Raw genomic sequence first — 56,053 nt, 5'->3', positions numbered from 1 at the left:
AAAAAATACTCGACCGGATTAATTTGCCAGCAAAATTCCTGTTACTGGGAGCCTTTGCACTGGTGTTATTTATTTTACCTACCTTTCTGTTTATTCAGACAGGCAACCAGCTTATTGATACCAAAAAAGTCGAACTCACCGGTATTCCGGTTGAGAAAAAAGTCCTGCAGTTGCTGAACCTGCTGCAGCGCCATCGGGCGGAAAGCGCTATAGCGATTGGCCAGAACAAAATGGATAATCCGCCGCGCCTGTCCCTGGTCTCACAGATCAATAGCTTATCTGACAGCATTGCTGCCGATTTGCGTCAGAGCGATGAGCAGGCTCAGCCATTAAAGCGCCTTGAGCAGGTTAATCAGGAGTGGCGTCAACTGCAGGAAGATCTCAATGGCGGCCGGCTGACCCTGGCGAGCAGCCTGACGCGGCATACTCATCTGATCCAGGTGCTCCTGGACACCAGTCAGGATGTACTGGATTTTTATCAGCTCTCGCTGGATGCGATTTAAACACCTATCAGGTTGATCGTCAGTATTTACAGCCGTCTGCCGCTGCTCACTGAAACCCTGGGTCAGATTCGCGGCAATGGTGCTTCGCTAATTGCCAGCGGTAAAGCATCGGATGCCGATCGCAGTCGTCTGGCATTTCAGATAGATAATGGCAAAACGGCCTTATCACAGTTCAGCGGCAATATGGATAAGGTGTTCATGATTGAACCCGATCTTAAGACGACCTTGGTGACCTGGCGGAGAATGCGAAACAGCAGGCCCTGAGTGCATTACAGCTGGCTGAGGGGTGCCATTGTAACCGGACAGGTCAGCATTACCCCGGTTGAATATGTACGGGTCTTAACTGAGGCGATCAACCGCTACGGCATGCTGAGTACCCAGAGCAGCGCCCGTTTGCAGGCGTTACTGCAATCGCAGATTGATACGCGTCGTCAGGCACAGTATCTGCTGCTGGCGGGTTTGCTGGCGATTGCCGTGCTGTCCATCCTGCTGGCAGCTATGATCACCCGCTCTGTGACCCGCCCGGTCAAAGAAGCGGTCGAAGTGGCCAGTCGCGTCGCGGCGGGCGATCTGACAGCACAGCTGACGATTTCCGGCAGTAATGAAATGGCTGAACTGCTGAATGCGCTGATGCGGATGCAGCAGCGTCTTGCCCAGCTGGTTTCGGATATCAAAGGTAACGCCGCCACCATTGCCAACTCTTCAGAAGAGATTGCCCGAGGCAATGGTGATCTTTCGTCGCGCACCGAACAGCAGGCGGCTTCACTGGCTGAAACAGCGGCCAGTATGGAACAGCTGGCATCAATTATTCAGCAGAATGCGGATAACACCCGCTTTGCTTCTGATCGCGCAGAATCAGCGACGCAGGCGGCACTGTTAAGCGGCGCGGCGATGGATTCCGTGATGCAGACCATGCACAAAATCCGCGGCAGTTCGGGTCAGATTGAAGAGATCACCTCCGTGATCGACAGCATCGCTTTCCAGACCAATATTCTGGCACTAAACGCAGCGGTTGAAGCGGCGCGCGCCGGTGAGCAGGGCAAAGGTTTTGCGGTTGTCGCATCCGAAGTGCGGGCGCTGGCCCAGCGTTCAGCCAGTGCAGCAAAAGAGATCAAGAGCCTGATTGAGCAGTCGGTCTGTCACGCGCAGGAAGGGATTGCGATGGCGCAGAACGCAGGCGACAAAGTGAAGCAGAGCGTCAGTGCCATTGAACAGACCTCTCAGCTGATGCGTGATATCTCTTCTTCATCTGAGGAGCAGAGCAGTGGCATTTCGCAGGTCAATATTGCGGTGAACCAGATGGATCAGGTGACGCAGCAGAACGCCGTGCTGGTGGAAGAGTCGGCCTCCTCTGCTGATGAGCTTGCCGCACGCGCAGGGCAGTTACGTACCATGGTTGCGGTGTTCCAGACAGCATAATAGTGTTAAAACAGCCGCCACCTGTGGGCGGCTGTTATTCTCTCAACGCCTGCTACGCCTGATGATCCTGCAGACAGGCCAGATAGGTTTCTCCCGACCGCATCACTTTCTCTTTCGCCTGCTCACGAATTTCCTGACCTTCAAACGCGCCATAAAGCTGACTGAATGTTACGTCATCAAGCCGATGCAGGATGTCGCCTACTGTGGCGGCTGACAGTGGCAGCATATTTGGGTAGCTCCACATAAACGACACGCCATGCGCACCCGGCGTGACCTGAATGATATCACCCGCCAGCATCACCCCTTCGCCCTCGTCCCAGTGCAGCACGCTGCCACCTGGAAAGTGGCCGCCCAGCCGTAACAACGTTACACCCGGCATCAGCGCCAGTGAATCCCCTCCCAGAACCGGATATACGGGCTTTCCCGGACAATCCATTGCCGATCTCGGGCATGCAGATGCAGGGGCGCATTAAACGCCTCTGCCCACTCCTGCATGGTGGTGTAGTAGTGCGGATGAGAAATTGCGATAGCATCAATGCCGCCCAGCGCCGCGATTAGCGTGTACGTGGCGTCATCAAGGTTAGCGATGCAATCCCAGAGCACGTTGCCGTGCGGCGTACGCAGCAAAAAGGCACGCTGATTAATGGCAAATTCAGGCACCGTTTTAAGACTTAACAACGCATCGCTGTGGGCCGTCCACTTATTCGCGTGGCTGGTGCGCAGCGCGTCAAACGCGATCCAGCCCTGACCCGCAGCCGGAACGTACTGACGTTCATCCTCACAGATTTTACAGTGCTGATTCGGGGCATCAGAGGGATAAGCCGTCCCGCAGGCGGTACATAACATCGTCATGGTGATCTCCTTTGTCTCACTCAAGCTTATGCACACCTGCGAAAACCGCACTTTCCTGACGTAATTTCGTCACGCGATTACCGCTGGCGGCGCAGCGTAATCCGCGTCAGTTCGGAGGGCGGCCCAGCCTGACCGCCATGCCCGGCCAGAGTGCCGTGCCGTTATTCACATAGAGCTGCATTCCGCCAACCTGATAAAGCCCGGACACAAACCCGGCGTTGGGTTTAGCAAACAGCCGGTCCAGTCCGATAATCAGCCCGCCATGCGTATGCCCTGAAAGCTGCACATCCACGCCCTGCGCCGCGTTCTGACGGGCATTGCGCGGCTGATGATCCAGCAGGATAACCGGTGCGTTTTCAGGTGCCTGCGCCAGCGCGCGGGCCAGGTCGGGGCCGGTTGCATTTCTGCCGGGTGCGGAGGCATCTGGCAGACCGGCAATCACCAGCTTTTCCGCACCGCGCTGGATGACGGTATGGCTGTTGAGCAGCGGCTGCAGCCCCAGTGACGCCAGGTGGGCCGTCCAGACTGTCTGATGGAAGAAATATTCGTGGTTACCGGTAATCGCCCATACGCCATCACGGGCTGCCAGCCCACGCAGCGGCGCGACGTCATGCCGCCTGTGTTCCAGGCTGCCATCGATCACATCGCCCGTTACCACAATCAGATCGGCGTTGAGAGACATCGCGCGCTCAACCATCGCGGCGGTCCAGGCCGCATTAAACAACCGGGTGATATGCAGGTCAGTCAGCTGCAACAACTGATAGCCCTCGAACTCAGCGGGCAGGTTGGGCAGGACCAGTGTTACCTCTTTGACTGGCGGCACGCGTATCGCCTGCTGTACCCCAACGGCAGCCAGCACCATCGCCAGCACCACAGCCAGATAGCGAACACCGGGCACCAGCTCCAGCGGATGCCGCAACAGCAGCGCGATCAGCATGACCGCATCCATCAGCATCTGGAGCAGCGCCAGCAGCAGCACGGTGCTGTACGCCCAGTTAAACAGGATGATAATAATGCGGGGCATTTCGGCGGAGAAAATACCGCCCGACGTAAAGCGGCTTACCAGCAGATATTGTGAGGCCAGTAAAACCAGTGCGGAGAGCAGGATCTTGATGGCCAGTGGCAGGGATAAGGGAATGATGACGCGCGCAATAACATACCAGCTGGGTAAGCTGAAAATCAGGTGAAACATGGCAGTCTTCCGGTAGGGCGCTGAACGTCAGCGCAGGCAAAAAAGAGACGATCGTTTATAGAGCTGTTTTCAGCACATCAGTGTATACGATGCTGCCGTTCGGGTTACTTCGCGCGGGGTGCTTTACGGGTGATAAAACAGCTGGAGGGCCGAAAAAAGGGTGCCGGCAGGCCGACAAGCAAAAACAGCGTGACCGGAACACCGGCCACGCTGGCAATATTAACTCTCTTGCAAGTCAGACTAGCGAAGAATACCTGAGGTGGTGTGCGTCTCGTCGGTTACGCGCGTCATAGCAATCGGAATACTTTTATAGGCGGGAATGCCGCTTTTGGTATCGTGGCTATCGAGCGGAACCATCACATTGGCCTCCGGGTAGTAAGCGCCGACTGAACCAGGTGCCATATCAATAATCACGATGGTCAGGTTTTTCATCTGACGCGAGGTGGGATTACCCTCCGGATCCAGCGCCATGAGATCGACACGGTCACCCACCCGCAGCTCTCTTTTCTCCGCCTCTTCCGCATTGATAAACAGCACATCGCGGCGGCCCGTCACGCCACGATAGCGGTCATTCAGTCCGTACAGCGTGGTGTTGTACTGATCGTGACTGCGCAGGGTGGTGAGCACCAGATCATGGCACTTCAGCGAGCGGGGATCTTCGTTGATGCCCTGCATTACTTTAAATTGCGCACGACCGGAAGGCGTGAGCCAGACGCGTTCTGATGCGGCGTTATGGAGCCGGAAACCACCCGGATGCTTAATCCGCTCGTTGAAGTTTTCGAAAGCCGGGAACACGGCTTCAATGGCATCACGGATACGGCTGTAATCGGCGACCATGGCTGACCAGTCAACCACGCTGTCTGGCAGGGTTGCCTTAGCGAGTGAGGCGACCAGCGCCGGTTCAGATTTCAGATGGGGTGAAGCCGGGTTCAGCGAACCGCGCGAGGCGTGTACCATCGACATGGAATCTTCAACGGTCACACTTTGCGCGCCGGTCGCCTGAACATCGGTCTCAGTCCGGCCCAGCACCGGCAGCAGATAGTTATGTTTTCCGAGTAACAGGTGTGAGCGATTCAGCTTGGTGGCCATATGCACTACCAGATCTAAATTACGCATGGCCGGGAATGTCACCTGTGGATCGGAGATTGCCTCTGCCAGGTTACCGCCCAGACAGAGCAGCGCTTTGGCTTTACCATCGCGCATCGCCTTGATCGCCTCGACAGCGCCGTGACCATGTTCCTGTGGCGGACGGAAACCAAAGACCTTTTCAATGCTATCCAGCAGCGACTGCGGCGGGATCTCAGTGATGCCCACTGTGCGGTCACCCTGAACATTGGAGTGACCGCGTAACGGACAGATCCCCGCACCCGGCTTACCGATGTTGCCGCGCATCAGCAGCAGGTTCGCGATTTGCTGGACGTTCTGCGTGCCGTACTGATGCTGGGTAATTCCCATGCCATAACAGATGATGGTCCGTTCAGCGCTGGCGTAGAGTCGGGCGATATGCTGGATCTCCTCACGCGCCATGCCGGAGACTTTGAGGATGTGCGCCCAGTCGGTGCTTTCCAGGTCAGCTTTCAGGGCATCAAAGCCTTCGGTGTGCTCGTTAATAAACGCTTCATCGATGACGCCGGGTTTGCCATGGCTCAATGCCTCCTCGTGCAGGGTGAGCAGGATCTTCATCACGCCTTTGAGCATCGCCGCGTCGCCGCCCACCCGCACTTTGTAATAGGTCGAAGCCAGCTCAGTAGAGCTCATTGAGAGCATCTCAATCGGACTCTGCGGCGAGGTAAAGCGTTCCAGCCCGCGCTCACGCAGCGGGTTGATCGCCACAATGGTGGCACCGCGCTTAGAGACTTCCCGCAGCGTGCCGAGCATGCGTGGATGGTTGGTGCCAGGGTTATGGCCGATGCAGAGCACCAGATCGCAGTGGTCAAAATCCTCCAGCTCTACCGTACCTTTGCCGACGCCAATCGACTCCGGCAGTCCGACGCTGGTCGGTTCATGACACATGTTTGAGCAGTCGGGGAAATTGTTGGTGCCATATTCGCGGGCGAAGAGCTGCCACAGAAACGCCGCTTCATTTGAGGCGCGGCCCGACGTATAAAACTCCACGCTATCGGGATCCTCATAGCTACGCAGATGCTCACCAATCTCCTGGAACGCCGTCTCCCACTCGATGGGCTGATAGGTGTCGGTAGTGGGATCGTACTTCATGGGATGGGTCAGCCGTCCCTCGCCCTCCAGATGCAGTGCGCTGCGCTCCCACAGTTCGGTCACGGTATGAGCAGCAAAAAATTCCGGAGTGGTGCGCTTGCTGGTGGCTTCCCACGAGACGGCTTTTGCGCCGTTTTCGCAGAACTCAAAGGATGAGGCATGCTGCGGGTCGGGCCAGGCACAGCCCGGACAGTCAAAGCCCTGCGGCTGATTAACTTTAAACAGGGCAATCACATCCTGCTTTACTGACATCTGGCCACGGATCGCATCGGCAACCGCCTTTAGTGCGCCCCAGCCACCGGCGGCACCACCATAAGGGGCGATGCCATTTGTGCGATTTTGCTCTTTCATAATGCTCCACATTGTCTCTATTGTTATTGGCTAAGCCTGGTACATAAAAAGGAACAGCAACGTGGATTCTGGCTATTATTCAGCGAAATTTTTTCTCAAAATGTTTCGGTGTGGCCGTGCGCTCTGTTTTTCTGGTATGAAATAAGCGTGAGGGTCACGCAATAATAAACGGGACGGCCGTGTGCGATCCCTTGGGAAATTTATCAGGAACAGCAAAGCTGTTATGACTGGCAATAAATGGATTTTAAGTAACGTATTGTTATAAAAGAATAATAATGCGGTGGTAATTCTGTGGTATCTAAATAATTTGATTTCTTGCAGGTAAAGTCATTACGGTTAATATTTCCATCTGTACGCTAAAAAAAAGAATATTCACAACGGTATTATTAGCGTAGCGGGAGTCGGGTAAATATAACGGGTCGTTATTACCGCACAAATTAATAAGCCGTTCTGGTATTTAAACTATCGTTCAGCCGGTATCTGTACACATCATGAGACAGCGCCATTGCCCGGCGCTGCTGGCCGATCAGGAGAGGTCAGTACGATCGCCTCGTGTTGTCGGATGAGAAATTACAATAAATTCTACTGGCGCATCGCTGTTATTTCTGGCCTGGTGTTTAGCGTGTGGCGGAATTTCGATTCCCTGTTGCGCACTGATATCATGCACTTCGCCCTCCAGTTCCATCGACAGCACGCCCTGAAGAACAAAGAAAAACTGCCGGGATGAAGCATGATAGTGTCTTTTTTCACGGGTGCCGGGCGGCATTTTTTCATGAATGACTAACATATCTTTGCGGTTCATCAGATACCAGCCATCACACCCGTCCCCCCAGCTATAGTGTTCTGCATTCTCTTTTGAAATCATCATTCTGCGCTCTGGTTATTATTGAAAAGTCTGAAGCCCTGACTAACTATACAAGGCCAGGTTCCTGGCCCTCAATTTTTAGTGTCGGTAATAACTTCAATGTACTTTAACTCTGCTGATAACTTAACTGGGGATGACCCGCCAATGGCGTGTCGTGGATTGAGCGGCGCACACCTGACAGGCTGTAACGGAGGATGAGATATGCAATGGTGGGATCAGGAGAGATTTAACGTTCGTCTTGAGTGGGGCGATGCTGCTGTCCGCTACGCGGCAAAAGACGTGGAGTGCATCATTATCGTCGATGTGATGTCCTTCTCTACCTGTGTCAGCCTGGCGGTCGATAACGGAGCACAGGTTTATCCTTATCCATGGAAAGATGCATCTGCCATCGGTTTTGCAAACAACATCGGCGCACGACTCGCCAGCTACGACAGACTGTCTGACGCAGGCGGTTTTAGTCTCTCTCCGGCCTCGATTCGGAAAATAGAACAGGGCGAGAAGCTGGTTCTGCCGTCTCCCAATGGATCAACGATTTCATTCCTGGCCCGTGATAGGGCTGCGGGCGTCACTGTATTCAGCGGCTGTTTCAGGAATCTCACGCAGACAGCAAAGGCCTGTCGCAACTTCGGGCGTATTCTGGTTATCCCCTGTGGAGAGCGCTGGCCCGATGGCACGCTTCGCCCGGCCATAGAGGACTATGCTGCAGCCGGTGGCATTATTGCAGCCATCGGGCATGACCGTTGCTCCCCTGAAGCAGCAGGCGCGGTTGCCGCCTGGCGGCAGCTGAATCTGTTATCTCTTCGCGAATGCGCTTCAGCCCTGGAACTTCAACAGCGCGGATTTCAGGAGGATGTCGATCTCTGTCTGGATCTGGATAGCGCAACGCGGGCCTGCCAGTTGCAGGGCGATTTTTATGCGGCAGGTGCGGAACGGGGCTGAGCCTGTCAGCTCGTTGTTGTCCTGACAGGCTCAACATTCAGCGGTTACTTCTTCTTATTCAGCATCGACTTCAGGTCAGCAAACGGATTGTAGGTCGCTTCACCCACATCTTTTTGTGCATCCTCGCCAGCCACCACGCGGGTGCCATACTGGTCAGCCTCAGTGTACTTTGAGTGCTCGTGATCGTGACAATAGAGACACAACAATTCCCAGTTGCTGCCATCTTCCGGATTATTAGTGTGGTCGTGATCGATATGGTGAACCGTCAGCTCGCGCAGATTTGAATAAACAAATTCTCGTGAGCAGCGCCCACACACCCACGGATAGATTTTAAGTGCTTTCTCACGGTAGCCGCTTTCCAGCCGCGAATAGTTTTTGGGGATCAGAGCCATTGCCGTTATTACCTGTTTTGCAGAGGTGTGTTCACGATAGTGCAGCCACTATATCCCACAACGGAACCCAAGGAGAAATACTCCTGTTACGTGGGAAGAAAGGCTGACAAGCTTAAAGCGATCACCGGCAACTACCCGCGACTGAAAACTTATCCTGTTGCCCGCGCCAGCCTTACCTATCAGCAGCATGGCGTAAGAAACATGATTATTTACCGCTTTGCTTTAAATTCCACGCTAAATGTAGTGCCGCACGCCATAAACCGCCCAGAAAATCGCGTTAGCTCCCAGATAAATCCATCATCCCCAGTAGGCAATAGGTTCACGGCGGGTGCGGAGTTTGGGCAGGAAGATCAGTAAATAGAGAGCAGAGGCGATAAGTGAAACGAAGTAGAAAAATTTCATTGTTCTCTCCTGGTTAATATCCTTTATTTCAGGATAGTCAGGGATGACCATTTTGCTCAGTGCATCATCAGATGCATTCCACACCGAGGTTTTTGGCAACCACGCCGGAAGTGACCCGTTCTGGCTGCTACAAAGCGAACTGGCGGCACAATGTCGCGATCGGCCCGGTTCAGGAAAAGATAACGTCAGGATGTTTAACCGGATGTAACAACCTATAATCAACGCAGTTTGTTGACCTGCAGGAATGCAGGTCTTGCACCCGCCCCAAAGGAAGAGATCCCGCTGATGTTTTCTCGCTTTTTTATTTATCGCCCCGTCTTCGCATGGGTTGTTGCCATTTTAATTATGTTGCTTGGCGCGCTCTCTATTACGCTGCTGCCGGTTGAACAATATCCCGATGTTGCACCGCCCTCGGTGAATATTAGTGCAACTTACACCGGTGCCTCTGCGGAGACGCTGGAGAACAGCGTCACTCAGGTGATTGAGCAGCAGCTGACCGGGCTGGATAATCTGCTCTATTTTACCTCCAGCAGCAGCTCGCAGGGGAATGTGTCGGTCACCGTCACCTTCAGTCAGGGCACCGATCCGGACACCGCGCAGGTGCAGGTGCAGAACAAGGTACAGCAGGCGCTCTCCCGTCTGCCCAGCGAGGTGCAGCAGCTTGGCGTCACCGTTACCAAATCGCAGTCGAACTTCCTGTTGGTGATGGGGCTGTATGACACGACAGGCAAAAGCAACAGCACCGATATCGGCGACTGGCTGGTCAGCAATATGCAGGAGCCGCTGGCCAGGACCGAAGGCGTCGGTGACATCCAGGTGTTCGGCGGCCAGTATGCGATGCGCATCTGGCTCGATCCCTTCAAACTTAACGCCTTTGCGTTGCAGCCCTCCGACGTGTCTGCGGCGATACGCTCGCAGAACATTCAGGTTTCAGCCGGTAAAATTGGTGGCCTGCCATCGCCCGACAATCAGCAACTTACCGCCACGGTCAGAGCGCAGTCGCGACTGCAGACACCTGAGCAATTCCGCAACATCATTGTTAAAAGTGATAAAAGCGGTGCCATCGTGCGGGTAGGGGATGTGGCGCGGGTGGAGCTGGGCGGCGAATCTTATGACATGACCACCCGACTCAACGGGCATCCTGCGGCGGGGGTCGGCGTAATGCTGGCTCCGGGTGCGAATGCGCTGGCCACGGCGACGCTGGTCAAAAACAAAGTTGAAGAATATCGCCATTCTATGCCGGAAGGTTACGAAGTGGCCTATGCCCTCGATAGCACCGATTTCATCAAAATCTCCGTTGAGGATGTGGTCATCACCCTGATCGAGGCGATCGCACTGGTGGTGGTGGTGATGTACTTGTTCCTGCAGAACATCCGCGCCACGCTGATACCGGCGCTGGCGGTGCCGGTCGTTCTGCTTGGCACCTTTGGCGTGCTGGCGCTGTGCGGCTATACCATCAATACTCTGACGCTGTTTGCGATGGTGCTGGCCATCGGCCTGCTGGTGGATGATGCGATCGTGGTGGTGGAAAACGTCGAGCGCATTATGCATGACGAAGGTCTGCCGGCGCGTGAGGCAACGGAAAAGTCGATGAAAGAGATCTCCGGTGCGCTGGTGGCTATTGCGCTGGTGCTTTCCGCTGTCTTTCTGCCTATGGCCTTTTTCGCAGGCTCAACTGGCGTGATCTACCGGCAGTTCTCCGTGACTATCATAGCCGCCATGACCTTCTCTGTGGTGGTGGCGCTGACCCTGACGCCTGCGCTATGTGGCATGCTGCTGCGGCCAACAGCACCCCATCGCAAAGGCTTCTTTGGCGGATTTAACCGCTTTTATGCTGCCACCGAGCGTCAGTATCGTCACAAAGTGGTGAGAACGTTGCGTCGTCCGCTCATCATGGTGTCACTCTACGCCGCAATGGGCGTGGTACTGTTTGTCATGTTCACCCGACTGCCGGGTAGTTTCCTGCCGACTGAAGATCAGGGCAGCATTATGCTTCAGGCGACGTTGCCGGCGGGCGCTACGGCCAGCCGCACCGAGGCCGTCAATAAGCAGATCGTTGACTGGTTTCTGATGGAGGAGAAACAGAACATTGATGTGGTCTTTACCATCAACGGCTTTAACTTCAGCGGCGCAGCGCAGAATGCCGGTATGGCGTTTATCAAGCTTAAAAACTGGGACCAGCGACCCGGCAGTGAGAACTCTGCTGAAGCGATTGCCGGACGCGCCACCTATGCGCTTGCATCGATTCGGGATGCACAGATCTTTGCGCTGACGCCGCCGTCGGTGCCGGGGCTGGGGCAGAATAATGGTTTCACCTATGAGCTGCTGGCCAGTGGTGGCACTACGCGTGAGCAGCTGGGCAGCCTGCGCGATCAGCTGTTACAGAGCGCCGCACAAGGCCCGGATCTGATCGGTGTGCGGGCGAATATCCTGCCACAGACACCGCAGCTGCAGATTGATATCGATACCAGCAAAGCGGTGGCGCTTGGACTTCAGCTGGATGATGTGACCGACACGCTGACCAGCGCCTGGGGCGGAGCCTACATTAATGACTTTATCGATCGTGGCCGGGTGAAACGCGTTTATCTGCAGGGCGATGGTCAGTATCGCTCTGCGCCATCGGATCTGGATAAGTGGTACATCCGTAACAGTGAGGGCACCATGACGCCGTTCTCCGCATTTGCTTCGACCCGCTGGACCATGGGGCCGGAAAGTCTTAACCGCTACAACGGTTCTGCCTCCTATGAAATCCAGGGACAAAACGCCGAAGGCTTCAGCTCTGGTGATGCCATGAACACCATTGAGCGGCTGGCGAATGAACTACCGGCAGGCACGACGGGTGCGTGGAGCGGACTTTCGCTGCAGGAGAAGCAGGCCGGCGGGCAGTCGACCACGCTTTATGCGATCTCGATTCTGGTGGTTTTCCTCTGTCTGGCGGCGCTGTATGAGAGCTGGACGGTGCCGTTCTCCGTGCTGTTAGCGGTGCCACTCGGTGTACTGGGTACGGTGCTGGCCGTGGCGCTGCGCGGATTAAGCAACGATATCTACTTCCAGGTGGCGTTACTGACCACGGTCGGGCTGACGTCCAAAAATGCGATACTGATTATCGAATTTGCCGAGGATGCGGTGCGTCGGGGCAGTTCGCTGAGTGCTGCGGCGTTGCTGGCGGCGCGAAACCGCCTGCGACCGATTATGATGACCTCACTGGCCTTTATCGCCGGGGTGATCCCGCTGGCGGTGGCGACCGGTGCCGGTGCCAACAGCCGCATCGCCATCGGTACCGGTATCATTGGCGGCACGCTGGCGGGTACCGTGCTGGCTCTGTTTTTCGTTCCGCTGTTCTTTGTGCTGGTGAAGCACTACCTGACCCGGCATCGTGACGCAAAATAACCTTCTCAGCTCGTCTGTCGGACAGGACCGGCGGGCTGAAATTACGGCTCCTGCGACTGAAAATAAAGCGTTCCGTCAGACCTGCTATTCGGGTCACGAATAACGGAGAGGTGAAATAGCGTAAAAGTATTTAATGGCAGAGAGAGATAAGGGATGAACATCGTCGTGAATTCATTCAGAAGAGATGCCACTCCATGGCGTAAAACGTCCTAAAGCGCTTTATTCAGAATTACTTAGAAGGACGGCGACTAATCTTGCCTCCTTTCCGACCGGCTTCCCTGGCTTTTTCATGATCGTTTTTGAAATTGCCCCCACTGACCTTGCCTCCTGCACTGCCAGCTTCACTCGCACGTTCTGGATCGTTGGCAAAATTACCGGCACCACCTCTGTATTTCTGTTGTGTCATAGGAAGACCTCATATCAATGTTCCATTAGATAAAAAGGACTAGCTAGTCACACCAGGAAGCTTAGTCGACCGCTTCGTTTATGCAAATGCACAGCGTTAATACCTTGATAAGTCAGAGATTAAACTTCGGCTGCCCGTTCGCCGCAGCAGGGCAAAGACCGATGAACTACGCTTAAAGGCCTGACGAAAAAGGAGAATGCTATGAGCGACGCGACATTAATCGACACGCTTGAGTTTGGTTCTGACGAGCAGAAGCAGAAATATGAAATCTACGGCGATGATGCACAGACGCCCACTTTTGCTGTGATCTCACGACAGCAGGGCGATGGCTGGCAGAAACTGGAGGAAAAAATCAGCTTCGCCGCGCAGGATGAACAGCAGGAAGCGACGGGATCAATGGGCTACGGTTCCGGCGATACACTGCCCGATTTACGCGATTTGCCTGCGGAAGCACGGGAGCGCTGCGAGCGGCACTGGCAGGAGCAGAGTGCATAATGAGTAGAGCGCTGCTCATTTTTTAGCGGTGAAGTGGCCTGATGAAGAGAGACGCGTGAAGGCGGCAGAATAACCTTCTGAGCGCTCTCTTTTTCCGACAGCCACAATAAAAGAGACCCAGGCCCTTAAAAACGGATGAGTCTGCATCGCAAAAAGTAATCATCAGTCACCAGCACAGCTTTACATCTGCCCGCCACAGTCCTGTCCCGGCTTATTTTATGCTACTAAAATGTAACAACTTCATTCATTAAACCAACTGCAGCAATCGCTAAAGGTTTTCCCGCTGGTGGCGATAACCCAATGGCGTTGAGCGCGCCACTCAATGATGAACCCGGCACTCAGCGACGAGTTCTGAACGCGAACGGACCTGCATTTAGCCCTCCTTCTACACACCAGAAAGCGCGAATTTAAGCGCAAGTTACTCATATAAAAGTGAAAATAATAATATGTCGATCATTAAGACGATCAAAAGACGCCTGCCTGTTGCCCGTCTTAGGCGTAGCAGCCAGCCAGCGAATGGCACCTGGGATTGTCGTGCATTGCCAGATTCACTCTCCTCCATTGGTTTAAGCTCGCGCGCGGGCGGCATTCTGATGACATTTGTTCCGCCTGAAGCCGATTTTCAGCGGGTCAGCCAGGCCTGGCAGCGCTTTAACACCCCCGATCTGACGGTACTGACGCTTTCCTCCAATGGTGCGCTGAGCAGCAGCCGATCGCAAAGCACCTACTGTGATGGCAATGGCCCGGAAGGAAGCTATCTCTGGCTGCCCGACACGTTGATCGCCAGCCATGAAACGCACATTGTCGATCTGCATGTTGCCGATACGCAGACCGCCAGTCAGCGTATCACCGCCATCCAGCAGGAGCTGATGCGGTTACAGGTGCGGATGCCGCTCTCGGCCGATCGGACTTTTGCGATGATTTACTGCGACGGCCTGTCGGCGTCAGAAGGCTTTCTGATGCAGGCCTGGTATAACAGCGGGCGCTTCCCGTGCCTGGCGATTGGCGGTTCAGCCGGTGGCAAAATTACCTTTGATGGCACCTGGATTGGTGCGGGTGGCAGGGTGCTGCAGGGCAAGGCCGTCATCGTGTTCTGCCAGATGGCAGCAGGAAAATCCTTTGCACCGTTTAAAAGCCAGAACTTCACGCCACGCGAACAGAGCTGGCTGATTGCTGAAGCCGATCCGATTGCGCGTACGGTCACTTCCGTGTTTAACCGCCAGGGGCAGCAGCAGCCGTTTGTGGCGTCGCTGTGTGAGCATCTTAACTGCACCGAGGCGCAGCTGACTGAACGCCTGAAGGGGCTGACCTTTGGTGTCAAAGTCGGCGGCGAATACTTTATTCGCTCAATCGCCAAAATTGAATCGGGTGGCGTGCAGTTTTTCTGTGACCTTGAGTTTGGCGATCGGCTGTTCCTGATGGAAGAAAAAGAGTTTAAACAGGCGACACAGCAGGAATGGCAGGCTTTTACCGCCCGGCACGGCAAACCCGCGGCGATTCTGATGAACGACTGTATCCTGCGTCGTGTCGGTAATGCCGATAAGCTGCACAATGCTCATTTCTTCAAAGGGATTGCCGCCGCCGGTTTTTCCAGCTTTGGTGAAATCCTGGGCGTGCCTATCAACCAGACGCTTTCTGCGCTGGTGTTTTTCAATCATGACGTCAAAGCGATGAGCCAGTTCCCGGTGGAGTATGCCGGCTATGCGGCCCATTACGCGCAGCGCGCGTTACGCCGCTGGGAAGCGCTGAACACCATTCAGACGCGGGTGCTGGATCGGGTTATCAACTATCAGCAGGCGCTGACGCCGCTGATGGAGGCGCTACCGGTACTCGAAACGGCGACGCACAGCCAGGGAGAAACGCTGAGCCTTGCAGAAAGCAGTATCCGTAACATCAGCAACATCGCCACTGAGAGTCAGCAGGCGCAGGGCCGGCTGGATGAAGGGCTGGACGATCTGGAAAAAATCTCGAATGGCATTAATGAGATTACACATGGCATCAGCAATATTGCTTTCCAGACCAACATCCTGGCGCTGAATGCCGCCGTCGAAGCAGCACGCGCAGGCGAGGCTGGCCGCGGCTTTGCGGTAGTCGCGGGTGAAGTTCGTCGTCTGGCACATTCGTCGAAAGAGCAGGCCGAAGCCACGGCGAGTAACATTGGCGAGGCGGTCACCACCATCTCACGTATCCGGCTGGTGGCGAGTGACTCGGCGCAGACGGCTGCACAGATGGCGGAGCGCAGTATCAGCGCGGCCGATACTCTGGCGGCCATGAATCAGCAGACCCGACATGAGCGCGCCGACATTGCGAAGCATCTCGGCAGCCTGCGTGAACTGACGCAGGGAATGGATGCGATGCAGGAAGCGGTCGCGCAGCTCAAAGTGTTACAAACGCTTTCCGGGGCGCAGGTTAAAGGCTGATTTATCAGCATAAAAGACAAAAAAGTGCGGTGTAAGCGTAACGGCCAGGCAAGGCAGGCTTTCAGTTGTTACACTTGTCGGTGATTAACCACGCAGAGGTACTAATGAAAATCAAAAGTTATGCAGCCATGCAGGCTGGCCAGGCCCTTGAACTCTATGAGTACGATGCCGCCGAACTGGCAGCCGAAGAAGTCGAAGTCCAGGTCGAATATTGTGGCGTCTGCCACTCAGATCTGTCGATGATCGATAACGAGTGGGGCATCTCTCAGTTCCCGGTGATTGCAGGACATGAAGTGATTGGCCGCGTCTCTGCCCTTGGCGAAGCGGCTAAAAGCAAAGGTCTCTCAATCGGCCAGCGTGTAGGAATCGGCTGGACAGCTAAAAGCTGTCAGCACTGCGATGCCTGTATCAACGGCGAGCAGGTTAACTGTCAGCAGGGCAGCATCCCGACCATCATGAATAAGGGTGGTTTTGCCGAGAAGTTGCGCGCCGACTGGCAATGGGTTATCCCGCTGCCGGAAAAACTGGATGCGGCCAGCGCCGGTCCGCTGCTGTGCGGCGGTATTACCGTATTCAAACCGCTGCTGATGAGCAACATCACTGCGACCAGCCGTGTTGGCGTGATTGGTATCGGCGGTCTGGGCCATATCGCGATCAAACTCCTGCACGCGATGGGTGCCGAAGTCGTGGCCTTCAGCTCAACGCCGGATAAGAAGCAGTCGATTCTGGATATGGGTGCGGATGAAGTGGTTAACAGCCGTGATCCTGAAGCCCTGAAGAAACAGGCGGGTCGTTATGATCTGATCCTGAGCACCGTGGCAGTCGACCTGGACTGGAAACCTTATTTCGCCGCGCTGGCGCCTCAGGGTAAATTCCACACCGTGGGTGCCGTGATGAAGCCAATTGAAGTCAGCGCGTTTGATCTGATCCTGGGCGACAAAGCGGTAACCGGTTCGTCAACCGGCTCACCAGGTCAGCTGCGCTCGCTGCTGCGACTCGCTTCGCGTGCAGATATTGCGCCACAGGTTGAGTTCTTCCCGATGTCAGACATCAATAAAGCGCTGGATCACGTCCGCGCCGGCAAAGCTAATTACCGTGTAGTTCTGAAAGCCGATTTCTGATGCGAACCTGAAATGAACATGCCGCAGCCTGCTGCGGCATTTTTTTGTCCTCATGTTGTCAGCCCTGATACTGAAAATTCGTTTCACACTCAGGTCATGCCCATTTTTCCATCACCCTCAGACTCCAGTCAGCGATACATTCAAAAGTGGCCCGAATCCATCGAACACTGTCCTGTGAGCCTGTCACGCGCAGGTCAGAAAGTGCCGTAAAGTGAATTTATCGCAGCCTGTAAGTCTGGCTGGTGTCAAAGAGACCCTTTGCGGAGCACAAAATGAAACTGACCCAGATTCGTAACGCCACACTGCTGCTGGAGTATGCGGGCAAAAAATTCCTGATCGATCCGATGCTGGCAGATAAAGACGCGTGGCCTGGCTTTGCCGGTAATGCCCGTCCCCATCTGCGCAATCCCATGGCTGAACTGCCTCTCCCGGTTGAGGCACTGCTGGCGGTAGACGCAGTGATTGTCACCCATACACATATGGACCACTGGGACGAGGCCGCGCAGCAGCTGATACCAAAGACGATGATGATCTATAGCCAGAATGAACGTGATGCAGCGCTTATTCGTTCGCAGAGTTTTGCACATGTTCGGGTGCTGCAGGATGAAAATCCGTTTGTTGACGGCCTGACGATCCACAAAACGGAGGGTCAGCATGGCAGCAATGCGTTGTATGCCGACAAAGTCATGGGCGATATTCTGGGCGATGCCTGCGGTCTGGTGTTTACCCATCCGTCCGAAAAAACGCTCTACATTGCCGGGGATACCGTCTGGGTTAAACCTTATGTCAGAACGCTGCAACGTTTTCAGCCGCAGGTCGTGGTAATCAATGCCGGCAATGCGACTAACGATCTCTATGGCCCCATTATTATGGGAAAGGAGGATACGCTGCGCACCCTCAATATTCTGCCTGAAACGACTCTGGTGACTTCGCACATGGAAGCGATTAACCATTGTCTGTTGACACGCGCTGAACTGCGCGCTTACACCCTGGAACAGGGTATTGCTGACCGGGTACTAATCCCGGAAGATGGTGAAGCAATGACATTCTGAGCATCGTCGTCCTGAACCGGCACAGCTACGCGGTAAGGGCTAAATCATGCGTTTCATAAAAAGGGGATAAGATGACTGCTCTGAACGTCGCGGTGCTGGCAACGGCCGGTTTTAGTCCGTTTCATTTTTCAGTTCCCTGCATTCTGTTCGGCTCTGCTCTCCCGCAGCAGGGTCTGTTTCAGATTGATATCTGCGCAGAAAAAAAAGGCCCGGTGATCTCAGATATGGGGCTGTCAATCATGGAGGCAAACGGGCTCGGCTTGCTCGATCGGGCCGATATCATTATTGTGCCATACTGGCATAATCCGGCTGAAAAACCGTCGCAGGCGCTGCTGGATAAGCTGGTAGCTGCCTGGCAGCGTGGCGCAGAGGTGGTCGGACTTTGTCTGGGGACTTACGTACTGGCTTATGCAGGCCTGCTTGATCAGCATCGTGCTGCTACTCACTGGGAATTTGAGCGCGATTTCAGCGAACGCTTTCCACAGGTTCACCTCGACAGCAATGCCCTTTATACCCGGGACGATCGTCTGATCACCTCTGCCGGCACCGCGGCGGGTATCGACTGCTGTCTGGACATCATTCGTCAGCACTATGGCAGCGCTGTAGCGAATCGGGTAGCCAGGCGTATGGTGGTGCCGCCTTACCGTGAAGGTGGGCAGGCGCAGTTTATTGAGCGGCCGGTTCCGGAAACGACCCGCGACGGCAGGATCAATGCGCTGCTGGCCTCCCTGCGAGAGACTATCCATCAGCCGCAGGATCTCGACACCCTGTCACAGTCGCTTGGTATGAGCCGGCGGACGCTGACGCGCCATTTTCACAAGGCGACGGGCATGTCACTGGGTGAGTGGCTGACGGCTGAGCGTCTGCAGCATAGTCAGCAGTTACTCGAAACCACCGGTATCAGTATTGAAAGCGTGGCAGCAAGGGCAGGTTTTGATTCGCCTGTTTCATTCCGGCAGCGTTTCAAATCCCGGTTTGGCGTCACTCCCAGTGAGTGGCGCCGGACGTTTCGCGGTCCACAGCCGGAGATGAACAACGCGAGAGTGGCGGAAGATAATGTGTGATCCGGCAGGAATTCTTGCGACTAAAGCAGGAAATCATCCAGCGACTGGCCATTTTCAATCGCCGCCTTAATGACGGAGGGAGTACGGCCCTGACCCGTCCATTCGCGTACCTGACCATTTTCATCGGTGTAACGATATTTCGCCGGACGTTTCGCGCGTTTCTTTTTCCCGGATACCGCAATAGCATCGCTATTCACCAGTTCCGCCGGATTGATCCCTTCCTCCATTAACAGTTCATGATAAAAAGCCAGTTTCTCCGCTTTTTCACGGGCTTCTGCCGCTCGTGCGTTTTCCTCATCACGACGCTCATTTACCACGGTCTCTAATTTCTGGCGCAACTCTTCGAGCATATCCAGAGCCATGTTGCGCGCCTCTGCACGAAGCGTGCGGATATTATTCAGGCTGCTCAGGTTCTTAGTCATAAAATTCCTCAAATACTCAAGTTAATCAATAAAGTGCAAATTATTCAGCCAGCAAGGGTAACATTTACCTGCCTGAGAATTGAAGCTTAAATGTGGGTTAATTCGCTATAAATCCTGCATTATGGATACTGGTTGAGCCATTTGAGGAGAAGATTTAAGCGAATTCTGCTGGTTTAATAGGGATTGTCATTATCGAAGTGGGATTGCGGGGATTTGCATTCGTGCTTTTGACTAACCGTGCTGAAATCAGTCAACAGGGTTTATTAAGGACAGGCATGAAGTTTCGCCGTAAAAATAATGGTTCTGCATCAGAAATTTCGCGGCTGCTGAGAAGCATTATGCTCTCAGGCGTATTGCTCACCGTGGCGGTAATTGGATTAAATGTGTTGACGCTGCGGGAAAACTGGAATGAAACCGTCCGTAAAGCTGAGGATACGGCCGTGAATCTCTCACTGTCGCAGGCACGGCAGGCTGACGATACGTTTCTGCAAACCGAACTTTCATTGCGCGAAGTGCAACGCGAGCTTGAAAAGCAGCTCGCCACCACATCGCAGCCGTTAATCGGCTCGCTATTCCGCATATGACTACTGAGCTGCCGCAAAAGCACGTCACCCTGAGTGCTGGCTGTGCCATGTATTTCGCTACTGATTTACAGCATGGGAAACAGGGGCTTATAAAGCGCGCGGATGAGGCTTTGTATCGTGCGAAACGGGCAGGGCGCAATCGGGTAATGTGTGAAGAACGTCCGGCTAAGCACGCATGATGAAATTCTGAACTGCCCTGTGGCACGATGATCGCTCAACTTCAACAGGGAGCGATCATGTCAGACGATACCGGTTCCACTCATCTTGCACTGGTACGCGATTCAGTAAAGAGCGTGGATTTTTATCGCCGTTATGCCGGATGCGGGTAATACATCGGCGAGAATCGGGCGTTGCGGACGCGCAGAAAATCGCATGGCTGTCAGAACTGACCGGACCTTTTGCTCTGGTGCTGGTGCAATCAGATAACAGTAACAGTACGCCGCTGGGGCCTTTTGGTCGTATTGGCTTAGCCTGCGGCCGTCGCGAAGAGATAGATGAACAGGTGGCAATTTCGCGTCGCGAAGGGGTATTACGCAGCAGTCTGAAATAACCGTTAGTTACCGGGCATTCTTTGGCGACCCTGATGGTAATACGCCCGAACTTTCATTTGGCCAGCAGAACGGGTTGGAAATCATCATCGCACGTGTTTCCCGGTCTGTTGTAAATTGATAAAACGGCTAAGGTAAGTGAATGAAACCTTTTATCTGCAACGAAATTGCGCAGAGCATTTCGGAAATTACATTCAGGTTAGTGTCTGTGCATGATTGTGTATAAAGATGGATAAGCATCGTATGTACAGGCAGGGGAAGTATGAAGTTAGTGTTTTTCGTCTGTTGCTGATAAAGAACCGCCTGAGCAACGTCAGGCGGTTCTCATCGAGACATCCTGAATTAGATCAGAAAATCGTCCAGCGATTTACCTGCATCGATGGCTGATTTAATCGCCGAAGGGGTACGGCCCTGACCTGTCCACTGCTTAACGTCACCATTCTCGTCGGTATACTGATATTTAGCCGGACGAGGCGCACGTTTTTTCTTCTCAGCGGGATTAGTCGGCATACCATTTAACAGTTCGTTAGGGTCGATACCTTCCTGCAACAGTAATTCACGGTATTTTGCCAGCTTCTCAGCTTTTTCACGATTAGCCGCTTCAGAAGCCTGAGCTTCTTCACGTCGCTCACTGACCACAACCGACAGTTTTTCCAGCATTTCTTCCAGGGCAGCAAGGTCAAGCTCGCGAGCATTTGCGCGGAGGGTACGGATATTATTCAAGCTGTTGAGAGTGTCACTCATCAAAGTCACCATAGTCATGTTCAGATAATAAAAATACAGAGCGGATTCACGCTGATGCTTTTCGTCGGACCTGCTTTTTTTAAAATGCTTGCCTTCGAAGAATCATAATACAGAACCAATAGTTCAACCTTAACATATTAATCTGTTTCTGAGAGAGTTGAAACTCTATTTAACGCATGCTGGTTAAACAAAAGTAAATTTACGCCATTTTTTTACTCACTTCACTCAAAATGGCTAAAACCCGTATTACCTGAGACGTGGGGGGTAATTTAGCAGGGTTATGGATTAATCGTGCTGGTTTTTGTGCAGTGGCAGCGGAGTCGCTTCGCTATTCGCATGCTTGTCCTGAGAAAGAGGATAACGTCAGCTGCAAAGCTCACACGCAGCTACTGCTCAGAGCAATGATGCTGTGCGTAATTTCGCTGTAAAAATCCTGCTATGAATTATTTCGCTAATTTATTGTCAAAAAAGCTGATTCAGCATCATAGTGGTAAGTTCATGATAATAGTTTAATTTATTTATACCTCCCTGTTTTTTTCAGGAACGTAACATAACGCATAGCAGTGCTGCGAAATTGTCTGCCGATTGGTTTAAATATGCGTGAAAAATGCCGTGCACTCACACAGATGGATACGGGTTAAGCAGAATCATCGCCTGCCTGCTGCCATTAAAATGATTATTTACGGTAATAATTACCCTTTGTTCATTCAGCGCCTGCAGCTAATAAGCCCACGACAGGCTGTGGATTCAAGCCTGAATGCCATTTTTCTCCAGGATTATTGATTAAGTCTCATTAAATCAAGCATTTATTTGCACAATCCCGGCCAGTTTGATAAGTGGTTTGACAACCTCTTCTTTTTTCAAGTCCACCACGTAACGTATAGATGAACAGAGTAATCAATAACCGGCCTGACCAGTGCGGGTATGAACTGCGCTGGACTGTTGCCTGGTGTAATTAACCCTGTAGATTTTCACTTATGCAGGGTTCATTCTGAGGTTGCAGAGCAACGCAAGTTTAAATAGTTGCTAATGATAAATTTGCACTGTAAATCCGTTCTGGGATTAGGCGGGTAAGGACAGGCATCCGCATTACCTGATCTGAACACCATGCACGTAGCTATCGCAGAGATGGGGAGGAATTACCGCAGGCTAAGCTACACTTGACAACTGATGCGTTAACGTCAGCGCGATGATTACTTCTGCAGAGGTCTGAAGTGTTTAAAGGTAATAAAAAGTCATTACCGGTTCGTTACTGTAAAACCTGTAACAAACCGATGTCATGGCGTAAAAAGTGGGAGAAGTGCTGGAATGAGGTTTTGTATTGCTCAGAGCGTTGCCGGCGTCAGCGTTCTGCGCAGCATAAAGATGATGCAGAAATAAACGTTGAGCGGAACAAGTAAAACTCACAGGAAAAGGCCAGGTTTTGACCTGACCTCACAGACCGCTATTGCTGAACCTCAATCTGTTGCCAGCCTTTTTTAAACATACAGTCTTTCACCAGTATCTCGCGCTGACTTTCATTGGCGTCACTGGTTGAGTAGTCGGTATCAGTCGTTTTATATTTACTGTCTTTCGAGGTGTATTTACCGCTGACGATATTATCAGGCGGTAAATCCCGCAGCGCCTGAGCCTGACAGGCTGTTTCCGCTATGGTTTCCTGCTGCTCAGATGCATCGGGCTTAACCCATTTGTATTGCACGCATCCGGTCAGACAAAGAGTGAACAACATCAGCATTAGAGGTTTCATCATCTGTTTCTCAGCAATACCCGCCAGCGTTCAGGCAAGTTGTTCAGTAAAGAGGCCAGTCTGATTATCTGAATAGGCTTCCTCACCAGCCAAAAAGAAATTTTTAGCTGACATTAAAATGTCAGACCGCCACCGATGTAGGGACCATCGATCAGCGTATGACCCGGACGTCCATCTTTACCGTCGACACCCGCGTAACGGTAGCCCACTTTTAAAACCAGCGGACCCAGAGGTGACCAGCTGACGCCGGCGTTTGCTTCCACAAAATTCTTAACGCTGTTGGTCAGCTGTTCCGGCGCGGAATACCCTTCACCATAAATCGCAAAATCGGCAGGCAGATTGAGTTTCACACTGCCGCCGACAGGAAATGCGACGCCGTTATCCCCTTTTTTGCCACCGATATAAGTCGCTTTCACGCCAGCGGTCAGCATCACAGGACCGATTTCCAGGTTATAACCGGTACCCGCCTGACCAATCTGCACACCATCTGCCGTATTTTTGATCCACTGGCTGTCCAGATAGAGTCCGCCGGATGAACGGCCAATTTCAGCATCCAGTGCAGAGGTGTTTTTACCTTGTTCAGCATTCAGGCCAATGGCCATTGCAGATGAAGAGATACACAGCAGTAAGCCAAGGCTAATTAAGGAAATTTTCATTGCTTATTTCTTCCACATCAGGAGATTTTCAGGAAATTAATCAGGATCGTTGCTTAAAAGGATTTACTTTTGCACCATTTCTTTAACATCGCGCTGCTGCAACTGATGTATGTTTCCGTCTGCATCTTTATAGGAGAGCATGCCGGTTTCTTTATCTCTGACGGGTTTACCCTGCGTCGTTATCATGTGGCCGTCATTGGTCGAGATGATATAATTGCCAGAGCAGGCGGAAATGGACATAACTGCAGCCATCATCACGAAAGCATTGGCGAATTTTCTGCCATGTTTGAAAGAGGTCATTTTACTTTCCAGTCGTTGTTCTTTAAGAAGATGCGGCATTATTAGCTGTGTTTGTTAAACGATATGATAACAATCAGGGAGTCCCGCGCCGAATGCGTAAAAAAATGATCTGGATCATTTTCACAGGATACTCAGGGGATTGTTAAAATTTTTCTCGTTATTTGAAAGGTTAAGGCATTAAAAAGCTGCGCTGCAATGCTGGATTTTTAATGATGCCATTTCCGCTGAAGTTATTGAGATTTAAACCGCAATTTAACAACGACTCCCTGATGACGTGATAATTTCATGTTTCAAATTATATGTTGTGGCTTTGGATCGCTTCGCTATAGTAAACCGGCAATATCACTCTGATTAGTCTGTTTTAACAAGGATTTAATATGGCTATGAAAAAAGCAGTTGTTGCTTTATTGTTTATCACGTCACCATTAACAGTATTTGCTGCAACTGATTCCTGCAAAGATCAGCTGGCAGATATTTCAGCAAAAATTGAGGTGGCCAAAAGCCAGGGGAATAGCGCTGAATCAGCACGACTCGATATTGTCCGCGACAAAATTGAGACCTATTGCACTGATGAACGTCAGGCAACGCGTGCCTCTCATGAGGTCAGTAAACGCGAGATGAAGGTCAAAAAGGCAGAACTTGAACTTCAGAAAGCTCAGCAGGAGCTGGCTGAAGCCGAAGCGGATGGCCGCAGCGATAAGATCAGGAAAAAAACTACAAGGGTAGACGAGAAGAAGCTGAAGCTTGAATCTGAAAAAATGGAGTTAAAAGAAGCTGAGGCTGATGCTCAGAGACTGAACTAAGATCCGTTAATTCTCAGGCTTACACTGTGAGCCTGAGAAAATTGCATTCATCGCTGCCTGTATCACTGGCAGGCGCTTACAACCACGTTGTTGATAAGCGTCGCAATGCGATACATGGCGATTAACTCTTTAATATTCTGCTTATGCAGGCAGGTCCTGACGCCATTCACGGCTTCTGTTACCTGTACCTTTGGGTGGAAAGGTTATGAAAAACTGATTAGGTGGTGTACTGCAGTTGCTTTACACCGCCGTCCATGAGGCATAAAAAAACCACTCAAAAGAGTGGTTATAAGTAGTACAAAATACTTCATGAGCAAAGCTGCGATACAGAATAAATTAATACTGGGACATATCTATGCCAGCAAAGGATAGCCGCTAATATGCAGGCGGGCTAAGTAATTTGTGCGGAAGGATGAATGGATTAATTATAGACATTGTCATATTGCATAAGGTGTTAATCACAGCGAGTTCGTTAAAATGTTTTTTGATGGCTATTTTTTGAAAGCAACATTAATTTAACTTTGGTTGCCACTTTGATAGTTTTATAGTGTGCTCACATTACTGGTGATATTTTCAAAACACGTGCAGACAATAAAGCTTCTTAAGATCCCGTTAAGATCTGCGATGTAAATTACCCTGGAAATTTAACGGAGATAAAAATATGAAAAAGATTATATTAGCGGTGTTATTAGCAGGTATGAGTCTGGGTGTTTCTGCGCAGGAAGGATTTATTAATCCGGCAGGGCAGGGTTCTTCACAGGGTGGTTTTAAAGGCCCGACACCGGGTGTTGTTTCAGTCGCCCAGGCTAAAACACTGCGGGATGATGCATGGGTTGTTCTGGAAGGCAATATCATCAGACAGGTTGGGCATGAGCTTTACGAATTTAAAGATAGTACCGGAACAATTTATGTCGATATCGACGATAAGCGCTGGATGGGACAATCATTGTCACCCGCTGACAAAGTGCGCATTGAAGGCGAAGTCGACAAAGACTGGAACAGCGTTGAAATTGATGTGAAAACTGTTCGTGTCATGAAGTAACCTGTATTTACCACTGATATGGCAGTGACCTGAAGCCGCGTCACTGTCTTTTCTATAATGCACATTCCCAGGCGGATATTCTAAGGTAAGCGATAAATATCTACGGAACCTGCCCGGCAAGATAGCGATGACAAAATCTTCAAGGCTTAACACCGGATTAGACAGTGGATTCACGGCTTAAGAAAGCTGGTGCAGAGTCAGTTCTGGAAAAATTATATATTAGTTACAACACACTTCTATGCTGTCAGCTGAATCGCCGGTTTTCCTGTGAAGTATGCGCGTTTTAGTCAAAACTAACCGAGCTGTTCTGAAAATCCGAGTGCTCATTGGCAAGCCGCCCCGCACGGCCCAAAGGGCCGTAATTGTTGTTTTAGCTTAATTGAATGATGTAACTAAAAAGCTATTCTGTTACGGGCTTTATAAACACTAAAACAGAATGACATCCCTTCTGCTGACCAGCTCGCTTTTCGTCTGAGCTCGTATCGAATGAACACACCGGCAGGCGAGGCGTCAGATGGTGAAAATATTGCTCTCACCCGGGTACAAGACAAAGACGGACTTCTGAACCCTCTCCGGTAATCCACGAGTTAACTGCCTGTTGAGCTGTTGTTGACAATAACAGCGGTTTTCACCTGCCTGTGCGATCCCAGATCAAAAACCGAAACGCTTATCATTTATAAAATGATAGCTTCTTTATCAGAGGCAGAGCGTCGTATGGCAATTAACATGGGTAGCACTTACCGGATTCTTGGTTATCAGCCATCGGTAAATTCCGCCTGGCGGCAGAAATTACTGACAATGGGCATGCTGCCTGGGGCAGTGGTGGAGGTTATTCGCGTGGCACCTATGGGCGATCCGGTTCAGATTCGTACCCGCCGTGTCAGCCTGGCGGTGCGACAGCGTGATCTGGCCGACATCATTCTGGAGGAGATCGTCTGATGAAAAAGATCACCATCGGGTTGATAGGCAATCCCAACACCGGCAAAACCACGCTGTTTAATCAGCTGACCGGTGCCCGCCAGCGGGTCGGTAACTGGGCTGGCGTCACGGTTGAACGTAAAGAGGGCCAGTTCTTCACTGCACAGTCTGACGTCCGGCTCATCGACCTGCCTGGCACTCGCTCTCTGACTACGCTATCCGCTGAAAGCTCGATTGATGAGAGCATCGCCTGTCAGTATCTCTATCAGGATCACGCCGATGTGGTGATTAACGTCGTCGATGCCTCCAGTCTGGAAAGTAATCTGTTCCTGACCTTTCAGCTGCTTGAGCTCGGCGTACCCTGTATTATCGCCCTGAACATGCAGGATATTGCCGCAAGCCAGAACATCACTATTGATGCCGCAGCGCTGTCAGCCCGCCTGGGATGTCCGGTGGTTTCACTGACCTCAACCAAAGGCGACGGTATCGCTCAGCTAAAAGCACTGATTGACCAACCGCATATTTATCGCGCTCCGGAAAGGGTGCAATATCCGGCCGCGATTGAAGCTGCGATTGAGCAGCTCAGCCTGCAGATGTCCGCGACGCTGGCTCCGCAGAAAAGATACTGGCTGGCATTGCAGTTGCTTGAAGGCGATATCAACTGTCAGAAACTTTGCCCGGAACTGCTTCCATACCTGCCTGAGATTATGCAGCGGGCGGGTGGCGACACGGGCGTACAGATTGCCGATTATCGCTATCGTGCCATTAACGCGGTCTGCGCAGCCGTCAGTAACATTCATCAGGCCATCCCGGCCAGTCTTACCCGCCAGATTGATAACATTGTGCTGGACCGCTGGCTGGGTATTCCGATATTTCTGGCAGTGATGTATGTAATGTTTGTGCTCTCAATTAACATCGGAGCCGCACTTCAGCCACTGTTCGACGGCAGTTCGGTGGCGATATTCATTCATGGCGCACAATGGCTGGGATATGTCTGTCACTTCCCAGCCTGGCTGACGGTGTTTCTGGCGCAGGGTCTCGGCGCCGGCATCAATACCGTGCTGCCAATCATTCCACAGATTGGCCTGATGTTCCTGTTCCTCTCTTTCCTTGAGGATTCAGGTTATATGGCGCGCGCCGCCTTTGTGATGGATCGGCTGATGCAGTCACTGGGCCTGCCGGGAAAATCTTTTGTGCCGCTGATTGTCGGCTTTGGCTGTAATGTGCCGGCGGTGATGGGTACAAGGACGCTGGACACGCCGCGTGAGCGTCTGCTTACAGTACTGATTGCGCCCTTTATGTCCTGCGGCGCGCGGCTGGCAATCTTCGCGGTGTTCGCTGCGGCATTCTTCGATGCTCACAGTTCCAGCCTGGTATTCTCCCTCTATCTGCTGGGCATTGTAGTGGCGATTGCGACCGGACTGGTGCTCAAACATACCCTGCTGGGTGGCGAAGCTTCGTCTTTTATCATGGAGTTGCCGGTCTATCACCGGCCTCATCTTAAAAGCCTGCTGCTGCAGACCTGGCAACGGCTGAAAATGTTTGTAGTGCGTGCCGGTCAGGTCATCATCCTGGTAAGTATGCTGATTGGTGTGCTGAGCAGCTTTGCATTCAATGGCCAGCTGGTTGATGACATAAACCACTCAGCGCTGGCGGCGACCAGTAAAGCCATCACGCCTGTGCTTCTGCCAATCGGAGTGACGCAGGATAACTGGCAGGCGACAGTGGGGCTGGTGAGCGGCATTATGGCAAAAGAGGTCGTGGTCGGTACGCTTAACAGCCTTTACACCACGGAGGCGATTCAGAGCAGCGTATTTGATCCGCAGGCTTTTAACCTGGCGGACGAATTGAAAGAGGCGCTGACAGAGACCTGGGCGGGCCTGACGGCTGCATTCAGAATTGATGCGCTGGCCCATCCCATCGATGCCAGTAAAGGCGATGGTGAGATGGCATCCGGTTCGATGGGCGTGATGTCAGCCAAGTTTGGCAGCGGCTTTGCCGCTTACAGCTACTTAATCTTTGTCCTGCTCTACGTTCCCTGTGTCTCAGTCATGGGTGCGATCGCGCGAGAGGCCGGGAAAAAATGGATGATGTTCTCATTCTTATGGGGGCTTAATATCGCCTATACCATGGCGACACTCTTTTATCAGACCGTCACGTTTAACGAGCATCCTGCATTCAGTGCAGTCTGCCTGATAAGTGTGCTGGTGCTGAATGGAATCATCCTGCTGACACTGCGTAAAGCGGGAAACAGGGTGCAGGCAATACCGGTTATGCTCACAGAGGAAAATAGGGGTTGTCGCGGCTGCCACGGAAGCTGTGATAAACAGAAAGGCTTCGCGCAGTAACGATAAGCACCGATGCTATCCGTTGCGATGCTGATTTATCAGCGACGCTGCGGATAGTTACGCGATCGTCCTGTAACTGACAGTGATCGATCAGAAACATCAGTGAAGGGTGTTGGTTAATCTCGCCTGGCACACCGCGCGTTTCGGCCATTCCTTTTAAACTGGCAGCGGCTGCCACAGAGACAGATTCGCAGCAGGTGGTATGGCAGCACCAAGAAAGCAATGAAATCAGCCACCTGAACCCGGCACAGACTTACAGCAGCGATAATCCGTACCGGCTTACACACAGGCTGTCCACTTTTTCTGTGGATAACTCTGGCCTGAAAACCGACAAAAATCGCGCTTTATGAAGCCATCAGCCGGGAATATCGGGTTCCGCATATTGTTCCATGAACTCCACCATAGCGCCTTTATGCGCATCCACATGACGGATATAACGCATTAGTGTCTCCGGTTTTTTCCAGGTGCCTTCCTGCATGATGCGGGCGACAGGATAGCCTTTATCTGCCATATCCTGAGCTGCGCCCACCCTGGCACTGTGGCCACTCCAGCCGGTATAGCGATTCTTGTTAGCCTTTATTGCACTGCCTTTTCCAGCCGTTCGCCAGGCTCGATTAAAAATCTGTTCCAGTGCCCGGGTACTCATCGGTTTTTCTGTAATCAGCACCCGGCCTGAGCGGTGTACTGCATTGAACAGCCAGGCATCAGGCTGACTGGAAAGGCCGGACGCCTCGATCCACTCTTCAAGTCGCCAGGTTGAATGAGCGCTGAGCGCCTTGATCAATCCGCCAGTCTGCACAAGGGTTTTTGTCCACGCCACATCCAGAATGATACGACCATCACCGGCACGCATCACATCACGCACCCGCAACCGTGACAGTTCACTGATACGCAGTAGCGTTGCATAGGCGACATGCAAAAAAGCCAGATCACGAAGCACCTGGAGATTGTCAGAACCTGACCACTGTTTATCCAGCACCATCAGGTCTGTCAGCCTGAAGGGCACGGCCTGGCCTGCACGCTCGCCATTCACAACGGCAACCCGGTTAATCTTCTTCATGGTACGGAAAACCAGCGGAGAACCATTCGGCACAGGCAAGCCGGCGTTACGGTGTAACATCGAAATCAACGCTGCATGGGACGTGACGGTCGAAGAAGCCCGTCCGCTTTCAGCCAGAAAAGAGAGATAGTCCCGCAAATCCTCTGCGCTCATCGGCAGAAATGTACGCTGGTTATCTTCTGACCACTGATTGCAGATTCGCATGACGCTAAGCAGCTGTCGCCAGGTATTGGGGGAAAAAGCCTCTTTGTCCTGGACGAACTGTCTGAGCCGTTCGGTGATATCACTGTTCCGGATCACCGTCAGACGGGTTAACGGCACTATCTCACTCATCTTTGCTCGCTTATTAATCAGAAAACGCGATGATCGCGCTACGTGAATTCTGAGAATTCAGCAGGGGGATTACCGGTCAGAATTTACGTAGCGTTGCCATTTTGCAGCCTTACCTTTGCTGCCCATTATCATAACCCGTCAATTTTCCTGTGTCATGACTTCGTATAAGAACAATTATACGAAGTTATAAATCTGTAGCCTTTCTTCAGGATCTTTGCCGACCAGTCTGGCGCAGAATCGTGTGGGGTAGGCTGTCATCCTGACCACGCATTTACCGGTTGCGTTAGCATAAGGACACAGGCTGTGCAGAGCATGAGATTTGAACCAGAAGTCTGAATAACCCTTCTCAACTTCAGCTTAATAAAATTACTCACTTAAATAATGGCAATGGTGAATTGAATTGATAAGACGCTTTTCAATGGCTCATAAATAATCGAACACGAAGCTCGCCTGAAAATAAACCAGAAAAGATCCCAAATGATATTCACGTTCCGGACGAGCATGACCATTATTTATCGTTAGCCTGTAAGTTGAGCAGATTTTCCCACCATTATCTTTATTGTCACGAACTGATAACCCCACATTCCTACTATCAAAAAGTGTTCTGAAAGCATTTGTCAGAATAAAAAACTAAATATTAATATTTTAAAGATTTAAATATCACCCAGCAATGACAAGCCGCTATCCTGCACTCCTGAATATGGGAAGCAGTGACACCCTTTTATCCGCTTTTAATCAAAATAAGACGGACAGTTAATGAACTGACCGAAGCAGATTAATAATGAATAAGATGATATTGGGGTCATTGAGAACTAATCAATTATGCGCATTTTTATGCCGGCGTCTGAAGTAACACCGGCATTCATCAGGGTAAAAAGAGGATTTTTTCATGAAGAAAAGTTTATTATCGCTGTGTCTTTTAGGTCTTTCCTGCGCGCCGGCTATTACACTGGCACAACAGCCGGTTAGCTGTGTCAAAGCGTCTGAACAGGATGTAGCCAGCCTGTTTGATACCTGGAATAATACGCTGGCAACCGGCGATGCGACTAAAGTCTCTGAGTTATATGTCAGCGATGCCGTGCTGCTGCCAACTATTTCAAACCATGTGCGCCTGACAGACCAGGAACGCATTGACTATTTCAAAGACTTCCTGAAAAAAGGTCCGAGCGGTAAAATTGATTCCCGCACTATCCGGATTGGCTGTAATAAAGCGATTGATGCCGGCGTTTATACCTTTACCTTCAAAGATAATACGCACGTCACTGCACGTTATACCTTCACTTACGTCTGGGATGGCAAGGGCTGGAAAATCTCAACCCATCACTCTTCAGCTATGCCAGAGCCAGTGAGCAAGTAATATTCTTTCACATTAGTACCGACTTTTTAAAATCAGCCTCTGAATATTTCAGGGGCTAATTTTTATGGTCAAAAAATATTTTTATTGCCTCAGCCAGAAATACCTGAAAAAGCCAAAGCCATATTATGAATTAGCTTTGCGAATATTGTAATAACCACGCTATTTACTTCGTTCTGACCAACTGCCTATTATCGCTTTCATCGTAAATAAATGTGACGCGCTCAATATCAGCCAATCTGCTTTGACGCCTGTCTCTTTTTCCGGAAGCGCTATGAAACTCATCTCAGATCCTCCCGAGACTTGCCTGGCAGCCGTCATTACCCGACGCGATCAGGCTATTCAGGCTGCCCATTCGCTGGCTGAACAGGCGAAACCTGGTGCCATTGAACGCGATCAGCAACGACTTTACCCCCGCGACCTTCTCGACAGGTTTACCCGGCTCGGACTGGGCAGCATCAGTGTTCCACGCCACTTTGGTGGTGGGGGACTGGATTTTCAGACAGTGGCGGAGGTATTCCGCATCATCTCAGCCAGCGATCCCTCTCTGGGCCAGATTCCGCAAAATCACTTTGGTCTGATTCAGTTCATTCTTGGCGAAGGCAACCCGCAACAACAGACAACATTGCTGCAGGCGGTGGTCAGTGGCAAACGGCTGGGCAATGGGGGCCCCGAGAAGAACACCCGTCATACGCGGGACATTCAGGCACGGCTGGTCAGTGACGGTCCGGAACACCGTCTGACCGGAGAGAAATTCTATTCTACCGGTGCATTGTTCGCAGACATTCTGGTGACCACCGCTCTGCAGGAGAGTGACCAGCCTGCAATGGCTTTTATCCCGCTGCCTGCCAACGGCGTAGAGATTATTGATGACTGGTCAGGCATGGGTCAGCGTACCACGGCCAGCGGCACAGTAAGGCTTGATCGGGTTGCCGTAGATCCTGCATTGCTTATCCCCTTGCCGCCAGAAGAAAAACCGACCCTGCGCGGTGCTGTCTCGCAACTGATTCAGGCGGCGATCGATGCCGGTATCGCTCAGGGCGCGCTGGACGATGCGCTGGAGTTTGTCCGCAGCAGCTCACGCCCCTGGGTGGACGCAGGCGTGGAGCGCAACGCTGAAGATCCCTACATCCTTGCTGACATCGGTCGTATCAGTACTGAACTGAGCGCCGCAAATGCCCTACTGCGCCGGGCCGCAAACGTGCTTGATTCACTCGATCAGCAGGCACTGACAGCAGAAAACAGCGCAGCCGCCTCTATTGCCGTAGCGGAAGCCAAAGTGCTGACCACTGACATCGCGCTGCGTGCCAGTGAAAAACTGTTGGAGTGGGGCGGCAGTCGCGCCACGCTCCTGCAGCATGGGCTGGATCGCCACTGGCGCAATGCGCGCACTCACACGCTGCACGACCCGGTGCGCTGGAAAACACACGCTATCGGCAATTACTACCTCAATGCGATCTACCCCGCGCGTCATGCATGGATTTAAGGAGAAAGAATGAGTCAGGTTCAGCCCAAACAGCACGCTCCCCGTATTCGCAGCGAGCAGCATGCGCTGGAAGTGGCTGCGCAACTGGCGCAGCAGTTCCGTGAGGGGGCCGCAGCGCGAGATCGTGAACGTGAACTGCCGCATTCCCCTCTGCAGACCCTGTTTCAATCAGGATTAGGGGGGATTACCGTGCCGCAGGCGTATGGAGGCATTGCCGTATCAACCGCCACACTCGTCTCTGTGATCACGCTGATTAGCGAGGCTGATGCAGCGATTGGTCAGGTTCCGCAAAATCACTACTACGCGCTGGAAGTGCTGCGCGTTAACGGCAGTGAATCACAAAAACAACGGTTGTATCGGGAAGTCCTGACAGGCGTGCATCTGGGCAATGCGCTGGCAGAGTTTTCCTCCCGCGCCGCACATCAGCGCACCACACAGATCCGGGGTAATATTCTCAACGGCAGCAAGTTCTACGCTACCGGTGCGCTGTTTGCTGACCGCATTCCCACGGCTGCGCGCGATGAAGAGGATAAAGAGCAACTGGTATTTGTGCCACGTCATCAGGTGGGTATGACCGTTATTGATGACTGGAGCGGGTTTGGTCAGCGCACCACAGGCAGCGGCAGCGTCCTCTTCGAAAACGTCACGGTGGATGCTGAAGATGTGGTGCCGTTTCAGACAGCATTTGAGCGGCCGACGACCGTCGGCCCTTTTGCGCAGATTATGCACGCCGCTATCGATCAGGGAATTGCACGCGCCGCATTTAACGACATGCTCGACTTTCTGCGCCAGCGTGCCCGGCCCTGGCCCGACAGCGGGGTAACGCGTGCCACTGATGACCCCTTAACGCTCGATCGCACCGGACGTCTGGCGGCGCGACTGAGCGCCGGTGACGCCCTGTTAGCCGAAGCAGGCGCAGCCATCGACGCCGCGCAACAACAGTCTGACGCCGCGACGGTGGCGCTGGCCTCGGTGGAGGTGGCCAGAGCGCGTGCCTGGACCACAGAAGTCTCACTGGAAGCGGCTAATTTGCTGTTTGAACTGGGCGGTTCACGCGCCAGCCTGCGTGAATATAACCTTGATCGCCACTGGCGTAACGCGCGCACCCATACCCTGCACGATCCGGTACGCTGGAAATATCCCGCGATAGGGAATTACCTGCTCAATGGCGTACTGCCACCGCGCCGGGGCACGCTATGACTCAGAAACTGGTTCTGCTCAACGCGTTTAACATGAATTGTGTCGGCCATATTCATCACGGCATGTGGACGCACCCGGAAGATCGTTCAACCGAGTTCAATACGCTGGCCTACTGGACTGATCTGGCGCGCCTGCTGGAACGCGGACTGTTCGATGGACTCTTTATTGCGGATATTCTGGGCGTCTATGACGTTTATCAGCAGGGTATTACGCTAACGGCCCGTGAGTCGATTCAGCTACCAGTTAACGATCCGCTGATGCTGGTTTCGGCTATGGCGGGCGTCACGCAGCATCTTGGCTTCGCCGTGACCGCGAATCTCAGTTATGAAGCACCTTTTCCTTTTGCCCGCCGTCTTTCCACACTCGACCATCTGACTCAGGGACGAATAGGCTGGAACATCGTCACCGGCTACCTGGACAGCGCCGCCCGTGCCATGGGAAACAAACAGCTGCTGGCACACGATGAGCGCTATGCACAGGCGGATGAGTTTCTCGATGTCAGTTATCAGCTATGGGAAGGAAGCTGGCAGGATGATGCGCTGGTTGTCGATCGCCCGAGTCGTCTTTACGCAGACGCCACGAAAATTCATCCGGTCAGGCATCAGGGTGAATTTTATCAGGTTGAAGGCTATCACCTCAGCAGCCCGTCACCCCAGCGTACGCCGTTACTGTTTCAGGCCGGCACCTCTGCACGCGGGATTCAGTTTGCTGCGCGTCATGCCGAATGCACTTTTGTTAACGCAGCGACACCCGCAGCGATGCGCCAGCAGACTCAGCGGCTGCGACAGGCCGCAGTTGAAGCAGGTCGACGTGCAGATGATTTGCGCATCTTCATGGGTGTCGGCGTCATCGTCGCCCCGACAGAGCGGGAAGCACAGGAGAAACACCGCAGTTATCTTGAATATGCCAGCCCGGAAGCGGGGATTGCCCATTTCTCCAGTTCTATTGGTCTCGACCTGGCCGCCTTTGAGCTTGACGAACCCATTAACAGCGGGGAGACCCGGGCTATCGAATCGGTCAGTAAAGCCTACAGCGGCTGGACCCGTCGTCGCCTGCTGGAGCAGCATGCGATGGGCAGTCGCTATCCACTCATAATTGGTAATCCCGCGCAGGTCGCGGACGCGCTGCTGCACTGGATGGATGAAGGCGACATTGACGGCTTTAATCTGACCCGCATTCTGAACCCGCAGAGTTATCGCGACTTTATCGATTTAGTTGTACCTGAACTCCAGCAGCGCGGGCGATATAAAACGGCTTACCAACCCGGTTCACTGCGCCACAAAATTTTCCAGCAGGATCGCCTGCCCGAACGTCACCCGGCGGCTCGCTGGCGTCATCCCGCCTGACCTCATTGATCTATTTAACCTCAAGGAATCACCATGACACGCTCAAAAACACTACGCGCCGCCCTGGGCGGTCTGCTGCTGACCCTTAGTGCCGCTGCGACCGCAGCGAACTATTCCGGCCCGCTCAAAGTGGGCACCACCGCCGCGTTTGCCCCGCCGCTGGAGACCGCCGTAGCCGAAGCAAAGAAGCAGGGCCTGGATGTTGAACTGGTCGAATTTACCGACTGGACTGCCCCAAATGTCAGCGTGGAAAATGGCGATATCGACGTCAATCTGTTCCAGCACAAGCCGTTTCTGGAGAATGCTAATCAGTCCGGCGGCTTCCACCTGGTCGCTTATGCGCCAGCCATCATCAATAACATTGGCCTTTATTCCAAAAAACACAGCGCGATTGATCAGGTTCCCGCAGGCGGCACCGTTGCTATCGCCAACGATCCGATTAATGGCGCACGCGGATTATTGCTGCTGCAGAAGGCGGGGCTGATTACGCTCAAACCGGATGTGGGACTGAAAGCAACCGTTGATGACATCGTCAGCAACCCTAAAAAGCTGAAAATTATCGAGGTGGAAGCGGTACAGCTCTCGCGCTCGCTTGAAGAAGTCGACCTGGCGCAGGGCTATCCACACTATCTGCGGCTGGCAAAGACGATCGATCCCAATAAGGCACTGCTGTTCGACGGGCTGGAGAACCCGGAATATGTCATTCAGTTCGTAATCCGTCAGGGTCATCAGGACGATCCGCGACTGGCAAAGTTTGTTGATATCTATCAGCACTCTCCGGTAGTCCGCGCCAGCCTCGACAATTTCTATGGCAAACTCTATCAGCCTGGCTGGAGCCAGTAATCATGGTCAGCCTGAGCATCCCTGAGACGTCGGCATTGTCCGATGCCGCTACGCGCCATACCAGCGGTGCCTCACACGTCATCATTGAAGCATTAAGTAAACGCTATCCCGGCCAGTCTGTGGATGCACTGCGTAATATTAATCTCGGGATCCATCGCGGAGAAATATTCGGCATCATTGGCCGCAGCGGCGCGGGAAAATCTACGCTCATCCGCTGCCTTAATCGTCTGGAAGAACCGACTGCCGGACGCATCGTGATCGATGGCACCGATATCAGCGCGCTTAACGCGCGGCAGCTGGTCGAATGGCGGCGCAGCACCGGCATGATTTTCCAGCACTTCAATCTGCTGTCGGCCAAAACCGTACGGCAGAATATTGAGCTACCGCTAAAAGTGGCAGGTGTGCCTGCTGCCGTGCGGGCGCGCAAAGTGGATGAGCTGCTGGCGCTGGTCGGGCTGGAGGCGCGGCAACATGCCTGGCCCGCACAGCTTTCCGGTGGACAGAAACAGCGCGTCGGTATTGCACGTGCGCTGGTCCACGATCCGGAACTGCTGCTGTGCGATGAAGCGACATCAGCACTCGACCCCGAAACGACACGCTCAATTCTGGCGCTGCTTAAAAAGATCAATCAGCAACGCCATATTACCATTGTGCTGATCACCCATGAGATGGACGTCGTTCATGACCTCTGCCACAACGTTGCGGTAATCGATCAGGGTGAAATTATTGAGCGCGGCCCGGTCTGGCAGGTTTATAGCGACCCACAGCAGAAGACGACGCGCCAGCTGCTGAACCCCAATCACCAGGCTCTGCCAGAGTCGGTCGGCACACGCCTGACTGTCCACCGGCAACATCATCAATCCCGTCTGTTGGTGCGGTTACGCTACACCGGGCAGGGTGCACAACCCGATATCGGTGCGCTGAGTGCAGAGATCGCGGGCGAAATCACCCTGATTTACAGCGCTATCGAGTGGGTTGACAGCAAACCCACCGGCCAGTTGTTGCTCCTGCTGGATGCCCGACACGAGGCGCAATCCGTGACAACTCAACTGGCGCACATCGCCGATCGACTGGAGGTATTAGGTTATGTCACCGGCTATTGAACGTTTATGGGTCGCCTTTCTGGATACGCTGCTGATGGTAGGCGTCTCCTCTGCGCTCGCGCTTGCGCTGGGCTTACCCATGGCGGTGATTCTGGTGGTCAGCGGACGCGGCGATCTTTTTCCCAGCCCACTACTTAATCGGGTGCTGGGCTGGATAGTTAACCTCTTTCGCTCCATCCCATTTCTGATCCTGATGGTGGCGTTAATTCCCTTTACCCGCTGGATTGTGGGAACCACCTATGGCGTCTGGGCAGCCGTCGTACCGCTTACCCTGGCGGCCACCCCGTTTTTTGCCCGTATTGCGGAGGTCAGCCTGCGTGAAGTTGATAAAGGGCTGACCGAAGCGGCGCAGGCCATGGGATTTCATCGCTGGCATATTATCTGGCATGTGCTGCTGCCGGAAGCGCGGCCTGGCATCGTCAGCGGTTTTACCATCACGCTGGTGACGATGATTAACGCGTCAGCGATGGCCGGTGCCATCGGTGCAGGAGGATTGGGGGATCTGGCGTATCGTTATGGTTATCAGCGGTTTGATATGCAGGTAATGGTGACAGTTATTGTGGTGCTGGTCGCGCTGGTGACGTTGCTTCAGTTGTGCGGTGACCGGCTGTCGCGACGGCTGAACCACCGCTAAACGCGTAAGGCCGGGATCACCCGGCCTTGCTGTATTATGACGCTTCGCCGTTGCCGATCTGCCAGATAAACGTCGGATCGTTGCCGTTTACCTCCCAGTCACCCACATTGCGGATTTTGTAGATCACCGGATTGTGTGACGACACCGTGCGGGCGTTGCGCCAGTGTCGGTCCAGCGCCTTGCTGACGCGGGTATCGGACGCGCCCAGCGCATTGAAGAACTCCGTGGCGGCACGCGTCACTAACTCCACCGCGACTACCTGCGCCCGGGCGGACTCCACCTCGGCCTGAACGTTCGCCGCGTGAAGCTCCGCTTCATTGGCACCGCTCAGTTGCAGTTCAAATGCCCGTTGCAGTGAGTGAGTCGCCCGATCAACGGCGGCTTCAACGGCCCAGGTCCAGCTGCTGATCTGACCAACCACCTGCAGCACCTGCACATCCTGCTTAACCTGGGGCGCATTGCCGTGGCTGTAAATCCGTTTACGCTGCGCGACCCCCTGTGACGCATCACGCACTACGGCCCGGCCTATACCCGCCAGCGTGGCTAATAACACATGCTGATAAAATGCTGTCTGATAGCGAAAGCGCTCACTGAAATCATAAACGTGTGGCTGCTCCACACGGGCATGATGAAAGCGTGTGGTGCCACTGCCGGTCAGCCGCTGCCCGAAACCATCCCAGTCGTCATCACGTTCCACCTCATTCTGATGCGTGTTCACCAGCGCGATGACGTCGCGGCCGTTGTCCGTGCGCTGCGCATAGACATCAATCCAGTCCGCATAGAGCGTGCCGGTGCTGTAAAACTTCTCACCGCTGATCCGCCATTCTCCCGCATCGGGTGAGACCTGGGTGTTGACCTCACCCAGCTTAACCGCCCCGATTTCACTCCAGCCACTGCCCACCAGCTCGCCATCCACAAAACGGCGGAACCAGCGCCGCCGATCCTCACTCTCCGGCTGGTTCAGACGATCTTCGATAAAGGCAAAGTGCGCGCGCAGTGCCTGCGGCAGATTCGAATCCGCTTCGGCCAGCGCGGTCAGCAGGGAAAAGAGCTGCGGCAGCGAGACGCCGAAGCCGCCTTCTTCTTTGGGGATGCGCAGGGTGCCGAACCGCGCCTCTTTCAGCCAGCGGATCGGCTCATGCAGGAGAGTGCGATCAATTTCACGCGCGGCGGCGCCTTCAGCAATACGGTTAAAGAGTGGCCGGAACTGTTCGGTCAGCGCGGCAAATTCAGTACGGGTTAATTCAGACATGATCTTCTCCTGTTGCAGGTTGTTCATCAATGTCCTGTCGGGTCGGTTCAAACCGGATAATCAACAGGAAAATAATCGGAATAAGGGCGGCGAGAGAGACGATCCAGAACATGTTGGTGCCATAACGGGCCTGCAAAATGGGCAGGATAAATAGCGCCAGCGCACTGCCGATACCAGAGAGCGAGCGACTGAAGCCAACACCGGTCGCGCGAACGTGGGTCGGATAAGAAAGTGCCGGATAGATCATCAACTGCGCGCCGGGTCCGAACCCTTCGGCAAACAGCCAGAGTCCCAGCATCAGCATGGCAAACACTACGCCGGCAGTGGCCTGTGGATGACCGATCAGCGCCAGCGAGATCAGCGCGATAAACTGCAGGGCAAAACCCGCAATCGCCACATGCCTGGAAGGGAACTTCCATGCCAGTCGCATCCCGAGCAGGCCGCCGGTAAAGGCGAACAGTGCATTCAGCCCCAGTGAGGCGGAGATGGTTTCAAACACGCCCGCGCCCAGGAATTGCGCCAGGATAGAGGGCAGGAAGAAAGCAATGGCGGTGTACTCAAATGCGATACAGACGTTCATTACTGCGCTGACGATCGTGCGTTCGAGGTAAGGCTTCTGAAACAGCACGCGGAAACTCACTTTCGGGGCCGCTTTCACGGTTTCGGTTTTTTCAGGCTGCTCTTCATGCGCAATAATGCCGTAGGAGTCGCGCAGGATACGAACTGCACCGCTCAGGTCTCCCTGATTGGCTGCCCACAGCGGTGACTCATTCATGAACTTGCTGCGCACCGCGATAATGAGCAGGGCCGGTACCGCGCCAAACAGCAGCGAGGCGCGCCATAACCAGTCGATGTGTTCAGCTGGCAGCAGGAAATAGAGCGCAAAAATAATAAAGAAGCAGGCAGATGATGCGGCATACCACATCGGGCACCAGGCCGCGAGGCGCGACGCTTTATTGCCTTTGCCGGAGAATTTAGAGAACTCCGCCAGGTAGGCCATGGCAACCGGCAGATCGATCCCGACCCCGATGCCCATCAGAAAACGCGCCCCAATCAACACCCAGACGTTGGGTGCGAGACCCGCCGCGATGGCAGAGACCACAAAGAACAGCATGTCCGCCATAAACACCGAGTAGCGGCCATATTTATCGGTGAGCCAGCCGCCGACCAGATTGCCGACGATGGTGCCGATCATAATTGAAGAGGTGACCAATCCGGTCAGCACCGGGGTTAAGCCAAACTCTTTCACCACATCGTCAATACCATAGGAGAGCGTGGTGAGATCGTAGGCGTCAAGAAATACACCGCCCAGCGCCAGGAACACAATCCAGCGGGCGTAGCTGTTTTTCTCCGTATTACTGTTGATTAGCCGGGCCACATCACTCACCGAACGAACCGGCGTGGAGTGAGGCGGCGAGGCGGTCAGGGTGTTGTCAATCTCTAATGTACTCATCATATCCTCGTTATTATATTCAGCAGGTAACGAGGTTTTTATAGGCATTCCCGGCTCAGTAAACAACCAACAAATATGGATAACGATTCTATATAATTCAATAAGTTAATCTCATTTTTCAGACATGAAAAAGACCGGATGAATGCAGTGATTCATCCGGTTTGGGCCCACCTGGGCCTGTTTATTATTCTGCGGAAACCGGCACCAGCACGCCTTTCACCAGCGGATCCTGCGTTTCTTTCAGCCACTGCTGTAGCCGGGGGTCGGCGAAGGCTTTTTTTAGCCGGACAATATTGTCATCTGCCAGCTAGGGCGTGCCTATAACCAGTTGAGAGGCAAAGGTGCGCGGGGCTGGCGGGAATAAAATCCCTTTTTCGCGCGGTACTTTTCCGGCATCAAACTGTGAAACATAACCGATGGCTGCATCAACCGAATTCAGCGCGCGCGGCATGGTCAACAGATCCAGCTCTTTGAAGTTGAAACCATGAGGATTCTCTTTGATGTCTTTGAGTTTTGCGGTACGCGGTTCAATCGCCGGATCGAGACCAATCAGGCCGATACGCTGCAGCAGCCATAAGGCCTGCCCTTGGTTAGCACCATCATTAGGCACCACAATTTCCGCACCCTGTGGCAGTTCACTGATGGCACGGTAGCGATCTGAGTAGATGCCAAACGCCCACTGGAACAGCGGCAGGGTGGCTGTCAGCGGAAATTTGTTCGCCTCCACCACCTGTTTCAGCCACCACTGATGCTGATAGACGGTGGCGGCATACTTACCCTCCGCCACCGCGCGGTCGGCCTGCACCGGATCCTGCAATCCTTCGGCCTCCAGTTTAATGCCGTAGTCGGGCGCTATATGTTGCGCCACAAACTGAATCAGCCGCTCTTCACCGGCCATCGCCGGTTCAAAATGGACTTTCAGCGTGGTGCCAAAAGTGACGGTGCGGGCCTTGTGCGCAACCTGATACCAGACCGCAGCGGCAATCAACACCACTACCACCCCAGCCACTACCCACGGCCATTTTTTCTTCTGTCTAATTTCAAAGTCGTGATGCGTCATGTTGAATGTTTTCCCTGATAAGGTTGCAGCGCCGAAGTCAAACGGTCGCCTAAAAACTGAACCAGCTGAATAGTGACAATCAGCACAATAATGGTGGCCACCATGATGTGATTATCAAAACGCTGATAGCCGTAAACCACGGCCAGATAGCCAATCCCTCCGGCACCGATCGTTCCGGCGATAGCGGAATACTCAATCATCGAAATAAGATTCAGCACAATGGCTGCCACAATTGCGGGCAGGGCTTCACTGATCTGGGCGCGGGAGATGATTTGCCACGTGGAACCCCCGGAGACCAGGCCCACGGCGGTGACATCAGCAGGCAGTTCACGCAACGCATTGCTGACCAGCCGGGCAAAAAAGGGCGTGCCAGCGATGATCATCGGTACCACGGCTGCGGGGATGCCAATGGTGGTGCCGGTCAGCCAGAAGGTAAAAGGGATAATGGCCGCCATCAGCACCAGAAAAGGGAGTGAACGGCCCATGTTGATGATCCAGCCCAGAATCTGATGCAGCGTTCTGTGCGGAAACAGCCCCTGCCGCGAGGTGTTAAACAGCACCACCCCCAGCAGGCCACCCAGCGTCACCACAAACAGCATCACCACAGCCACCATCAGCCAGGTTTCGCCGTAGGCGGGCAGCATCAGCGCCGGGATTTGGTTCCACGGCGTATCCTGACTCAGTACGTCAGCAGGTTTCATACCACCTCCTGCAGGGCCGCACGTTGTTCCAGAATCTCAGCATGAATGCCATAGTGCTGTAGCAGCTCCGTCACCTGCCGGGGCGTGACGCCAGAATGGGAAAAACGAATGGCCACCCGCATCCGTCCCGCCAGCGCATTGCCAACCTGCTCAACATGGGCCGCCAGCAGATCCACCTGCACGGCAAACTGCTGCGTCAGACGGCTGATCCAGTCGATGGCAATCGGGCGATCGCCGTAGGTGATTTGCAGCAGCAGATCGCCGGCCCCGGCGAGCGGCTGGAGTGGGAACAGCTGCTGACCCAGCGACGAATCGGGCGTGGCCAGCAGCTGACGTAAATGGCCCTGTTGCACCAGCCTGCCGTCTGCAATCTGCGCGACGGCGTCGGCTGCGCGCCGCACCACATCCATTTCGTGGGTAATAAAGATGATTGATAGCCCAAACTGATCGCGCAGGGTTTTCAGTAACGTCAGAATGGCATGGGTGGCATCCGGATCAAGCCCGGACGTGGCCTCGTCAGCCAGCAACACCGAGGGCTTAAGCGCCAGCGCCCGGGCGATACCCACACGCTGGCGCTGGCCGCCCGAGAGCTGAGAAGGATAAAATCCCGCCTTGTCACTCAGACCGACGCTCTCCAGTAGCGTGCCCACATGGCGTTTGATCTCCCCGGGCACCACGCCCAGCCACTCCAGCGGCAGCGCCACATTTTCCCAGGCGGTTTTGCGCTGCAGCAGAGCGGATGACTGGAATACGGTGCCTATCGCCCGACGTTTGTGACGTAAAGTCTCACCCGTGTAATATGACAGATCCTCACCATTGACCCGGATGCTTCCCGATGTTGGTCGCTCCAGCAGACTGATGCACTTTGCCAGCGTCGATTTTCCCGCGCCGCTTGGCCCGACGACCGCCGTAATTGAACCGGCAGGAACGCTGAGCGTAATATCTTTCAGCACCTCAATCTGGCGGTTCTGTGGCCCGGCGTACGTTTTACTCAGCCCCGTAATCTCAATCATGAGGCCTCCATGCTTTCTGTCCACTGCTCCGCGCCGGAGATACGGCGATAACCGGCCCCCGGATGCGGCAATGCCAGCCGCGGTCCCTGTCCGAACAACTTTTCACGCAGCGTGCCGGGTTGATAGTCCTGCTTGTAAACGCCGCGCTTTTGCAGTTCCGGCACCAGCAGTTCCACCACGTCGGTAAAGGTTTCATGCGTCACGGCGTAGGCGAGGTTAAACCCGTCAACGTCGGTCTCTTCAACCCAGCTCTGCAGTTCATCCGCTACGGTTTCCGCGCTACCCACCAGCAGCGGACCAAATCCGCCAATGCCCACCCAGTCAGCCAGCCCCTGCACCGTCCACTGACGATTGGAATCGGCGGTGGAGAAGGTCTCAACCGCCGACTGAATGGCGTTGGTATGCAGATGCTTCAGTACCTGATCCGGCTGATATTGCCCGAAGTCGATACCGGTCCAGCCCGAAATCAGCGCCAGCGCGCCTTCGTAACTGACATAGCTTTTGTATTCCTGCCATTTCGCCTGCGCCGCCAGGTCGGTTTCTCCCACAATCACCGTCTGCAGATTGAAAATCAGGATGGATCGCGGGTCACGTCCCGCCTCAGCGGCCCTGCGCCGAATATCTGCCACAGTTTTCTTCAGCAGTACTTTCGACGGTGCCGCGACAAATACGCATTCAGCATGTTCCGCCGCAAACGCCTTGCCGCGGCTGGAGGCACCGGCCTGATAAAGCACCGGTGTGCGCTGCGGTGACGGCTCGCAAAGATGAATGCCCGGCACCTGGAAAAACGTTCCCTGATGGTTAATCGGATGGATTTTATTGGGGTCGCTGAAAATATGACGTTCACGATCGCGCAGGACAGCGTCGTCTTCCCAGCTTCCTTCAAGCAGCTTATAGATAACCTGCAGATACTCATCGGCGTAGTCGTAGCGCGCATCGTGGTCGGTCTGAGCCTGATGCCCGATATTACGCGCACCACTTTCCAGGTAGGAGGTGACAATATTCCAGCCAATACGGCCTTTGGTCAGATGATCCAGGGTCGAGATCCGCCGCGCAAACGGGTAGGGGTGTTCAAACGACAGCGAGGCGGTCAGGCCAAAGCCCAGGTGTTCCGTCATCATGGCCATCGGCGTGATTAACGCCAGCGGATCGTTTACCGGTACCTGTGTAGCCTGACGGATGGCGGCATGGTTATTACCGTTGAGCACGTCATAGACACCCAGCACGTCAGCAATAAACAGCCCATCAAACTTACCGCGCTCCAGCAGGCGCGCTAAATCGGTCCAGTACGCCAGATCTTTGTACTGCCATGAGCGGTCGCGGGGATGCGCCCACAAGCCGGGTGACTGATGACCGACACAGTTCATATCGAAAGCATTCAGGCGAATTTCACGTTGCGATGACATAGCGACTCCTGAGCGGATGCGGCAATCGCTTGCCGCCCACTTTTTAATGTGTGTTTTGGAAGGAAGATTCAGTAGGTGAGTGAGCCGGGACATCGCTCGCTGACAGGCAGCGACAGGGCATTCAACAGTTGCCGTGCAACAGACTCAGCATGTTCCGCCACCTGCGGTAATCCCATCAGCTCGCCAAAGCGACCCCGTGCGGCAGGCCCGGCGACATACAGTCCGGGATTCGCTTCACCGTTCACATTCAGCGTCTGAGACAGCGCATTAACCTGTATCCCCAGCGCCAGCGGGTCAGGCTGGATAACGCCATCGCCATGGAGCTGACGCAGCAGCGCATTGCTGTTAAGCAGCGCGTTGTGTGCAGGGCCGGTGGTGACAATGACTTTATCCACCTCCAGCCTGTGCGATTGCGCGCCACGCAGGCGCAGCGTCAGCCGGAGCGTTTCGCCATCCGATTCGGCAGCGATAAGGCGCGCCGCCAGCAGAGTCAGCTGACCGCTGGCCTGCTGCTGGCTGAGAACCTGGCTCACCTGCGGCGCAATCCGGTAGCGGTGAACATCCCACCAGGGGCGCAGATGATGCAGAAAGCGCTGCTGCTCATGCAGCGACAGACTCTGCCAGATGCGCTGACCGTTACGGCGGATATCATCCAGCACCAGCTGCCAGGGCAGATTCAGCGCCGCCGCCTGTTTAACCTCCTGTCGCACCCGATGTAGCCAGCCGCGCGCGGTGGCGGATTGCGGCTGACTGTAATCCAGAGCGTAGGTCTCATTGTTGCCACTCAGGTTGGCACGCGGCAGCTGGCCACGACGTGAGAAGACGGTAATCTTTCCACGGTGCTGCTGACAATGCAGCGACGCCACCACATCGGACATGGTCAGCCCTGAACCGATAATCGCCACCCGATCGTCAGGGGCGACCTGCGCCAGCGCGTCGCGCTGCCAGGCATTGGCAATCAAACCCGGATGGCCCTGTAGCGGCCTCAGCAGAGCAGGCAGATCCGGCGGGGGATGACTGATCGCCAGCACTACCTGATCGGCATGAATCTGCTGCCCGGAGGCCGTGGTCACCACGCCATTCTTAAAGGCAACCGCACTGTCACGCAGATGACTCAGTTTCACCGGTGAGTGCTGCTGCTGATGAACAAACTGCGCATTGACCCAGCGTCCGAACTCACCGCGTTGCGGGTAGACGTTGCCGTCATGCCACAGCGCTTCCGGATCGGCCCTGAAGTCGGCAGAGGCGCGATAGTCGCGATCGAAAACACCCTCTTCATCACCGGCGAGCTGCATTCTGCCGGCCGGCACATTAATGCGGTGGGCCGGATCGGTGGTGCCGTATGCTACGCCCTGCGCCAGCTGTGCGCGAGGTTCAATCACCGTCACCTGCAACCCCGCCTGGCCAGCGCGGGCCAGATGGATCGCCAGCGCGGTGCCGGTGAACCCGCCGCCGATAATGACAATCTGCTGTTGTGACATAAACGAGCCTTTTTTCTGTTAACTGACTAGCTGGCGCTGGCCTGTTTAGCCGGGCGACGGTCGCCACCGATAGTTTCACCAAACGGACCGGTGTTGACGCTGCGCTGTTTCTTTTCGGCGTTGGCGGCCAGCGGCAACAACGGCATTACCAGCTCCGCAAAGCGGTGTGCCTCTTCAAGATGCGGATAGCCGGAGAAGATAAAGTTCTCAATGCCCAGTGCCTGATACTCCCGGATGCGATCGGCAACCTGCTGCGGATTGCCGACCAGCGCAGTCCCTGCACCGCCGCGCACCAGGCCAACGCCCGCCCAGAGATTGGGACCGATGCGCAGGCTCTCACGCGACCCCTGATGCAGGGCACTCATCCGCGCCTGACCGGCGGAGTCCATGCGGGCAAAGATTTTCTGCGCGGCGGCGATAGTCTCTTCATCCAGATGAGAAATCAGCCGATCGGCCGCCGCCCAGGCTTCCTCTTCCGTTTCACGTACAATGACATGTAAGCGGATGCCATAAGAGAGCGTGCGGCCATTCTCCTGTGCTCGCTGACGAACCACCGCCAGCTTCTCCGCGACCTGTTCAACCGGCTCGCCCCACGTCAGATAGGTGTCGATCTGATTCGCCGCAACGTCGATAGCAGCCTCAGATGAGCCACCGAAATAGAGTGGCGGACCGTCTTCCTGAACCGGCGGGAAGAGGATCTCGGCACCTTCCACGCGAATATGTTCGCCTTCAAAGTCTACCTTCTCGCCTTTCAGCAGGCGGGAGTAAACCTCAAGAAATTCTTTGGTCACCTGATAGCGCTCTTCATGACTCAGGAAGATGCCGTCACCTTTGTTCTCTACCGGATCACCACCCGTGACCACGTTGATCAGCAACCGGCCGCCGGAGAGACGGTCCAGCGTCGCCGCCATCCGCGCCGCCAGGCTGGGCGGTTGCAGGCCGGGACGCACGGCCACTAAATAGCGCAGCTTTTTGGTGATCGGTGCCAGTGCCGAGGCGACCAGCCATGAATCCTCGCAGCTTTTACCGGTCGGGATTAACACACCGTAGTAGCCCAGATTATCTGCCGCCAGCGCAACCTGCTGTAAATAGGGTAAATCGACTGCTCTGCCGCCTTCGGTGGTACCCAGATAGCGCCCGTCGCCGTGGGTAGGCAGAAACCAGAAGAGGTTGAGGTTTTCCTGTGTCGCATGACTCATTAGCAGATTCCTTTATAACGATATTAAACATTATCACATAGGGTTAATCCCTTTGGTTATATAGCCTCTAGCAGGATGCGTGCCACTGCGATGAAATATTTTTATTACCAAAATTCAATAACTTATCGTTTTGGTGGCAGACGCTAATCTGCTGCATTCGCAACAGGCATAGTTGCATCCTGCTGCATTGGCAACAATCTGACTCGTTCCGCCTCTCGTTTCGGCGTCAGCGGCGCGGTATGGTCATGGTTTTCCCGTTCATCCGGTAAATGAGATGCTGATATCCAGCCCTGAGTTAATTGACCCCGCATCGCGCGCCTTTAAAAGCGTGCTGGATCAGCTCGCGCCCACCGATGCGACGGTACTGATCATCGGTGAAACCGGCACCGGCAAAGAGGTGATGGCGCGCTATCTGCATCACCACAGCGTCCGCAGCCGGCAGCCTTTTCTGGCGGTTAACTGCGGCGCACTTACCGAGAGCCTGGCGGAGTCGGAGCTGTTTGGTCATGAGAAGGGTGCCTTTACCGGCGCACAGGACAGGCATCGTGGCTGGTTTGAGGCGGCTGAGGGCGGCACGCTGCTGCTGGATGAGATTGGTGAGCTAAGCCCGTCGCTGCAGGTGAAGCTGCTACGCGTGCTGCAGGAGCGTGAAATTACCCGCGTGGGATCGTCCAGACCGGTAAAAGTGAATGTGCGGGTCATTGCCGCGACCAACCGGGATCTGGCGGTGGCTATCCGTGAACGGCGATTCCGCGAAGACCTCTACTACCGGCTGAATGTGGCCAGCGTCACACTGCCGCCGCTGCGCCAGCGCTGCGAAGATATTCCGGTGCTGGCCAGTCACTTCCTGCAGATCTATGCGCGCCGTCTTGGTCGTCCTCAGCTGCGCCTCAGTGATGAAGCCATGACAGTGCTGATGAACTACAGCTGGCCGGGCAACATCCGTGAACTGGAGAACACGCTGCACAACGCCGTGCTGCTCAGCAAAACCTCACTGGTCACGCCGCAGCAGCTGCGGCTAAGCCCTCTTGCGGGGAGCGACCTGCCGCAGGGAGAGGAGGCGCTGGATCAGTTTTTACGCCAGCAGATGCAGCAGAGTGATACACCGCTCTATCCCCGGGTAATTGCTGCGCTGGTGAAAAATGCGCTGGAACTCACCCAGGGTAATCAGTTACAGGCGGCCGCGCTGCTGGGTATCAGCCGACATACATTGCGCACACAGCTGGGACATCTGGGGGTGATTAAACCGCGCCGCGGTTCAGTGCGTCAGCGCGACATATCGACTGGTCAGCAGCCTGAGCGGGAGCGGGAACTGCGTATTGGTTATCAGAAATTTGGCAACCTTGGCATTCTGAAAGCCCGCCAGTCGCTGGAGCAGCAGCTGGCCGGGCAGGGTGTCAGCGTCATGTGGAGTGAATTTCCTGCGGGTCCGCAGCTTCTGCATGCACTGAGCAATAAGGAGATCGATTTCGGGACCACCGGTGAAGTTCCCCCCTTGTTTGCGCAGGCCAGCAACAGTCCCATGGTCTATGTTGCCTGGGAACCTGCCGCCCCGCAAAGCGTGGCGCTGCTGGTGCCTAACAGCAGCCCGGTTAAGCAGATTGGCGATCTCAGAGGCAAACGTATTGCCGTGAATCGCGGCTCCAACGTTCACTATCTGTTGCTGCAGATTCTGGATGAGGCGGGTTTAGCGCCGGATGATGTGCGTATTGTCTATGCCCCGCCTAAATATCCGCTGACGCCCAGCGATCTCAACGCGGTGGATGCCTGGATGATGTGGGATCCGTTACTCAGCGATGCGGAGAACAGCGGAGAGTTCAGGGTGATTGCGGATGGCACAGGCCGGGTCAATAACCATCAGTTTTACCTGGCTGAGCGCGGATTTTCGACGCACTCTGGCGATCTGTTACAGGTTCTGCTTAGCGCACTGGAGCAGACCGGCCGCTACATTGATGCGCATCGTGCTGAAGCTGCCGGGCTGCTCTCAACGGAACTCGGCATCTCTGCAACCTCACTGATGCACGCCTTAGCCCGGCGCAGCCATCAGACCCAAAGAATGAACCTGGCCATCATCCGGGAACAGCAGACTATCGCCGACCGCTTCTATGCGCTGGGGTTATTCAGTCGCGCCATTCGCGTACGCGAGTCGGTCTGGCATCCATAGCGTTTTTTTAGCTAAGCATCGAACATTTCATCGCTAAGCGCTTCAATCCGCGTTTGTTATGTTGCGCAGACAACAACCAGACTCAGGAATGAGAAATGAAAAAAGTTTTACTCAGCGCTTTGATTATTGCCGCCCAGGCGGGTTTCGCGTTCAGCACCCAGGCAGCAGAGAAACCCGAGACAGTGAACATCGGTTTTCAGAAAGCCAATATCTTTGCGCTGCTGAAGTATCGCGGCACGCTGGATCAGGAATTTAAAAAGCAGGGTATTGCGGTGCACTGGATTGAGTTCCCGGCCGGACCGCAGATGCTGGAGGGCTTAAACATCGGCAGTATCGATCTGGCCGCTACCGGCGACGCGCCACCGACGTTCGCGCAGGCCGCGCAGGCCGATCTGGTTTATCTGGGACACTCGCCAGCTAACCCTAAAACCGAAGCGATTGTGGTGCCCGCTGACTCACCGATCAAAAGCGTGGCGGATCTCAAAGGCAAGCGTGTGGCGCTGAACAAAGGCTCTGACGTTAACTATCTGCTGGTCACCGCGCTGGAGCAGGCAGGGCTGACCTATAAAGATATTACGCCGGTCTATCTGCCACCTGCGGATGCGCGCGCCGCTTTCCAGCGCGGCGCGGTGGATGCCTGGGTCATCTGGGATCCCTACTACGCCGAAGTGGAAACCAACGCCCACGCGCGGCTGATTAAAAATGCCGAAGGGCTGGTGCCGCACTACACCTTCTATCTTGCCAGCCGTAAGTTCGCGGAGCGCTATCCACACATCGCTTCTGAGGTGGTGGATGAGCTGGGTTCACTGAGTCAGTGGGCTAATCAAAATCAGGAAGAAGCCGCAAAAATCATGTCCACCTCAACCGGTCTGCCGCAGCCGATCTGGCAGCGTGCGCTGGCAAGGATGCCGTTTGGCGCAGAGCGGATGACGCCAGAAGTCTTCACCCAGCAGCAGGCGCTGGCAGATACCTTTACCCGGATTGGTCTGTTGCCGGTGAAAGTCGATATCCGCAGCGCGACGTGGTCACAGGATAAGAAGTAGGCAAACATCAGGCGGATGTTTATCAGGATAAATGCCGCCTGACATCTGATGATAATCAGGCCCGGTAAATAGCAACAGGCGGCCTCGCTAATCCTGTTCCAGCATTAGCCCGGAACTTTACAGCAGGATGAGGATAAGCAGAACGGCAGAGGGAGATGAACGGTTTTTTAGCGAAGCGGTTTTACATTTCAGAGAGTTACATGATATTTCTTTTTCCAGACTGCGCCATAAGCTGTTCTACACTTACATCTTCAGTCGCGCCATTTGACTGAAAAAGCAGCATCACGAAGAAGGTGGCGACGGCAATGCATCACGCAGTCGCCACCCTCAAAACTGATCATGCCTGTGAGGTAAACACTATGAAAGCAGTTGTCTATAACGGACCGTTTGACGTTTCAGTCAAAGATGTCCCGGATCCGAAAATCGTTCGTCCCACCGATGTGATTGTCCGTATTACCACCACCAATATCTGCGGTTCTGACTTACATATGTACGAAGGGCGAACCAGCTTCGAGCAGGGTCGCATCTTCGGCCATGAGAATCTGGGCCAGGTTGTTGAAATTGGTAGCGGTGTAGATCGGATTAAAGTCGGTGATTATGTCTGCCTGCCCTTTAATGTCGGCTGCGGCTTCTGTGAAAACTGCGAGAAAGGGTTAACCGGTTACTGTCTCACGGCAAATCCGGGTACGGCCGGTGCCGCCTATGGCTTTGCGGAGATGGGCGAATGGGAGGGTGGACAGGCGGAGTTACTTCGTGTTCCTTTTGCTGACTTTAACTGCCTGGTACTGCCGCCGGATGCGGCAGAAAAGGAGGAAGACTACGTTATGCTGTCCGACATCTTCCCCACCGGCTGGCATGCCACTGAGCTGGCAGGCTTGCGCCCTGGCGAGAGTGTTGCCATTTACGGCGCTGGCCCGGTCGGCTTAATGGCGGCACATTCGGCCATGATTAAAGGCGCATCACAGGTCTTTGTGGTCGATACCCATCCTGACAGACTGGCGTTAGCCGAACAGCTTGGTGCAGTGGCGATCAATGGCGTGGGCGATGACGCGGTCAATAAAATCCTCGAACTCACCGAGGGGCGCGGCACGGATTGCGGTTGCGAATGCGTGGGTTATCAGTGCTGCAATAAACATGGCCACGAAGATAACTCCGCCACGCTGAACAGCCTTGTTGCATCAACTAAAGCCACGGGCGGTATTGGTACGGTAGGCGTTTTTGTTCCTCAGGATCCCGGCGGGGCAACCGAACTGGCTAAAGAGGGCAAAGTGCCGTTCGATTTTGGTACGTTCTGGTTTAAAGGTCAGTCAATGAAGACCGGCCAGTGTAACGTGAAAGCCTACAACCGCCAGCTCGCAAGGCTTATCCATCAGGGCAGAGCTAATCCGGCGCAGATCATTTCGCATCGTCTTGCACTGGCAGACGCTCCCGAAGGCTATAAGCATTTTGACGACCGGGATAATGGCTGGACAAAGGTTATCCTGAAACCCTGAGTCGTGAGGCATTGCGTATAAGCCACATTCAGGCGGAGATGAGAAGGAGAACTAAAAGCCTGTCTGTGGTTTGATGCTTTATATCGCGTGTCATGACCTTGCCGAAGCTACCGGGTGTCGCGCACGTCATACTCAGCAGCTTTTTCTTAACTGAATTGGCGCTTTCCATTCCGGATAAACCGGCTTCTGTCAGTACACCATGACTGGTTAACAGGTCTTTATCCTGAGGCTATAAAGACCTGTTAATCAGTCCTGGAGGCCCTATGCCACACATCATTTTAGCGATACCAGTGCCAGCATCAGCGAACTGAAAAAAAAACCGATGGCCACTGTCAATGCCGGGGACGGTTATCCCGTTGCGATTCTCAACCGCAACCAGGCTGTATTCTAATGCATGCCGGCTGAGTTGTATGAACAGATGCTTGATGCCCTTGACGATCACGAACTAGCTAAGCTGGTCCACGCACGCAGCAAACAGCCTCTGCTCGATGTCGATCTGGATGCGCTTTTGTGAGTTATAACGTCAAATTCAGAGAAGAGGCTTTTAAGAGTGGCAGAAGCTGGACAAAGCTATCCAGCATTCGTTTGTTAAAAAGCTTAAGAAATGTACTGACAATCTCCATATACCGCTGGCAAAACTACATAGTATTTAAGACTGCTATAAATCTAACTCAGCGCGTCCTGGTTTCGCCTTGTTTATCAGGTGAGTGACGATTATCTGGTGATTGCCGTTGTGGCTGTCGGTAAGCGTGAGCACAGCGATGTCTATCATCTTGCTAGTGGGAGGATGGGGTGGTGGGACATGATAAGCATTTGTGTGCATTCAGACGGCAGTAGGGGTGCATCAGAACTTACCACCACATGGATAATTTATATTAGCATAAGATACCGCTAGATTTAGTTATAGTTATTTTTTACACCGAATGGACTTAAATAGCGATAATTATATAAGGCCATATATTCAGGACTTCGATTTATGGCTCCGAGTATCGAAGGGTTCACTTAAGTTCAATAACCCTAATTATAGAAAGTTATGGTTTTGGTAATGATTCCAAGGTGGCGGGGCGCACACGCGTGAGGAAAGGGCCCCCCTAATGTTTTTCGCGAAGGGTAAGGATTCGGATTATTTTATGTGTACTTAAAGAGATAGCAATTTCACAAATACACAAAATTGGTAACCAGTGAAAGCGTCACCTTAGTAAGGACCTAATCTATCCACTTGAAATATAAGTTCTTTTTCGAAAAAGAGTGATTATTAACGCTTATGTAAGAGTACAGTTTATGATTAAAGTGTTAAGTTCTTGATCATCTTTCTTTATAGGATTATTCTTAATAATTACTAATGTATAGATCTTTTAAAGGCAATGGTTAACTGGGAGCATACCGAATTGAAACCAACTAAACTTGATGACATTCTTGAATCATTAAAAGAAATAAAAAAATATAGTTTTTTAAGAGATAAAAATGAGGCCGAAACCCGACATAAAATTATTGACTTCATATTGCATGATTATCTTGCATGGCCAAGAAATAGGGTTTATGTTGAAGAATATATCGCTCCAGGATTTGCTGATTACGTTTTAAAAAAAACGAATGATGAAGATCTTCTTTTCATAGAAGCAAAAAAAACGGGCGTCTTTTTTGAATTACCGTTAGCACATTCTGATGATGAAACTTCATGCTATATCAGCATATCAAAGTTATTGAGTAATGATAACATACGTTCTGCTATGGACCAGGTTAGAAGGTATTGTTTTGATACTGGATGCGAGTATGCATGCATTACTAATGGAATTGAATGGATATTTTTTAAAACATTTGAAAAAGGTAAAAGATGGGAAAGCCTTAAAGCATTTGTAGTAAGAAATCTTGATTTTTTCTCAAAAGAATACACTAAAGCGATTAACAACTTATCATTCGTAGCAATTACTGAACGCGCCTCACTTCCTTCCTTTTTAAGTAGTGCACTTCCTAAAGATAGAAGTATTTACTTTCCAAAAGAAAAAATATCTTTTTATTCTCATACGATAAATGTTAATAGATTAGCTACAAAATTAAGACCAATTATAAATAGATATTTTGGAGTAATTAAGGATGATGATACGGATTTTATGGAGAGATGTTACGTGTCACAACGTGAATACCAAGGAACGTCCGATGGCATGAGAGTATTAATACAAGACTCTTTATCTCCATATTTTGAAAGTTATGGAGTGCAGCAACTTGATGACACGGGGAAAGGCGGCCGTTTAGGAGGGCGACTGACTAAAAACATTAAAAAAAATCGTAAAGGCGAAGTTTTGGTTTTGTTTGGTGGTAAAGGGGCCGGGAAATCAACGTTTATAAAAAGATTACTTCACCATAATGCTCCACGATGGTTAAAAGATCATGCTGCAATTGCTATTATCGACTTATTAAAAATTCCAGAAGATACATCTCTTATTAGGACGTATATATGGACTGAAATAATTAAAAAACTTGATATAAATGATTTATTGAACTCTGAAAGGGATTCCTTAATAAATGGTTTATTTATTGACAAATTTACAATTGCAAAAAAGCAGGACCTTGCTGGATTAAACGAATCATCTGAAAACTATAATATAAAACTAAACTCGTTTATTACTGAATGGAAAAATGATTCAACATATTGTGCTTCAAGATTAGTAGATCACCTTTCAAAGCTAGAAAGAGGTACTATCATCGTCATTGATAACACTGATCAATACTCTACGGAAATTCAAGATTTTTGTTTCTCCTGCTCGCAAGAAATATCTGAAAAACTTAAATGTATTGTCCTTATTTCAATGCGTGAAGAACGATTCTATGATTCAAAAATACATGGTGTTTTAGATGCATATCAAAATTCCGGCTTTCATATTAGCTCTCCAAGACCATCAGAAGTCTTTAAAAAAAGATTAGATTATACAGTGCAACTATTTGAAGAGAACCTACATTTTACTCAAGATTTAGATGATGATGAATATTTCACTGATGCAGACGAACAGTTTATTCAAGACAGTGCTACGTATCTTAAAATTCTCAGTAGAGAGTTTTCAAATGATCGTTCGCCATTAAATAACTTTCTAACTGCCTGCGCGCATGGTGATATCAGGCTCTCACTTGATTTATTCCGAAGCTTCTCTTTATCTGGGTATACGAATGTAGATGAAATGATTGCCAATAGATCATGGAATTTCATGATTCACCAGGTAATTAAACCTGTCATGACACCTG

Annotated in this window: 42 protein-coding genes and 8 pseudogenes (1 of these 50 running past the window's edge); 30 read left to right on the top strand and 20 right to left on the bottom strand. The window is 53.1% G+C overall.

Annotated elements, in window-relative coordinates; translation table 11 throughout:
• Positions 1–503, top strand: a pseudogene (locus FA92_RS23750) (methyl-accepting chemotaxis protein); the annotation flags it as partial.
• 264 nt (positions 504–767) lie between these two features.
• Positions 768–1,922 (top strand): methyl-accepting chemotaxis protein, encoded by a 1,155-nt coding sequence (locus FA92_RS23745; protein ID WP_239780567.1) that lies wholly within the window; start codon positions 768–770, stop codon positions 1,920–1,922.
• 52 nt (positions 1,923–1,974) lie between these two features.
• Here FA92_RS23745 and FA92_RS22290 read toward each other — a convergent pair.
• From FA92_RS22290 to FA92_RS22275, 4 genes and pseudogenes are all read right to left on the bottom strand, one after another.
• Positions 1,975–2,774 (bottom strand): annotated as a pseudogene (locus tag FA92_RS22290) (MBL fold metallo-hydrolase).
• A 77-nt stretch (positions 2,775–2,851) separates the two neighbouring features.
• A pseudogene (locus FA92_RS22285) lies at positions 2,852–3,966 on the bottom strand (metallophosphoesterase).
• A gap of 240 nt (positions 3,967–4,206) precedes the next feature.
• Positions 4,207–6,534: an FdhF/YdeP family oxidoreductase gene (locus tag FA92_RS22280; RefSeq protein ID WP_033785298.1), complete on the bottom strand. Its 2,328-nt coding sequence runs from the start codon at positions 6,532–6,534 to the stop codon at positions 4,207–4,209.
• A 526-nt stretch (positions 6,535–7,060) separates the two neighbouring features.
• On the bottom strand, positions 7,061–7,399 hold the full coding sequence (locus FA92_RS22275; protein ID WP_033785317.1) for a cupin domain-containing protein: 339 nt from the start codon (positions 7,397–7,399) through the stop codon (positions 7,061–7,063).
• A 201-nt stretch (positions 7,400–7,600) separates the two neighbouring features.
• On the opposite strand from FA92_RS22275, the gene FA92_RS22270 reads away from it, so the two are divergent.
• Positions 7,601–8,338 (top strand): 2-phosphosulfolactate phosphatase, encoded by a 738-nt coding sequence (locus tag FA92_RS22270; protein WP_033785297.1) that lies wholly within the window; start codon positions 7,601–7,603, stop codon positions 8,336–8,338.
• Positions 8,339–8,382: 44 nt separating this feature from the next.
• On the opposite strand, the gene yajD is transcribed toward FA92_RS22270, so the two are convergent.
• On the bottom strand, positions 8,383–8,730 hold the full coding sequence (yajD, locus tag FA92_RS22265; protein ID WP_013356513.1) for an HNH nuclease YajD: 348 nt from the start codon (positions 8,728–8,730) through the stop codon (positions 8,383–8,385).
• Between the two features lie 445 nt (positions 8,731–9,175).
• Here yajD and FA92_RS23395 point away from each other — a divergent pair, with 445 nt between their 5' ends.
• Both FA92_RS23395 and FA92_RS22260 read left to right on the top strand, forming a co-directional pair.
• Positions 9,176–9,340, top strand: a complete 165-nt coding sequence (locus tag FA92_RS23395) for a hypothetical protein (RefSeq protein WP_156105749.1) — start codon at positions 9,176–9,178, stop codon at positions 9,338–9,340.
• A 77-nt stretch (positions 9,341–9,417) separates the two neighbouring features.
• Positions 9,418–12,522 carry an efflux RND transporter permease subunit gene (locus FA92_RS22260; RefSeq protein WP_033785296.1) on the top strand — a complete coding sequence of 1,035 codons (3,105 nt, stop codon included), beginning with the start codon at positions 9,418–9,420 and terminating at the stop codon, positions 12,520–12,522.
• Positions 12,523–12,751: 229 nt separating this feature from the next.
• Here FA92_RS22260 and FA92_RS22935 read toward each other — a convergent pair whose 3' ends face one another.
• Positions 12,752–12,928: a general stress protein gene (locus FA92_RS22935; protein WP_009093122.1), complete on the bottom strand. Its 177-nt coding sequence runs from the start codon at positions 12,926–12,928 to the stop codon at positions 12,752–12,754.
• 201 nt (positions 12,929–13,129) lie between these two features.
• Between FA92_RS22935 and FA92_RS22255 the strand changes: the two genes are divergently transcribed.
• The 5 genes from FA92_RS22255 to FA92_RS22235 all read left to right on the top strand — a co-directional run bounded on the left by FA92_RS22255 (position 13,130) and on the right by FA92_RS22235 (position 19,080).
• Positions 13,130–13,423 (top strand): hypothetical protein, encoded by a 294-nt coding sequence (locus FA92_RS22255; protein WP_013356516.1) that lies wholly within the window; start codon positions 13,130–13,132, stop codon positions 13,421–13,423.
• A gap of 446 nt (positions 13,424–13,869) precedes the next feature.
• Positions 13,870–15,843: a methyl-accepting chemotaxis protein gene (locus FA92_RS22250; RefSeq protein ID WP_033785295.1), complete on the top strand. Its 1,974-nt coding sequence runs from the start codon at positions 13,870–13,872 to the stop codon at positions 15,841–15,843.
• Between the two features lie 104 nt (positions 15,844–15,947).
• Positions 15,948–16,964: an NAD(P)-dependent alcohol dehydrogenase gene (locus FA92_RS22245; RefSeq protein WP_033785294.1), complete on the top strand. Its 1,017-nt coding sequence runs from the start codon at positions 15,948–15,950 to the stop codon at positions 16,962–16,964.
• A gap of 272 nt (positions 16,965–17,236) precedes the next feature.
• Complete coding sequence (locus tag FA92_RS22240) at positions 17,237–18,016, top strand: MBL fold metallo-hydrolase (RefSeq protein ID WP_033785293.1); 780 nt, start codon at positions 17,237–17,239, stop codon at positions 18,014–18,016.
• A gap of 71 nt (positions 18,017–18,087) precedes the next feature.
• The gene (locus FA92_RS22235) at positions 18,088–19,080 is read left to right on the top strand and encodes a helix-turn-helix domain-containing protein (protein WP_033785292.1); all 993 of its coding nucleotides are present in this window, start codon (positions 18,088–18,090) and stop codon (positions 19,078–19,080) included.
• Positions 19,081–19,100: 20 nt separating this feature from the next.
• On the opposite strand, the gene FA92_RS22230 is transcribed toward FA92_RS22235, so the two are convergent.
• Positions 19,101–19,502, bottom strand: a complete 402-nt coding sequence (locus tag FA92_RS22230; RefSeq protein ID WP_013356522.1) for an H-NS family nucleoid-associated regulatory protein — start codon at positions 19,500–19,502, stop codon at positions 19,101–19,103.
• Between the two features lie 338 nt (positions 19,503–19,840).
• Between FA92_RS22230 and FA92_RS22225 the strand changes: the two are divergent.
• Together FA92_RS22225 and FA92_RS22220 are read left to right on the top strand one after the other, a co-directional pair.
• A pseudogene (locus tag FA92_RS22225) lies at positions 19,841–20,029 on the top strand (GGDEF domain-containing protein); the annotation flags it as partial.
• Positions 20,030–20,319: 290 nt separating this feature from the next.
• Positions 20,320–20,755: pseudogene (locus FA92_RS22220) on the top strand (VOC family protein).
• A gap of 221 nt (positions 20,756–20,976) precedes the next feature.
• Here the strand turns inward: FA92_RS22220 and FA92_RS22215 are convergent.
• Entirely contained in the window at positions 20,977–21,378 is a 402-nt protein-coding gene (locus FA92_RS22215) for an H-NS family nucleoid-associated regulatory protein (protein WP_033785290.1), read from the bottom strand.
• A 1,214-nt stretch (positions 21,379–22,592) separates the two neighbouring features.
• Here FA92_RS22215 and FA92_RS22925 point away from each other — a divergent pair.
• Positions 22,593–22,778, top strand: a complete 186-nt coding sequence (locus FA92_RS22925) for a DUF2256 domain-containing protein (protein WP_072009015.1) — start codon at positions 22,593–22,595, stop codon at positions 22,776–22,778.
• 44 nt (positions 22,779–22,822) lie between these two features.
• Here the strand turns inward: FA92_RS22925 and FA92_RS22210 are convergent, their stop codons facing one another.
• From FA92_RS22210 to FA92_RS22200, 3 genes are all read right to left on the bottom strand, one after another.
• On the bottom strand, positions 22,823–23,125 hold the full coding sequence (locus FA92_RS22210; RefSeq protein WP_081463829.1) for a hypothetical protein: 303 nt from the start codon (positions 23,123–23,125) through the stop codon (positions 22,823–22,825).
• 113 nt (positions 23,126–23,238) lie between these two features.
• Positions 23,239–23,781 (bottom strand): YfaZ family outer membrane protein, encoded by a 543-nt coding sequence (locus tag FA92_RS22205; protein WP_033785289.1) that lies wholly within the window; start codon positions 23,779–23,781, stop codon positions 23,239–23,241.
• Between the two features lie 63 nt (positions 23,782–23,844).
• On the bottom strand, positions 23,845–24,081 hold the full coding sequence (locus FA92_RS22200; protein ID WP_081917246.1) for a YgdI/YgdR family lipoprotein: 237 nt from the start codon (positions 24,079–24,081) through the stop codon (positions 23,845–23,847).
• 377 nt (positions 24,082–24,458) lie between these two features.
• Here FA92_RS22200 and FA92_RS22920 point away from each other — a divergent pair, with 377 nt between their 5' ends.
• The 4 genes from FA92_RS22920 (at position 24,459) to feoB (ending at position 29,192) form a co-directional block, all read left to right on the top strand.
• Positions 24,459–24,884 (top strand): DUF1090 family protein, encoded by a 426-nt coding sequence (locus FA92_RS22920; RefSeq protein ID WP_081917244.1) that lies wholly within the window; start codon positions 24,459–24,461, stop codon positions 24,882–24,884.
• 661 nt (positions 24,885–25,545) lie between these two features.
• The gene (locus tag FA92_RS22190) at positions 25,546–25,926 is read left to right on the top strand and encodes a YgiW/YdeI family stress tolerance OB fold protein (protein WP_033785288.1); all 381 of its coding nucleotides are present in this window, start codon (positions 25,546–25,548) and stop codon (positions 25,924–25,926) included.
• Positions 25,927–26,640: 714 nt separating this feature from the next.
• Entirely contained in the window at positions 26,641–26,865 is a 225-nt protein-coding gene (locus tag FA92_RS22185) for a FeoA domain-containing protein (RefSeq protein WP_013356535.1), read from the top strand.
• Complete coding sequence (gene feoB / locus FA92_RS22180) at positions 26,865–29,192, top strand: Fe(2+) transporter permease subunit FeoB (protein ID WP_033785287.1); 2,328 nt, start codon at positions 26,865–26,867, stop codon at positions 29,190–29,192. Before FA92_RS22185 ends, feoB begins: the two co-directional genes overlap by 1 nt.
• A 355-nt stretch (positions 29,193–29,547) precedes the next feature.
• On the opposite strand, the gene FA92_RS22175 is transcribed toward feoB, so the two are convergent.
• Entirely contained in the window at positions 29,548–30,585 is a 1,038-nt protein-coding gene (locus tag FA92_RS22175) for a tyrosine-type recombinase/integrase (RefSeq protein WP_033785286.1), read from the bottom strand.
• A gap of 889 nt (positions 30,586–31,474) precedes the next feature.
• On the opposite strand from FA92_RS22175, the gene FA92_RS22170 reads away from it, so the two are divergent.
• The 7 genes from FA92_RS22170 to FA92_RS22140 all read left to right on the top strand — a co-directional run bounded on the left by FA92_RS22170 (position 31,475) and on the right by FA92_RS22140 (position 38,551).
• Positions 31,475–31,942, top strand: a complete 468-nt coding sequence (locus tag FA92_RS22170) for an SgcJ/EcaC family oxidoreductase (protein ID WP_033785285.1) — start codon at positions 31,475–31,477, stop codon at positions 31,940–31,942.
• Between the two features lie 271 nt (positions 31,943–32,213).
• Complete coding sequence (locus tag FA92_RS22165) at positions 32,214–33,425, top strand: SfnB family sulfur acquisition oxidoreductase (RefSeq protein WP_033785284.1); 1,212 nt, start codon at positions 32,214–32,216, stop codon at positions 33,423–33,425.
• A 9-nt stretch (positions 33,426–33,434) separates the two neighbouring features.
• Positions 33,435–34,625, top strand: a complete 1,191-nt coding sequence (locus FA92_RS22160; RefSeq protein ID WP_033785283.1) for an SfnB family sulfur acquisition oxidoreductase — start codon at positions 33,435–33,437, stop codon at positions 34,623–34,625.
• A complete protein-coding gene (locus FA92_RS22155; RefSeq protein WP_033785282.1) occupies positions 34,622–35,971 on the top strand; it encodes an LLM class flavin-dependent oxidoreductase in 1,350 nt (449 codons plus the stop codon). Before FA92_RS22160 ends, FA92_RS22155 begins: the two co-directional genes overlap by 4 nt.
• 33 nt (positions 35,972–36,004) lie before the next feature.
• Positions 36,005–36,814 (top strand): MetQ/NlpA family ABC transporter substrate-binding protein, encoded by an 810-nt coding sequence (locus FA92_RS22150; RefSeq protein ID WP_033785281.1) that lies wholly within the window; start codon positions 36,005–36,007, stop codon positions 36,812–36,814.
• 2 nt (positions 36,815–36,816) lie between these two features.
• Positions 36,817–37,917 (top strand): ATP-binding cassette domain-containing protein, encoded by a 1,101-nt coding sequence (locus tag FA92_RS22145; protein ID WP_033785280.1) that lies wholly within the window; start codon positions 36,817–36,819, stop codon positions 37,915–37,917.
• Positions 37,901–38,551 (top strand): methionine ABC transporter permease, encoded by a 651-nt coding sequence (locus FA92_RS22140; RefSeq protein ID WP_033785279.1) that lies wholly within the window; start codon positions 37,901–37,903, stop codon positions 38,549–38,551. The genes FA92_RS22145 and FA92_RS22140 overlap by 17 nt, the downstream gene beginning before the upstream one ends.
• 34 nt (positions 38,552–38,585) lie before the next feature.
• Here the strand turns inward: FA92_RS22140 and FA92_RS22135 are convergent, their stop codons facing one another.
• The 8 genes and pseudogenes from FA92_RS22135 to ssuD form a co-directional block, all read right to left on the bottom strand.
• Positions 38,586–39,803, bottom strand: a complete 1,218-nt coding sequence (locus FA92_RS22135; RefSeq protein ID WP_033785278.1) for a monooxygenase — start codon at positions 39,801–39,803, stop codon at positions 38,586–38,588.
• Complete coding sequence (locus FA92_RS22130; protein WP_033785277.1) at positions 39,796–41,256, bottom strand: MFS transporter; 1,461 nt, start codon at positions 41,254–41,256, stop codon at positions 39,796–39,798. Before FA92_RS22130 ends, FA92_RS22135 begins: the two co-directional genes overlap by 8 nt.
• Before the next feature lie 184 nt (positions 41,257–41,440).
• Positions 41,441–42,316: pseudogene (locus FA92_RS22125) on the bottom strand (MetQ/NlpA family ABC transporter substrate-binding protein).
• Positions 42,313–43,017: a methionine ABC transporter permease gene (locus FA92_RS22120; protein ID WP_033785276.1), complete on the bottom strand. Its 705-nt coding sequence runs from the start codon at positions 43,015–43,017 to the stop codon at positions 42,313–42,315. Before FA92_RS22120 ends, FA92_RS22125 begins: the two are co-directional and overlap by 4 nt.
• Positions 43,014–44,030: a methionine ABC transporter ATP-binding protein gene (locus tag FA92_RS22115; protein ID WP_033785275.1), complete on the bottom strand. Its 1,017-nt coding sequence runs from the start codon at positions 44,028–44,030 to the stop codon at positions 43,014–43,016. Before FA92_RS22115 ends, FA92_RS22120 begins: the two co-directional genes overlap by 4 nt.
• Positions 44,027–45,436 (bottom strand): LLM class flavin-dependent oxidoreductase, encoded by a 1,410-nt coding sequence (locus FA92_RS22110; protein WP_033785274.1) that lies wholly within the window; start codon positions 45,434–45,436, stop codon positions 44,027–44,029. Before FA92_RS22110 ends, FA92_RS22115 begins: the two co-directional genes overlap by 4 nt.
• Before the next feature lie 68 nt (positions 45,437–45,504).
• Entirely contained in the window at positions 45,505–46,917 is a 1,413-nt protein-coding gene (locus tag FA92_RS22105; protein WP_033785273.1) for an FAD-dependent oxidoreductase, read from the bottom strand.
• 26 nt (positions 46,918–46,943) lie between these two features.
• Positions 46,944–48,116 (bottom strand): FMNH2-dependent alkanesulfonate monooxygenase, encoded by a 1,173-nt coding sequence (gene ssuD / locus FA92_RS22100; RefSeq protein WP_033785272.1) that lies wholly within the window; start codon positions 48,114–48,116, stop codon positions 46,944–46,946.
• A 274-nt stretch (positions 48,117–48,390) separates the two neighbouring features.
• Between ssuD and FA92_RS22095 the strand changes: the two genes are divergently transcribed.
• From FA92_RS22095 to FA92_RS22075, 6 genes and pseudogenes are all read left to right on the top strand, one after another.
• Positions 48,391–50,280 (top strand): sigma-54-dependent Fis family transcriptional regulator, encoded by a 1,890-nt coding sequence (locus tag FA92_RS22095; protein WP_033785270.1) that lies wholly within the window; start codon positions 48,391–48,393, stop codon positions 50,278–50,280.
• Positions 50,281–50,375: 95 nt separating this feature from the next.
• Positions 50,376–51,323 (top strand): sulfonate ABC transporter substrate-binding protein, encoded by a 948-nt coding sequence (locus FA92_RS22090; RefSeq protein WP_033785269.1) that lies wholly within the window; start codon positions 50,376–50,378, stop codon positions 51,321–51,323.
• Positions 51,324–51,682: 359 nt separating this feature from the next.
• Complete coding sequence (locus FA92_RS22085) at positions 51,683–52,816, top strand: glutathione-independent formaldehyde dehydrogenase (protein WP_033785312.1); 1,134 nt, start codon at positions 51,683–51,685, stop codon at positions 52,814–52,816.
• A 263-nt stretch (positions 52,817–53,079) separates the two neighbouring features.
• A pseudogene (locus FA92_RS22080) lies at positions 53,080–53,330 on the top strand (type II toxin-antitoxin system Phd/YefM family antitoxin).
• Positions 53,327–53,606: pseudogene (locus FA92_RS23530) on the top strand (type II toxin-antitoxin system RelE/ParE family toxin); the annotation flags it as partial. The pseudogenes FA92_RS22080 and FA92_RS23530, both read left to right, overlap by 4 nt.
• Before the next feature lie 598 nt (positions 53,607–54,204).
• Positions 54,205–56,053 carry the 5' portion of a hypothetical protein gene (locus FA92_RS22075; RefSeq protein WP_156105747.1) on the top strand. The gene runs 671 nt beyond the window's last position, so 1,849 of the gene's 2,520 nt are visible here — the first part of the coding sequence; its start codon is at positions 54,205–54,207; the stop codon falls past the right edge of the window.

Origin of the sequence: Pantoea sp. 9140 (assembly GCF_000745295.1) — a bacterium.
Taxonomy (GTDB): domain Bacteria; phylum Pseudomonadota; class Gammaproteobacteria; order Enterobacterales; family Enterobacteriaceae; genus Pantoea; species Pantoea vagans.
This window is presented reverse-complemented; position numbering and strand designations above follow the sequence as displayed.

Bases quoted from the DNA above. Each gene is read 5' to 3' on its own strand.
- FA92_RS22280 (WP_033785298.1), bottom strand. From the start codon at position 6,534: ATGAAAGAGCAAAATCGCACAAATGGCATCGCCCCTTATGGTGGTGCC.
- FA92_RS22275 (WP_033785317.1), bottom strand. From the start codon at position 7,399: ATGATTTCAAAAGAGAATGCAGAACACTATAGCTGGGGGGACGGGTGT.
- FA92_RS22270 (WP_033785297.1), top strand. From the start codon at position 7,601: ATGCAATGGTGGGATCAGGAGAGATTTAACGTTCGTCTTGAGTGGGGC.
- yajD (WP_013356513.1), bottom strand. From the start codon at position 8,730: ATGGCTCTGATCCCCAAAAACTATTCGCGGCTGGAAAGCGGCTACCGT.
- FA92_RS23395 (WP_156105749.1), top strand. From the start codon at position 9,176: ATGACCATTTTGCTCAGTGCATCATCAGATGCATTCCACACCGAGGTT.
- FA92_RS22260 (WP_033785296.1), top strand. From the start codon at position 9,418: ATGTTTTCTCGCTTTTTTATTTATCGCCCCGTCTTCGCATGGGTTGTT.
- FA92_RS22935 (WP_009093122.1), bottom strand. From the start codon at position 12,928: ATGACACAACAGAAATACAGAGGTGGTGCCGGTAATTTTGCCAACGAT.
- FA92_RS22255 (WP_013356516.1), top strand. From the start codon at position 13,130: ATGAGCGACGCGACATTAATCGACACGCTTGAGTTTGGTTCTGACGAG.
- FA92_RS22250 (WP_033785295.1), top strand. From the start codon at position 13,870: ATGTCGATCATTAAGACGATCAAAAGACGCCTGCCTGTTGCCCGTCTT.
- FA92_RS22245 (WP_033785294.1), top strand. From the start codon at position 15,948: ATGAAAATCAAAAGTTATGCAGCCATGCAGGCTGGCCAGGCCCTTGAA.
- FA92_RS22240 (WP_033785293.1), top strand. From the start codon at position 17,237: ATGAAACTGACCCAGATTCGTAACGCCACACTGCTGCTGGAGTATGCG.
- FA92_RS22235 (WP_033785292.1), top strand. From the start codon at position 18,088: ATGACTGCTCTGAACGTCGCGGTGCTGGCAACGGCCGGTTTTAGTCCG.
- FA92_RS22230 (WP_013356522.1), bottom strand. From the start codon at position 19,502: ATGACTAAGAACCTGAGCAGCCTGAATAATATCCGCACGCTTCGTGCA.
- FA92_RS22215 (WP_033785290.1), bottom strand. From the start codon at position 21,378: ATGAGTGACACTCTCAACAGCTTGAATAATATCCGTACCCTCCGCGCA.
- FA92_RS22210 (WP_081463829.1), bottom strand. From the start codon at position 23,125: ATGAAACCTCTAATGCTGATGTTGTTCACTCTTTGTCTGACCGGATGC.
- FA92_RS22205 (WP_033785289.1), bottom strand. From the start codon at position 23,781: ATGAAAATTTCCTTAATTAGCCTTGGCTTACTGCTGTGTATCTCTTCA.
- FA92_RS22200 (WP_081917246.1), bottom strand. From the start codon at position 24,081: ATGACCTCTTTCAAACATGGCAGAAAATTCGCCAATGCTTTCGTGATG.
- FA92_RS22920 (WP_081917244.1), top strand. From the start codon at position 24,459: ATGGCTATGAAAAAAGCAGTTGTTGCTTTATTGTTTATCACGTCACCA.
- FA92_RS22190 (WP_033785288.1), top strand. From the start codon at position 25,546: ATGAAAAAGATTATATTAGCGGTGTTATTAGCAGGTATGAGTCTGGGT.
- FA92_RS22185 (WP_013356535.1), top strand. From the start codon at position 26,641: ATGGCAATTAACATGGGTAGCACTTACCGGATTCTTGGTTATCAGCCA.
- feoB (WP_033785287.1), top strand. From the start codon at position 26,865: ATGAAAAAGATCACCATCGGGTTGATAGGCAATCCCAACACCGGCAAA.
- FA92_RS22175 (WP_033785286.1), bottom strand. From the start codon at position 30,585: ATGAGTGAGATAGTGCCGTTAACCCGTCTGACGGTGATCCGGAACAGT.
- FA92_RS22170 (WP_033785285.1), top strand. From the start codon at position 31,475: ATGAAGAAAAGTTTATTATCGCTGTGTCTTTTAGGTCTTTCCTGCGCG.
- FA92_RS22165 (WP_033785284.1), top strand. From the start codon at position 32,214: ATGAAACTCATCTCAGATCCTCCCGAGACTTGCCTGGCAGCCGTCATT.
- FA92_RS22160 (WP_033785283.1), top strand. From the start codon at position 33,435: ATGAGTCAGGTTCAGCCCAAACAGCACGCTCCCCGTATTCGCAGCGAG.
- FA92_RS22155 (WP_033785282.1), top strand. From the start codon at position 34,622: ATGACTCAGAAACTGGTTCTGCTCAACGCGTTTAACATGAATTGTGTC.
- FA92_RS22150 (WP_033785281.1), top strand. From the start codon at position 36,005: ATGACACGCTCAAAAACACTACGCGCCGCCCTGGGCGGTCTGCTGCTG.
- FA92_RS22145 (WP_033785280.1), top strand. From the start codon at position 36,817: ATGGTCAGCCTGAGCATCCCTGAGACGTCGGCATTGTCCGATGCCGCT.
- FA92_RS22140 (WP_033785279.1), top strand. From the start codon at position 37,901: ATGTCACCGGCTATTGAACGTTTATGGGTCGCCTTTCTGGATACGCTG.
- FA92_RS22135 (WP_033785278.1), bottom strand. From the start codon at position 39,803: ATGTCTGAATTAACCCGTACTGAATTTGCCGCGCTGACCGAACAGTTC.
- FA92_RS22130 (WP_033785277.1), bottom strand. From the start codon at position 41,256: ATGAGTACATTAGAGATTGACAACACCCTGACCGCCTCGCCGCCTCAC.
- FA92_RS22120 (WP_033785276.1), bottom strand. From the start codon at position 43,017: ATGAAACCTGCTGACGTACTGAGTCAGGATACGCCGTGGAACCAAATC.
- FA92_RS22115 (WP_033785275.1), bottom strand. From the start codon at position 44,030: ATGATTGAGATTACGGGGCTGAGTAAAACGTACGCCGGGCCACAGAAC.
- FA92_RS22110 (WP_033785274.1), bottom strand. From the start codon at position 45,436: ATGTCATCGCAACGTGAAATTCGCCTGAATGCTTTCGATATGAACTGT.
- FA92_RS22105 (WP_033785273.1), bottom strand. From the start codon at position 46,917: ATGTCACAACAGCAGATTGTCATTATCGGCGGCGGGTTCACCGGCACC.
- ssuD (WP_033785272.1), bottom strand. From the start codon at position 48,116: ATGAGTCATGCGACACAGGAAAACCTCAACCTCTTCTGGTTTCTGCCT.
- FA92_RS22095 (WP_033785270.1), top strand. From the start codon at position 48,391: ATGCTGATATCCAGCCCTGAGTTAATTGACCCCGCATCGCGCGCCTTT.
- FA92_RS22090 (WP_033785269.1), top strand. From the start codon at position 50,376: ATGAAAAAAGTTTTACTCAGCGCTTTGATTATTGCCGCCCAGGCGGGT.
- FA92_RS22085 (WP_033785312.1), top strand. From the start codon at position 51,683: ATGAAAGCAGTTGTCTATAACGGACCGTTTGACGTTTCAGTCAAAGAT.